The organism is Streptococcus halichoeri, assembly GCF_009870755.1.
Lineage (GTDB): Bacteria > Bacillota > Bacilli > Lactobacillales > Streptococcaceae > Streptococcus > Streptococcus halichoeri.
Genome location: NZ_WLZU01000018.1, coordinates 1 through 41452 on the forward strand (window position 1 = coordinate 1; position 41452 = coordinate 41452).

At 40.1% G+C, this 41452-nt stretch carries 42 protein-coding genes; 35 read left to right on the forward strand and 7 right to left on the reverse strand.

Features of this window, described 5'->3' with window-relative positions; translation table 11 throughout:
* Positions 1-393 precede the first annotated feature (393 nt).
* From GWD08_RS05605 to GWD08_RS05615, 3 genes are read left to right on the forward strand one after another with little or no spacing between them, the layout of a single operon-like run.
* A complete protein-coding gene (locus tag GWD08_RS05605) occupies positions 394-633 on the forward strand; it encodes a response regulator (protein WP_159564675.1) in 240 nt (79 codons plus the stop codon).
* A gap of 43 nt (positions 634-676) precedes the next feature.
* Positions 677-1141 (forward strand): LytR/AlgR family response regulator transcription factor, encoded by a 465-nt coding sequence (locus GWD08_RS05610; RefSeq protein WP_159564677.1) that lies wholly within the window; start codon positions 677-679, stop codon positions 1139-1141.
* Positions 1142-1160: 19 nt separating this feature from the next.
* Complete coding sequence (locus tag GWD08_RS05615; RefSeq protein WP_159564679.1) at positions 1161-2486, forward strand: sensor histidine kinase; 1326 nt, start codon at positions 1161-1163, stop codon at positions 2484-2486.
* 98 nt (positions 2487-2584) lie between these two features.
* Here the strand turns inward: GWD08_RS05615 and GWD08_RS08855 are convergent, their stop codons facing one another.
* On the reverse strand, positions 2585-2950 hold the full coding sequence (locus tag GWD08_RS08855) for an IS66 family transposase (protein WP_341871811.1): 366 nt from the start codon (positions 2948-2950) through the stop codon (positions 2585-2587).
* Between the two features lie 100 nt (positions 2951-3050).
* Complete coding sequence (locus GWD08_RS05625) at positions 3051-3191, reverse strand: bacteriocin (protein WP_159564681.1); 141 nt, start codon at positions 3189-3191, stop codon at positions 3051-3053.
* 235 nt (positions 3192-3426) lie between these two features.
* On the opposite strand from GWD08_RS05625, the gene GWD08_RS05630 reads away from it, so the two are divergent.
* The 13 genes from GWD08_RS05630 to smpB all read left to right on the forward strand — a co-directional run bounded on the left by GWD08_RS05630 (position 3427) and on the right by smpB (position 14281).
* Positions 3427-3660 (forward strand): ComC/BlpC family peptide pheromone/bacteriocin, encoded by a 234-nt coding sequence (locus GWD08_RS05630; RefSeq protein WP_167547768.1) that lies wholly within the window; start codon positions 3427-3429, stop codon positions 3658-3660.
* Between the two features lie 28 nt (positions 3661-3688).
* A complete protein-coding gene (locus tag GWD08_RS05635; protein ID WP_159546051.1) occupies positions 3689-4123 on the forward strand; it encodes a hypothetical protein in 435 nt (144 codons plus the stop codon).
* A gap of 947 nt (positions 4124-5070) precedes the next feature.
* On the forward strand, positions 5071-5451 hold the full coding sequence (locus tag GWD08_RS05640; RefSeq protein WP_159546048.1) for a hypothetical protein: 381 nt from the start codon (positions 5071-5073) through the stop codon (positions 5449-5451).
* A 52-nt stretch (positions 5452-5503) separates the two neighbouring features.
* Positions 5504-6295 (forward strand): hypothetical protein, encoded by a 792-nt coding sequence (locus GWD08_RS05645; protein WP_159549983.1) that lies wholly within the window; start codon positions 5504-5506, stop codon positions 6293-6295.
* Positions 6296-6359: 64 nt separating this feature from the next.
* Complete coding sequence (locus tag GWD08_RS05650) at positions 6360-6905, forward strand: hypothetical protein (RefSeq protein ID WP_159549986.1); 546 nt, start codon at positions 6360-6362, stop codon at positions 6903-6905.
* A 74-nt stretch (positions 6906-6979) separates the two neighbouring features.
* Positions 6980-7519 carry an ATP-binding cassette domain-containing protein gene (locus GWD08_RS05655; protein ID WP_244295499.1) on the forward strand — a complete coding sequence of 180 codons (540 nt, stop codon included), beginning with the start codon at positions 6980-6982 and terminating at the stop codon, positions 7517-7519.
* A 172-nt stretch (positions 7520-7691) separates the two neighbouring features.
* Positions 7692-8513, forward strand: coding sequence for a DNA-formamidopyrimidine glycosylase (mutM, locus tag GWD08_RS05660; RefSeq protein ID WP_159564683.1), 822 nt, complete (start codon positions 7692-7694; stop codon positions 8511-8513).
* Positions 8510-9112: a dephospho-CoA kinase gene (gene coaE / locus GWD08_RS05665; protein ID WP_159564685.1), complete on the forward strand. Its 603-nt coding sequence runs from the start codon at positions 8510-8512 to the stop codon at positions 9110-9112. Before mutM ends, coaE begins: the two co-directional genes overlap by 4 nt.
* Positions 9113-9800: 688 nt before the next feature.
* Positions 9801-10994, forward strand: a complete 1194-nt coding sequence (locus GWD08_RS05670; RefSeq protein ID WP_159564716.1) for a multidrug efflux MFS transporter — start codon at positions 9801-9803, stop codon at positions 10992-10994.
* Positions 10991-11137, forward strand: a complete 147-nt coding sequence (gene rpmG / locus GWD08_RS05675) for a 50S ribosomal protein L33 (RefSeq protein WP_159546036.1) — start codon at positions 10991-10993, stop codon at positions 11135-11137. The genes GWD08_RS05670 and rpmG overlap by 4 nt, the downstream gene beginning before the upstream one ends.
* A 45-nt stretch (positions 11138-11182) precedes the next feature.
* Positions 11183-11419 (forward strand): preprotein translocase subunit SecG, encoded by a 237-nt coding sequence (gene secG, locus GWD08_RS05680; RefSeq protein ID WP_159546034.1) that lies wholly within the window; start codon positions 11183-11185, stop codon positions 11417-11419.
* A gap of 70 nt (positions 11420-11489) precedes the next feature.
* Positions 11490-13814 (forward strand): ribonuclease R, encoded by a 2325-nt coding sequence (gene rnr / locus GWD08_RS05685; protein ID WP_159564687.1) that lies wholly within the window; start codon positions 11490-11492, stop codon positions 13812-13814.
* Positions 13814-14281, forward strand: a complete 468-nt coding sequence (smpB, locus tag GWD08_RS05690; protein ID WP_159546030.1) for an SsrA-binding protein SmpB — start codon at positions 13814-13816, stop codon at positions 14279-14281. Before rnr ends, smpB begins: the two co-directional genes overlap by 1 nt.
* A 258-nt stretch (positions 14282-14539) precedes the next feature.
* On the opposite strand, the gene gloA is transcribed toward smpB, so the two are convergent.
* A complete protein-coding gene (gloA, locus tag GWD08_RS05695; protein WP_159546028.1) occupies positions 14540-14923 on the reverse strand; it encodes a lactoylglutathione lyase in 384 nt (127 codons plus the stop codon).
* Between the two features lie 10 nt (positions 14924-14933).
* Positions 14934-15596 carry an NAD(P)H-dependent oxidoreductase gene (locus GWD08_RS05700; protein ID WP_159550004.1) on the reverse strand — a complete coding sequence of 221 codons (663 nt, stop codon included), beginning with the start codon at positions 15594-15596 and terminating at the stop codon, positions 14934-14936.
* 329 nt (positions 15597-15925) lie between these two features.
* On the opposite strand from GWD08_RS05700, the gene GWD08_RS05705 reads away from it, so the two are divergent.
* Positions 15926-16234 carry a hypothetical protein gene (locus tag GWD08_RS05705; protein WP_159546024.1) on the forward strand — a complete coding sequence of 103 codons (309 nt, stop codon included), beginning with the start codon at positions 15926-15928 and terminating at the stop codon, positions 16232-16234.
* Positions 16235-16376: 142 nt separating this feature from the next.
* Here GWD08_RS05705 and GWD08_RS05710 read toward each other — a convergent pair whose 3' ends face one another.
* Positions 16377-17462, reverse strand: a complete 1086-nt coding sequence (locus GWD08_RS05710) for a M24 family metallopeptidase (protein WP_159564689.1) — start codon at positions 17460-17462, stop codon at positions 16377-16379.
* Between the two features lie 172 nt (positions 17463-17634).
* Between GWD08_RS05710 and ccpA the strand changes: the two genes are divergently transcribed.
* The 8 genes from ccpA (at position 17635) to GWD08_RS05750 (ending at position 27837) form a co-directional block, all read left to right on the forward strand.
* Entirely contained in the window at positions 17635-18636 is a 1002-nt protein-coding gene (ccpA, locus tag GWD08_RS05715) for a catabolite control protein A (RefSeq protein ID WP_159546020.1), read from the forward strand.
* Positions 18637-18825: 189 nt separating this feature from the next.
* Positions 18826-20289, forward strand: coding sequence for an alpha-amylase (locus GWD08_RS05720; protein WP_159564691.1), 1464 nt, complete (start codon positions 18826-18828; stop codon positions 20287-20289).
* A gap of 85 nt (positions 20290-20374) precedes the next feature.
* The gene (locus tag GWD08_RS05725) at positions 20375-21373 is read left to right on the forward strand and encodes an LTA glycolipid anchor biosynthesis glycosyltransferase, IagA/BgsA family (protein ID WP_159564694.1); all 999 of its coding nucleotides are present in this window, start codon (positions 20375-20377) and stop codon (positions 21371-21373) included.
* A 1-nt stretch (position 21374) separates the two neighbouring features.
* The gene (locus GWD08_RS05730; RefSeq protein ID WP_159564696.1) at positions 21375-22709 is read left to right on the forward strand and encodes a glycosyltransferase family 4 protein; all 1335 of its coding nucleotides are present in this window, start codon (positions 21375-21377) and stop codon (positions 22707-22709) included.
* Positions 22710-23160: 451 nt separating this feature from the next.
* Positions 23161-25107 carry a threonine--tRNA ligase gene (gene thrS / locus GWD08_RS05735; protein ID WP_159560762.1) on the forward strand — a complete coding sequence of 649 codons (1947 nt, stop codon included), beginning with the start codon at positions 23161-23163 and terminating at the stop codon, positions 25105-25107.
* 130 nt (positions 25108-25237) lie between these two features.
* Complete coding sequence (locus GWD08_RS05740; RefSeq protein WP_159564698.1) at positions 25238-26230, forward strand: ABC transporter ATP-binding protein; 993 nt, start codon at positions 25238-25240, stop codon at positions 26228-26230.
* 1 nt (position 26231) lies between these two features.
* A complete protein-coding gene (locus tag GWD08_RS05745; protein ID WP_159545800.1) occupies positions 26232-27050 on the forward strand; it encodes an ABC transporter permease in 819 nt (272 codons plus the stop codon).
* A gap of 1 nt (position 27051) precedes the next feature.
* Positions 27052-27837: an ABC transporter permease gene (locus tag GWD08_RS05750; protein ID WP_159564700.1), complete on the forward strand. Its 786-nt coding sequence runs from the start codon at positions 27052-27054 to the stop codon at positions 27835-27837.
* 108 nt (positions 27838-27945) lie between these two features.
* On the opposite strand, the gene dhaQ is transcribed toward GWD08_RS05750, so the two are convergent.
* Positions 27946-28935 (reverse strand): DhaKLM operon coactivator DhaQ, encoded by a 990-nt coding sequence (dhaQ, locus tag GWD08_RS05755; protein WP_159564702.1) that lies wholly within the window; start codon positions 28933-28935, stop codon positions 27946-27948.
* 10 nt (positions 28936-28945) lie between these two features.
* Positions 28946-29485 carry a dihydroxyacetone kinase transcriptional activator DhaS gene (dhaS, locus tag GWD08_RS05760; RefSeq protein ID WP_159560746.1) on the reverse strand — a complete coding sequence of 180 codons (540 nt, stop codon included), beginning with the start codon at positions 29483-29485 and terminating at the stop codon, positions 28946-28948.
* A gap of 149 nt (positions 29486-29634) precedes the next feature.
* Here dhaS and dhaK point away from each other — a divergent pair, with 149 nt between their 5' ends.
* From dhaK to smc, 10 genes are all read left to right on the forward strand, one after another.
* Positions 29635-30624 (forward strand): dihydroxyacetone kinase subunit DhaK, encoded by a 990-nt coding sequence (gene dhaK, locus GWD08_RS05765; protein WP_159564704.1) that lies wholly within the window; start codon positions 29635-29637, stop codon positions 30622-30624.
* 9 nt (positions 30625-30633) lie between these two features.
* A complete protein-coding gene (gene dhaL / locus GWD08_RS05770) occupies positions 30634-31209 on the forward strand; it encodes a dihydroxyacetone kinase subunit DhaL (protein WP_159545796.1) in 576 nt (191 codons plus the stop codon).
* Positions 31209-31583, forward strand: coding sequence for a dihydroxyacetone kinase phosphoryl donor subunit DhaM (gene dhaM / locus GWD08_RS05775; RefSeq protein WP_159550207.1), 375 nt, complete (start codon positions 31209-31211; stop codon positions 31581-31583). The genes dhaL and dhaM overlap by 1 nt, the downstream gene beginning before the upstream one ends.
* 11 nt (positions 31584-31594) lie before the next feature.
* Entirely contained in the window at positions 31595-32305 is a 711-nt protein-coding gene (locus tag GWD08_RS05780) for an MIP/aquaporin family protein (protein WP_159550204.1), read from the forward strand.
* A gap of 164 nt (positions 32306-32469) precedes the next feature.
* Positions 32470-33534, forward strand: a complete 1065-nt coding sequence (locus GWD08_RS05785; protein ID WP_159564706.1) for a DUF3114 domain-containing protein — start codon at positions 32470-32472, stop codon at positions 33532-33534.
* Between the two features lie 211 nt (positions 33535-33745).
* Entirely contained in the window at positions 33746-34456 is a 711-nt protein-coding gene (gene yycF, locus GWD08_RS05790) for a response regulator YycF (protein WP_159545788.1), read from the forward strand.
* The gene (gene vicK, locus GWD08_RS05795; RefSeq protein WP_159564708.1) at positions 34449-35807 is read left to right on the forward strand and encodes a cell wall metabolism sensor histidine kinase VicK; all 1359 of its coding nucleotides are present in this window, start codon (positions 34449-34451) and stop codon (positions 35805-35807) included. The genes yycF and vicK overlap by 8 nt, the downstream gene beginning before the upstream one ends.
* A 3-nt stretch (positions 35808-35810) precedes the next feature.
* Entirely contained in the window at positions 35811-36620 is an 810-nt protein-coding gene (locus GWD08_RS05800; RefSeq protein ID WP_159545784.1) for an MBL fold metallo-hydrolase, read from the forward strand.
* 102 nt (positions 36621-36722) lie between these two features.
* On the forward strand, positions 36723-37436 hold the full coding sequence (rnc, locus tag GWD08_RS05805) for a ribonuclease III (protein WP_159564710.1): 714 nt from the start codon (positions 36723-36725) through the stop codon (positions 37434-37436).
* Positions 37417-40962: a chromosome segregation protein SMC gene (gene smc, locus GWD08_RS05810; protein WP_159564712.1), complete on the forward strand. Its 3546-nt coding sequence runs from the start codon at positions 37417-37419 to the stop codon at positions 40960-40962. The genes rnc and smc overlap by 20 nt, the downstream gene beginning before the upstream one ends.
* Positions 40963-41452 lie beyond the last annotated feature (490 nt).

A 41452-nucleotide genomic window follows, 5' to 3' on the forward strand; every position in this document is an offset into this window, starting at 1 on the left:
CTGCTCTTCCTCAAGGATGAGTTTTACAGCAGAGAGTTTGAAGGCTTTATCAAAGGTTTTTCTTGGCATAATGACTTTTCCTCGTTTCCACTTAATTTTGTGTCTACTTTATTATACCAAGTCCAAAACAGGAGTGTTTTTCTTGTGTCTCATTTATTGGGTGCAGTGCCAGTAGGTTGTGTTTTTTATGTCCGATTTAATATTAAGTGAGAGAGCAGCATTTGATTAGCTCCCCCAAATAGAATAAATAGTGATATTCTAATCAATTAAAAGCAAACGGCAAGCAATTGATAATAATTAAGGCAAGGTGTATAATATATAGTAATAATTTTAAAAATAACTCATAATTGTCATCTGCTATCATTGAAAATAATAGAAATATTGGAGAGTAAGGTGAAAATATATATTTTGGAAGATAATTTAAGTCAGCAATTTTATCTTGAAAAATTAATAAAACAAATACTTTCACAAAAAAATCGGGAAAACGATAACATACAAACTTTTGATCAATCAGAAGAATTATTGGACAATATTAAAGAAAGAGGAAGTCATCAATTATTTTTTCTAGATATTGAATTAGGACAAAATGAAAAGTTGGGGCTACTAACTGCAAAAAAAAATAAAAGAAATTGATCCCTTAGCTACAATTGTGTTTATTTCAAGTCATTCAGAGTTTATGCCTTTAACATTTAGGTATCAAACGGAGGCATTTGATTTTATTGATAAAAACCTCTGCACTAAAGAAAAAATTGAAAGAATAACTAAAGCAATAAATTTTATTTTAAAAAATGGAAATAGTCGTTCAATAAAAAGTACATTCTTTTTTGAAAATCAAAATAATATCCTGCAAATTCCTTTTGAAAACATTTATTTTATTGAAACTTCACCAGAGTCACATCGCCTGATATTGCACGGACAAAATGAAATTTTTGAATTTTATGGGAGTATTGCTGAGGTATTAAAACAAGAGCCCAGGCTATTAAAATGTCATCGATCTTATATTATCAACCCGAATAATGTGATCAAAATAGATAAAAAAGAACGAACTATTTATTTTGAAAGAGGAATAAAGTGCTATGCTTCGCGTTCAAAAATAACGTTTATTACTGAAAGTATCATTAACTTAAGAAAGGAGAAATAAGCTGCTTATCTTCTTATCAATGTTTGAAAAAATTTGTGACATTGCTGTCCCCATTTTTTTATTTTATTTTATTACAAAGAGAAAAATCAAATTTAAAGAAGTGTTGATTGGTGTATTCATAAGAGTTTTATTGATCCTTCTCTTTGTATTTTTAAACGAAAAATCGATTATTAATGATATTTTTATTTATTTATCATTACCTTTATATATGCTGCTTTTTACTTCGTATATATATAAGTTTAACATTAGTTTGCTGACTATTTTTTATGCTCTATTTCCCATCACCTTATGGAACCTTATCTATCGTACTATTGTATTTTACCTATTGCCTATTTTGGGGATTAGCAATTCATATTTTCAGAAAAGTCAATTATTTTTACCAATATATTTGTTATCGGTTGCAATATTAGTACTATTTTTAAAAGTTTTTCATTATGATTTTTCGGCTTTTTCAGATCAACAATTCAGTAAACAAGAGAAAAAATTATTATGTTTTGCAAATTTCTTTATGTTAACTTATTACTTTCTTATTCAAATCATTTCATTTATTGATTACCAATTAGCAATTGATACTCTATTTTATCGTCAAATTATCGTAACTATATATTTTTTATTATTTTTAGGTATATTAAATTTTTTGGACAAAAAAATTAGAGAAAAACTTCAAAAAGAAATCATTTTCCAAAAGGAAATGCAACTGCAAAACCTTGAAAATTATAGTCAACATGTCGAAGAATTGTATAATCAGGTGCGCCATTTTAGACACGATTATGCTAATATTTTATCAACATTAAAGATTGGTATTGAAGAAGATAATATGAGTATAGTAAAAGATGTATTTGAAAAAGTTTTAAAGGATTCAAATAGAGAACTAGAAAGTCATAAGTATGATATTACACGATTAGTAAACATCGAAAACAAAGCACTGAAGAGTTTATTAGCTGCTAAATTTATCCAAATGGAAGAAAAAGGCATTACTGTTACTTTAGAAATTCCGTATAAAATATCGTTATGTGCGATGGATTTGATAGATTTTATTACTATAGTCTCCATATTTTTTGATAATGCTATTGAGGCAACATGTTTATCAAAGAACCCCACTATATCATTCGCATTTTTTGAAGATAATAATAGGCAAATCTGTATTATTGAAAATAGCACTCGAGATAATCAAATTGATATAACATATTTATTTAATGAATTTGAAAGTTCAAAAGGTAAGGACAGAGGTATTGGGCTTTATAAGGTATCAAGAATATTAAAAAAATACCATTTAGTAAAGTTAAAGACCCAAAGTCTAGACTATAAATTTACTCAAATGTTAGAAATAGTTAGTGAACAGTAACTATTTTATCTTGAAATGATACCAATTTTTATTGGTAAGCGCCCAATAACGGAGTATATTGAAAACGTCCAAAGTCAAATAAACTTTGGACGTTCTTTTCATTTACAGTTACTTTCAATGTTTTCAGTCCATGGTAAATCAGCCTCTAGAACTTCCTTTTTAGCGAGTGTCTCTTTGTTAGGAAGATTGCCTAGAAGATAGGTCAGTTGACTATCACTTTCGAAGCCCCTGTAGGAGGATTCATCGGCATGAAGGATGGGGTGTTCCAGCAATTTCTCATGCAACAGGTCATAAATCGGCTCGAAATAATATTGGCTTGACTTGATAGGCCAGTTGGTTCTTTCTTTCCGACTAATCGGTAAGCCTAGCTTATGCCAGTCCTCTTTCTGGGCGTTAATTGGGCACCTTAAGTTTAACCTTCTGGTGGATGGTGTGAGCGATGATAGAGGCTGAACCCAAGCTATGTGTCAAAAGCACTTTAGGAACGGGAGCTTTGATAAGCTTATCGCTGTTGTTTTCTATTAACAATTTGATGGAGATTGAATTATTTCTATAGGTACTTCGTTATTGGGCGATTTCTTCTATGACTGCATTTTTAATGGTTTTATTAAAAATTGAATTTATTGTCTGCCACAATGACTTTCCTCCAATTATTTGGTCTAATTCGGTTTCTGAAATTGTTAAAAATTGTTTAAAATCATTCATTTTAGGTATTTTTCCTTTCTAAGTCTCCAAATAATGACATTATGACAAAATTAATGCATTGGAAATTCACAAATACCTAAAAAACAGTATTTTGCATAGATTGTCATTGCAATTACTAATTTTGTACCATTTAGGCTATATTTGCCCCATTTGGGGAAAATGGATCGTTACTGACTTGAAAGTGGTATAGTTAGTATATCTCGAGATAAATACTAATAGATAATAGGAAAATATTATGAATACACTTGAAGATTATTCTGTTTTGAACAGTGCCCAACTTATTGAAGTAAAGGGCGGTAGAAAAATAAATTGGGGTAAAGTAGGATCCTGTGCAGCTGGTATTGCTTTTGGTGCTGGAGAAGGATATATGGCAACTGCAGGAGGAACGGCATTTTTAGGGCCATATGCTTTTGGGACCGGCGCGATAGGAGCAGTAATTGGTGGAGTTGGAGGGGCTTTAACCTGTTGAAACCATAAACTAAAGGAAGAATAAAATAATGGTAATAAAAACACGCCTAAATAAATTAAGAATCGTTAGATTTTTCACTGGACAATTACCAGTAATTATCTCTTTTTTAATTCTATTTTTAAATATAAACGATCTTCAAAAAATGACTGTCACAAATACGATTATTGTCTTTTATTTATTATTTAGTGCAATGCTTTCAAATTATTTTTTGACAAAAGAAATAAGAGAAGAGAAAGTAAAAAACAACTTGTCATCAAGCATTCTATTTTCTCAATTCATCCTTATAGCTATTTTTATTACTTTAGGAATTGTTTGTATTTACCGATTCTTTTGTGTTGACAATATAGAATTATACCAAAAAGTTTTAACAAGTATAGTTGGTATTATTTCAATAGTGTTCTCCTTATTATTGATTTGGGGAATTAAATATATAAATAAGTCAGAAAAACTCCAGAGTAAATAAGGGGAAATGTTTTAGCATTTAACAGCCAATATAATTAAAATTATTTAAGTCATATTTTGCAAAAAGACCTTTTGGATTATAACAGATTTCCATATATTTAAAGAGTTCAAGTTGAGCCTGTTCAATGGATGCAAGATACGCATCGTGGACAGGCTTTCGTTTTAATGTTTTACAAATGGATTCTATAAAGTGCATTATCGTACGATTGCCTTTTTGGCCCATACTAGACTGACATGTTTTTTTCTGTCTAAGGAAGTCTTGAAATCGCGCTCTGGTATGTTGAGAATCTTGGTCGGTATGCGTGGTGAGCTCTTTTGTTTAATAGGCGATTTGCTTGAGCTTGTCGCAATAGTGGCAAAAAAGCTAGCTTTTGAATATATGCTTGGTGTTGTGAAACGAAGGAAGCTATGATATTTTGAACTTCGGTTTTTATGATTTTTGTGTTATGGTAGTGCTAGTTTTATTTTTAGTTTACCTAGCGATTGGTCAATTCGCGATTTTTCTAGCTTTTTGCTATAGCAAAAAACTAGCTGCGGACTTCAGCTAGGGCTTACTAGCAAAAAGTTTTTGCACACAGCCTTTAAACTGCGAGCCACTGGGATTGCTCAGCAATTTTGCAGCGACTTTATCCTAAAACCAAGGAGCAGCGCTGAAAAATAGTGTGATCACTAAATGGTCAATCTGGCAGGCTCTTTGTGGGGTCTGCTTTTTGGGGTTGGCCGCACTGACTGCAAAGTCTGGACAAATGGGTAAGGCCCCGGCCCCACCAGCTTTTGTCTGAGATAGGGGGGCTCTAACTGATATTTTTTATTTCAGCGGGGTTTGAAAAATAATTTTTTCAATTATTCCAATAAAGCTATATTTTTTTCGAATAATAAGTTAGGTGGCAAAAAGGTTTCTAGCCATTAGAACAGTTTTCGTTAATTGATCAAAGGAGGTTTTATTGAATGAAAGTAAAATTAGCACTTGTTTTAAGCTTATTGTTGATGGTGCCAACTAGCATCTTTGCTGGTACACGACAAGTTGGACAATTATTCCATTTTCGGATTTTGCCAGCTTTTGCAGCCACGCCATATTTGGAGAAGATGAATGATAGCTACTATGTGGTTAATCTAAATAGTAGGAGTCCGCAAATTCGTGTTAAGCATTATTTGGCAAATACCAATGGTGCAAGGCGCAGTGATGTGGATTTGACATGGACTGGCCAGCGAGGAATCTACACCAACAATGCCAAACCGCATTATCTGTATAATTTAAATTTAGCACGAGAAAATTTCTGGGATACGGCTGCCTATATTGATGGTAGCTGGTCCTTGGATTCACATTAGTCTCAATCGTTAGTATTAAGCAAGACTGTAATTATTGATGGAGGATTCCTTTATGTCTCACCTGAAGCTATTACCTTACCGAAAAGTTTGGTTATTTCTGCCGTTAGTTCTTTTATTGTTGGTTTATCATGATGCTGTATTTCATCAGTTGTTTTTTGACCTAAAAGCCCAGGATTTACCTACAGCAGAAGGACTTGTGGTTAAGCAACACTATTTTCGAAATATGCTTTCCATAAATAATAGCTTATTTAACTTTAACTTTTTTCAAGCTTTTATTTTCCCAGTGATTATTTGTTTTGCTGCCTATTCCTATCATTTTATTAAAACGCGCTATCTTAAATATAGTATTGGGAAACAGGAGCAGTATCACTTAAAACGCTTTTTTCTAAAATTGCAATTAGCCTATCAAGTTCTAGCTGTTTTTAGTTTAGTTTTTGCTTTTATTTGTCTGATTGCCTATAGTGTTAATCGCTCACCTATCCCTGCTTTGGAAATGATTTTTAATGCGTCTTCGTCTTTGAGATTTTTTGCTACAGATACTAAACGTTTTTTGATTTTCTATTTCCTTGTGAAAGGCTCAGCGCTCTTTTTTGAGACAATCTTTACTTGTTATCTAGTGGATTATTTAGGACATATCACAAAAGCAATGCTTGCCTTTTTGCTAATAATATGGGCCTTGGCACCGCTTTTATATCCGCTAGTTCCCTTTTATTTGGTACCTATGTCTAATCTGATGATTTTATCATATGGCAATTTAACCTTCATTCAGATTGTATTAACTTATCTCCCTTTTATAGGTTTATTCATTTTTGGAAGGATTTTTGGTAATGATGAGGTGGTCTAAGAGCTTGACTTATTTAGCGCAAGCCGGTCTTAGTTTTTATATCGCGACAGAACTTATTAAGCTGATGCCTGATTGGCAAACAAGAGCAGCTGCTACGCTTTTTTACCATCAAGTGTTGAATCCTTTTCCTTCACAAGTTGGGGAACACTTCTCTTTTTTGAAGGTGATTATGATTTTGGGCTTAGCTTTGATTGGCTGGCTAAAGACGATTAATTTAACCATTGATTTGGCTCAAGGGAGTAAGCAGCTCATTCGTTATCACTCAAAAAGTGAAGTTTGGGTGCGCTTCTATGCTTTTTTAACAATTGGCAAATGCTATGTTAAAGAATGGCTTGTCATCATATCAGTGTATATAGCAATAGGCTTATTCATGAAGCTAGATATACGACTGTATGAAAGTTTTAGTCTATTTGTTTCACTTTTTATCTGTGACCTTCTTTGCCTAACAATAACACAATACTATGCTAAAACAGCTATTGAAGGAATGTGCTTGATACTATTAGGATTTATATTGCGCTCCTATCTGCTTTTACATCCACTAATAATGGTATTATTGCTGGCTATATTTATTGGAATAAGATATCGAAAGGAAAACTATGTTAAAAATTGAAAAAGCTTCTAAGCGGTATAAAGGTCAATGGGTCTTAAAAGATATAAATTTGCAATTTGATAATAAAGGGTGCTATGGCATTGCTGCTTAAGGCTCTGGCGGGTTATTTAAAACTTGATCAAGGACATGTTTATCAAGATCAACGTGAGATTCGTTGTGGTTATCACTATATTACTGATGCAGGGATTGTCATTGAAAATCCGCAGTTTATTTCCCATTTAACCTTACGTGAAAATTTAGAGTGGCTCAAAGGACTTTGCCAGCATTCTGGGCAAATCAACCTTGATTACTGGATTGATTGGTATCAGTTAAAGCCATTTGAGCAAACAGCTTATCGTTATTTATCCTTGGGAACAAAGAAAAAATTAGCTCTTATTCAGGCCTTTATGGATCGACCAAAAATCTTGGTTTTAGATGAGCCAATGAGTGCTTTAGACGAAGAGAGTGTTGCTAAAACCCAGAGTCTTATTAAACAGCATTGTCAAACGGGCTTGGCAATTATCACCTCGCACTATAAAGAAGATATTAGAGCTGTTTGTGAAACTGTCTATCATATCAAAGAAGGTAAAGTCATTGCACAAGGTTCTGAGTTTTTAAAGCCAGTACGTGATTAACTCATGCTATAATAGAAATAGATACTGTATTTAGTCAAAAATCAACTAAAATGATATTGCTGTAAAAGCGGTTATACTCTCAAAAGAAAGGAAGAGATTAAGCAACTCAATTAAGAGTAAAGTGAACAGGTTGGTCACTTGTCCACAGGCTTAGTTCTAAGATGAATGGGTTATGCCAGAATTACCTGAAGTTGAAACAGTACGCCGTGGGCTAGAGCGGCTAGTTGTTGGCAAAACAATTGCTTCGATTGATATTAGAGTGCCCAAGATGATCAAGTGTAATGTTGATGACTTTGTAGAAACGTTACGCCATCAAACCCTCAAAGCAGTACAACGTCGAGGCAAATACCTTATCTTTTTATTTGAAGAAGCAGTAGTGATTTCTCATCTCCGCATGGAGGGAAAATATTTACTGTTTAAGGATAAGGTGCCAGATAATAAGCACTTTCATGTTTTCTTTCATTTTACAGATGGTTCAACCTTAGTCTATCAGGATGTCCGCAAATTTGGCACTTTTAATCTTCTTGTGCAAGATGAACTTACTGATTTCTTTAGACAAAAGAAAATTGGTCCTGAACCGACAAGTGAACTATTTCAACTCAAAGCTTTTCAAGCAGCTTTGCAATCATCATCTAAAAAAATCAAACCCTATTTACTGGAGCAATCGGTGGTTGCTGGTCTAGGTAATATTTATGTTGATGAGGCTTTGTGGGCGGCACAGGTGCACCCCTTAAGGCTGAGCAGTAGTCTGACCTCAGCTGAAATGAAACAATTGCATAAGGGGATTATTGCTCTTATGGCTTTTGCTATTGAAAAGGGTGGCTCAACCATTAGAACCTATCAAAACACAATGGGAATGGATGGCCATATGCAGAACTATCTTAAGGTTTATGGGCAAACGGACCACCCATGTCCGCGTTGTGGAACCCCAATTGAAAAAATAAAAGTGGGTGGAAGGGGGACACATTTCTGTCCTAAGTGCCAAAAACTATGACTTATATCATTGGTATTACAGGAGGCATTGCCTCTGGCAAGTCAACGGTTGTTAGCTTTTTGCAAGATGCAGGCTATCAGGTTATTGATGCAGACAAGCTTGTTCATCGCTTACAAGATAAAGGTGGAAAATTGTATCAGGTGCTTGTTGAGTATTTTGGGCCGGCAATTTTAGATGATGCTGGTGAGATTGACCGCCCTGTTTTGTCGCGTATGCTCTTTAATAACCCTGAGTTAATGGCCCAATCTGCTCGGTTGCAAAGTAGCATTATTAGAGAGAGCCTTAGACAAGCAAAAGACCAGTTATCGCAAAAGGAAAGTATTTTCTTTATGGATATTCCCTTGCTAATTGAACAGGATTATGTGGGATGGTTTGATGCTATTTGGCTGGTGTATGTTAACCACGAGACACAAGTTTCGCGTCTGATGCACCGTAATCACTATTCTAAGAAAGACGCTCTTAAACGGCTGGAACACCAGATGCCACTAGAAGCCAAAAAGGCGGTTGCTACGGTAATTATTGATAATAATGGTAGTCAAGAAGAGCTCAAGCAAAGGGTGTCAGAGCTTATTCATCAGGATTTATCAACCATAAAGTAGCTTTTACTCAAGTTTTTAAAAAGGCTAAAAAATATATTTTGTTTTGAGTGTGCTATTATAGCCATCCCAAATCTATAAAGAGAAAATTGTTTTGGGATAGGGCCTTTCCATAGTTCCATGCTAGTTTCAGGAAAAGAGAATTGTGGCGTAGTAACCATCAAAGCGAGGAAATAGAGATAGTAAAACGTAAGTCTACTGAAATTTTTATGAAACTAGTGTGTAATTAGCAACTACCGACATACTTTTCACCCTGCCTTTGGGGGTGATCGTAGCCTATTGGGTTTACAATAAAAGTGAACCGTTTTTAGCTACTCATACTTACATGCTAAGTAGGCCGTTCTTTGTTTTGGCAGTCAGGGGCGGTTTCACTTTGATTATTACAGGCAAGACCTAGTTTGCAAGATAGCTTTTTCTAATTTGAAGTTATAGGCTTTTAAGTTATAGGTGTGTCTTAGCGTGCAAGATAGCTTTTTAATTTTAAATTATAATTGTAGCTTAGTTGGATTACTTCCTATTTGGTGAAGCAAGGCTGTGAGCTGTGAATGGTGTGAGGACTAATGCTTTCCCGCCTCTTGCTCAATAAAAGCTGAAGTTTATACTTTGTTTGATTATTGACTTATGTTATAATGTGACATATCTAGTGAGAGAAAGAAGATGACATTGTATCAACTCAGATGTAGCCTCAACCATTAACTGGGAACAGAACCTCAAAGTAGCTTGGCTCGGGAATTTTTTCACTGGGGCAAGCTTTTCACTTGTTATGCCTTTTATGGCTCTCTACGTGGAGCAATTAGGGGTCGCAAAAACCAAAATTGAACTATATGCGGGCTTTGCGGTTGCTATTTCAGCCCTATCCTCAGCTCTTGTATCGCCTATTTGGGGGCGGCTTGCTGATCGCTACGGGCGAAAACCGATGATGCTTCGTGCTAGCCTAGCGATGACATTTACCATGGGTGGGCTGGCTTTTATACCAAATGTGCAATGGCTGCTTTTTTTGCGGCTATTAAATGGCATTTTTGCGGGGTATATTGCTAATTCTACTGCTTTAATTGCCAGTCAAGCACCCAAACAACGTTCGGGTTATGCATTAGGAAAATTGGCAACAGGCACCACTGCAGGAACCTTGATTGGCCCTTTATTTGGTGGTGTTCTGGCTGAGATGCTTGGGATTCGAACAGTCTTTTTAATTGTTGGTATCATCTTATTCGTGTGTTACTTGATGACACTCTTGTATGTTAAAGAAGATTTCGAGCCCGTTCAGCGTTCAGAAATGATCCCTTCAAAAATCTTGTGGCAGCAGATGACGCATCGGCAAATCTTGATTGGTTTGTTTGTGACGAGTATGATTATTCAAATTGCAGCTCAATCGGTGGCTCCAATCTTACCTTTATATATTCGTCACCTTGGTCAAGTAGACAATCTGATGGTCGTTTCGGGCATGATTGTTTCAGCTCTAGGAGTTTCTAGTTTAATGAGCAGTTCAACACTTGGCAAATTGGGTGACCGTATAGGCAATCATCGCCTTTTACTATTGGCATTAATGTATAGTTTTGTGATGTATTTCTTAACAGGTTTGGCAAATAGTAGTTTGGTGCTGGGTTTGTTGCGTTTTGCCTATGGTTTTGGAGTAGGAGCTTTGATGCCTAGTGTCAATTCTCTTTTAACGCGGTTAACACCAAAGCAGGGCCTCTCAAGAATTTTTTCTTATAATCAGGCTTTTACTAATCTAGGGATGGTTATTGGGCCTTTCATTGGTTCACATATTGCGGTAACTTTAGGCTATCGCTCGGTTTTTTTGGTTACCAGTTTCGTGGTGCTTGCTAATTTTGTTTGGAGTTTTATTAATTTTAGAAAGTATTTAAGAGTCAGAGAAATTCAGTGAGAATAAAAATAACCTTACAGTGTAGCCAATGTGGTAGCAAAAATTACTTAACGAGTAAAAATAAGGCTACTCATCCTGAGAAAATATCAGTTCCCAAGTATTGTCCCAAAGAGAGAAAAGTCACCTTGCATGTTGAATCTTAACAGCTTTTATGTTACTATGAGTAAGACTATGTTGGAGGAAAAAACATGTACAACTTACTACTAACAGTATTACTTGTTTTGTCGGTATTACTTGTTATTGCTATTTTTATGCAGCCGCAAAAAAATCCAAGCAGTAACGTCTTTGATAACAGTGGTTCAGAAGCTTTATTTGAGCGTACTAAAGCTCGTGGTTTTGAAGCCTTTATGCAACGTTATACAGCCGTGTTAGTCTTCTTTTGGCTAGCTATTGCTTTAATTCTTGCCGTATTATCAAGTAAATAGAAGTGAGCTTGACAGAGTTAGTCTAGCTCATTTTTTTATCATTTAGTAAGGTCAGTTTAGAAAGAAGTTTATGAAAGAACAAATTATTCAATTATTGAAGGAGCACGAAAGCATCAACATTAATGACTTGGCAAGATATTTAGATATGGCAGGAGCCAAAAAATTTCCAAGTTTAATTAAATCGATTTCCAAAATGGAAAGCCAGGGTCTTTTGCGCTTCTCAGATGATGGTTCGTTGGCCTTGCGCCAGCCATCATCCAAAAAGAAACAGGATATTACGGTGCAGGGTATCTTTCGTGCTAATAAGGCTGGCTTTGGCTTTTTGCATGTGAATGATACTGAAGATGATATGTTTATTGGTCGTAATGACGTGGCCTATGCGATTGATGGCGACTTGGTTGAAGTTGTGGTCAAAAAACCAGCTAATCGCTTAAAAGGTGCTGCCGCTGAAGCTAAGGTTGTTGGTATTCTTGAGAGAGCCCTGACAACTGTCGTTGGGAAATTTATCATTGATGATGCAAAGCCAAAATATGCAGGCTATATTAGGTCCAAAAATCAAAAAGTCCAGCAAAAAATATATATAAAAAAAGAGCCCATTGTGCTTGATGGGACGGAAATTATCAAGGTAGCTATTGACAAGTATCCAACCCGGGGGCATGATTATTTTGTCGCTAGCGTTTTAGACATTGTCGGTCATCAAGGAGATGTTGGTATTGATGTTTTGGAAGTATTGGAATCAATGGATATTGTTTCTAACTTTCCGGCTGCTGTTCTAGCAGAAGCAGATGCTATTTCAGAGCAGCTTACAGAAAAAGACCTGATCGGCCGTGTTGATTTACGGCAAGAGACCACTTTTACGATCGATGGGGCCGATGCTAAAGATTTAGATGATGCGGTCCACATTAAACGTTTAGCAAATGGCAATTTTGAGTTGGGTGTTCATATAGCTGATGTGTCCTACTATGTTAAAGAAGGGTCTGCCTTAGACAAAGAAGCAGCAGCGCGGGGAACCTCAGTGTATGTGACGGACCGGGTGGTGCCTATGCTACCAGAGCGACTCTCAAATGGTATTTGCTCGTTAAACCCTAATGTTGATCGCTTAACGCAGTCTGCTTTGATGGAGATTGATCAGCAGGGCCATGTGCGCCAGTACCAGATTTGCCAGTCGGTCATTAATACCACCTATCGCATGACCTACTCAGATGTCAATGATATGATTGCTCGTGATGACACAGCTCTAGCAACCTATCCAAAGATTGCTTCTTCTGTCTCTGATATGGTCAGTCTGCATAACATTTTAGAGCAGATGCGGGTAAATCGCGGAGCTTTGAACTTTGATACCTCTGAGGCCAAGATTGTGGTCAATGATAAAGGGATGGCAGTTGATATTATGCTGCGCCAGCGAGGAATTGCTGAACGCATGATTGAATCCTTCATGCTAGCTGCTAATGAATGTGTCGCACAGCATTTTGCCAAAGCTAATCTTCCTTTTATCTATCGCATTCACGAAGAGCCAAAGGCTGAGAAACTACAGCAATTTATTGATTACGCGGGAGTTTTTGGAATTCAAATCAAGGGAAGCGCTGCGAAGATTTCTCAGACGGCCTTGCAAGATTTTATGGCGAAGGTAGAAGGTAAACCTGGTGCTGATGTGCTAAACATGATGCTCTTGCGTTCCATGCAGCAGGCGCGCTATTTGGAACACAATCATGGGCATTATGGTTTAGCTGCTGAGTACTACACGCACTTTACCAGTCCCATTCGACGTTATCCTGATTTATTAGTGCATCGAATGATACGCGACTATCAAAAGCCTACTGATGAGGTTAAGGCTCATTTTGCCCAGATTATTCCCGAATTGGCCAGCAGTTCGTCACGTCTGGAGCGTCGCGCCATTGACGCCGAGCGTTTGGTTGAGGCTATGAAAAAAGCTGAATACATGCAAGCGTTTCTTGGTCAAGAATTCCTGGGTATCGTGGCTAGTGTTGTCAAGTTTGGAATATTTGTAGAATTACCTAACACCATTGAGGGTTTGATTCATGTGACGTCTTTACCAGAGTACTATCACTACAATGAACGAACCATGGTGTTGACGGGTGAAAAATCGGGTACAAGCTTTAAAGTTGGTCAACCTATCCGAATTAAGGTGGTAAAAGCTGATAAAGAAACTGGTGATATTGATTTTGCCTATGTAGCCAGTGAGCTGGATATTATTGATAAAAAGGCCATTTCAGCCCAAAAATCTCATCAAAACAAGCGCAAGGGATCAACCAAGCAGGACCCTAAAAAAGGCAAGAGCAAGTCAGTTTTTAAAAGTAACAGCAAAAAGGCCAAAGGCCAAAAGTCATTTTATAAAGGTCTGTCTAAAAAGAAAGGACGAAAAAGGAGTTCATAATGGCTAAAGGGGAAGGAAATTTACTGGCACAAAACAAAAAAGCCAGGCATGACTATCACATTGAAGAGACGCTTGAAGCTGGTATTGTCCTAACAGGCACGGAAATCAAGAGTGTTCGTGCTGCGCGTATCCAGCTCAAGGACGGTTTTGCGCAAATTAAAAATGGTGAAGCCTGGCTTGTCAATGTTCATATTGCACCGTTTGAACAGGGAAATATCTGGAATCAAGATCCCGAACGAACACGTAAGCTCCTGCTCAAAAAACGTGAGATTAATCACCTCAGCAACACTTTAAAAGGAAGCGGGATGACGCTTGTGCCCTTGAAGGTCTATCTAAAGAATGGCTTTGCTAAAATTTTGCTAGGAGTGGCAAGAGGAAAGCACGACTACGATAAACGTGAAACCATTAAGCGTCGCGATCAAGAGCGTGATATTAAACGGGTAATGAAAAGCGTAAATAGGCGTTAATAGGGTCTAAAAAAGAGTTGAAACGTATCTTTCAGCTCTCAGCACGTAGACAAACTCCTATAGAATGGCATCATTTGATGTAGCCTAAGTGAGCTGTTAAATTATTAAACACTTAGAAACGTTAATCTGGCAATGTTTCTGAGAATTATTAATGAGCTTCACAACGAAAAAAGATTGAAGAAAATTATCCAAAATGGACTTTTTCTTCAATCTGAGAGTTGAAACGTATCTTTCAGCTCTTTTTAGTCTTGTTCAGTCTTAATGATTATGGTTGAGGTCAATGACTTCAATTTTATAGCCATCAGGATCTTGTAAGAAATAGAAAAAAACAGATTGGTCATCTAGGCTCTTAATAGCAGTAACATTAAAACCGGCATCAATATGTTTTTGATGTAACTCCTCAAAGGCATCTGTCCCAAGGGCAATATGGCCATAACCATCACCTAAGTCATAGGGTCCATGATTATAATTATAGGTTAACTCAAGCTCATAATCTTGCCCTTCTAGAGCTAGATAAACGAGTGTGAATTCCTTATCAGGAAAGTCTTTGCGGCGCGTTTCTTTGAAAGGAAAAGCAGAGGTATAAAAGGCGATGGATTCTTCCAAATTCTGGACGCGGATGCAGGTATGTAGTGATTTCATCTGATTCTCCTTAATTAATAACAGAAATGACTTCTTCTCGTGGTTTACGAGAGTGGGGGTGCTTTGGATCACGAAGCCGATAGCCAAGCGATAACATGGTGACAATACCTTCGGTATTAGGAGTAATAATGCCATGTTGTGCGAGAATATGATCAACCTCTTTGTGGTCAAAGCCCTCAATTGGGCACGAATCAATCCCCATTAAGGCAGCTGTTGTCATCATATTGCCTAAAGCAATGTAGGTTTGCTTAGCTGACCAATCAAATAAGGCACGTGGATCATCAGCAATCTCTAAATCACGTGTTTGAAATTCCTTATAGGTCTGTAAACGCAGGTCCATCTCCTCGCCCCCTGTAAAGCCGCGCCGCTCGAGACTCTGTTTAATAGTCGAGCTATCATAGCGGGTGTTTTTTTCAGCAACTAACAGCACAATGTGACTGGCTGTTTCTAATTGATACTGGGCACCCCAAGAGATTGGCTTTAGCTCTTCTTTGACTGCTTCATTATTTAGGACAATGAATCGCCAGGCTTCCATTCCTACAGAGGAGGGGCTTTGCCAGGCAGCATCTAAAATCAGTTTGAGATCATCCTCGCTGATTTTTTGTTCCTTATAGACCCGCACGGCCGTGCGAAATTGCTGAGCAGATTGTAATTGTTCTCGAATAGATGTCATTGTTTCCTCCTTTTTCTCTCCTTATAGCTTCATCATAACACAAAGGATGAGGCAAAACAAAAAACCCGCATTTTGATGTGGGCCAGCTGTCTGTTGGTAAATAATACCAGAACGTCAACAAAGCGATCAGCAACCTGACCAAGCAAGTCTAACAAGGTATTTTCTTTGTGCTAATAGGTTGATCGAATTAACGCTCGGTTGCTTGAATTGATTGCGATACCGAGGTTTTTTGCCCCACCTCCAAAGAGAAAGTCAGAAGGTTGAATTGACAACGCTTACACATCGGGGTATACTATTGAAGGTAGTCCATTTAGAATTAGGAGTAAATCATGGCCATAGGGGTAATAGTAATCCACATTCTCTTATTTACGTTTCTCATTTATACGCTATTTAGAGGGAGCTTTCTCACCAAAGAAAAGGTTGATTTTTATTATCTTGTTTATTTCAATCAAACCTCAACCTTAATTGATATTCGTCGTAATCAGGCTCTTGCCCGGTACGTAACCGTCATTTCTGGTAATAGTCAAGCAGGGACTTTCTCCGTCTATTCCCAGCTTAGCGATGCTAAGCTCAAAGAACTATTAATGAAAGAGTATCACCTAACCCTATCTCAGGTTATTGTAGAAGCAGCGTCCTAGTTGGTTTTAGTGATAGTAATAACAAAGAAGAGACTAAAAGCAGATTTACATGTTTGCTATTTTGCTTTTAGTCTCTTCTTTTGTTTTTTTATTTGCTATGGGCTTGCGAGTGTTAGGTGAACAAGTCTAGACTTTAAGCCACCTATCCTTCAAAAAAGAGTAATTCTTTTGGTGTTTGGGTAAAGAGCTCAAAGCCATTCTTGGTAACATGACCACAGTCTTCAATGCGAACTCCAACTTTACCTGGGATGTAAATACCTGGCTCAACAGAGAAGCACATGCCTTCTTTGATGACAAGCTCATTGCCCGCCATGATAGATGGATACTCATGCACATCCATACCTAAACCATGCCCAAGGCGATGGTTAAAGTATTCTCCGTAGCCGGCTTTTTCAATAACCTGGCGAGCTGCAGCATCAATTTCGGCAGCTGTGACACCAGGCTTAATAAAGTCTAAGGCAGTTAATTGCGCTTCTAAACAAAGGGCGTAGATGTCTTGTTTAAAGGAATCAGGCTGGCCGACAGCAACGGTTCTTGTCATATCAGATGTATATCCTAAGGTTTCTACGCCTAAGTCAAATAGCAGTAGGGCGTTATTTTCAATTGGATTGGTTCCAGGTATCCCATGAGGATTAGCGGCATTATTACCAGTTAGTACCATTGTTTCAAAACTCATCTTATTAATGCCTTGCTTTTTCATATCGTATTCAATCTTGGCAATGATATCGGTTTCGGTTGCTTGAAGGGAGATGGCTTCAAAACCAGCTTGCACAGCCTTATCGGCAAAATCACCAGCAATCCGTAATTTTTGAATTTCATCAGCTGATTTGATGACTCGCATTTCTTGGACCAAGGGCGTTAAATTTTCAAAACGACCAGCAAAAACGGTTTGTAGACCCTTAAATTTACTTAAATTAAGATGGTCAAACTCAGCATACAAGGTCTTGGCAGCAGTGTTTGGTAAGACCTTTGTTAGCTTTTCCCAGGGATTTTCAGAATCCATGTAACCAAAGACAGGAAAGTCAACTGCCTCTTTGGCACGCGCAACTTCTAAAGCAGGGACAAACAAGACGGGGGCTAGTTGATTATAGACAAACAAAAAGAGTTGACGTTCATGGGGGTCACAAAAGAAACCCGTAAGATAATGGATTGTAACCGGATCTGAAAGAATGGCTAATTCAGAATGTTGTTGGGTTAAAAAGTGACGAATTTGTTCTAATTTTGTCATCGCAATACCTTCTTTCTGTTTTCTATTTTTTCAAAAAAACAGCAAAAAAGCAAGTTTTCTTCAAATGATTGAAAAAGTTTTCAAAATTCACCAATTAGTACTTGAAAGTGTTTACAATTCATGCTAAAATGAATTTTGAAAGCGTAATTTTCAAATAGGAAGGAAGACGAAAATGAACACTGATGATACAATTACAATATACGACGTTGCGCGTGAAGCAGGTGTATCAATGGCAACTGTCAGTCGTGTTGTCAATGGCAATAAAAATGTCAAAGAAAACACTCGTAAGAAAGTTCTTGAAGTTATCGATCGTTTAGATTATCGTCCCAACGCGGTTGCCAGAGGACTGGCAAGCAAAAAAACGACCACAGTAGGTGTTGTGATTCCAAATATTGCCAATAGCTATTTTTCGATTTTAGCTAAAGGAATCGACGATATTGCAGCTATGTATAAATATAATATCGTCTTAGCCTCAAGTGATGAAGATGATGATAAAGAGGTCAATGTTGTCAATACCCTATTTGCCAAACAGGTTGATGGTATTATTTTTATGGGACATCATTTAACTGAAAAAATTCGCGCTGAGTTTTCGCGTTCACGTACACCAATTGTTTTAGCTGGAACCGTTGATTTAGAGCATCAATTACCAAGTGTTAATATTGATTATAAGGCTGCCGTAGAAGAAGTGATTACAATATTGGCAGAGCGGCATGACAAGATTGCTTTTGTTTCAGGGCCGCTTATTGATGACATTAATGGGAAAGTTAGATTGTCTGGCTATAAAAATGGCTTAAAACAAAATCATTTGGACTATACAGAAGGCTTGGTTTTTGAAGCTAATTATGCTTACAGTGAAGGTTACCACTTAGCCAAGCGTGTGATCAATTCCGGTGCGACGGCAGCCTATGTTGGTGAGGATGAATTGGCTGCTGGACTTCTCAATGGCTTATTTGATGCTGGCATCAATGTTCCTGCAGATTTTGAAATTATCACAAGTAATGATTCACCTGTGGTAGAATACACAAGACCTAATCTAAGTTCCATCAGCCAACCTGTCTATGACCTAGGAGCAGTAAGCATGCGCATGCTCACAAAAATCATGAATAAAGAAGAGCTCGAAGAAAAAGAAATTTTGTTAAATCATGGACTAAAAAGACGTGGAACAACCAAATAGAGGGGCTGGGCAACTTGCTCAGACCCTATTTTCATGATTAGAATAAGGCAAAGCAAGCCCAAGCCACAGCTGCGTTTGACTGATTAGGAAGTCTCACAAAGCAAGGCCCTTCTCTTTTTCAGAAAAAGGCCATAAGCTTGACAGGCCATCATCAAGCAAGGCATGCGCTCTTGGAAAAAGGATAAGAACATGACCAATGAACTCATTTTTCAAGCTTTTGAATGGTATTTAAAAGCAGATGCGAAGCACTGGAAGAACTTGCAGCAAGCCATTGCCGATTATCAAGAACTAGGCGTCACTAAAATGTGGCTACCGCCCGCTTTTAAGGGAACAGGCGCAAATGATGTCGGCTATGGTGTCTACGATCTTTTTGATCTTGGTGAATTTGATCAAAATGGGACAATTCCGACCAAATATGGTACCAAGGATGAGTATTTGGCTTTGATTAGCAGCCTTAATCAGGCTCAAATCATGCCAATAGCAGATATTGTCTTGAATCACAAAGCAAATGGAGATCATAAAGAGCGTTTTTATGTGTTGCAAATGGATCCCAAAAATCGCCAGCAGGCTATTTCAGAGCCCTATGAGATTGAAGCCTGGACGGGCTTTGATTTTCCTGGTCGCAATAACCATTATAGTGATTTTAAATGGCATTGGTACCATTTTACAGGTACGGATTATGATGCCTTACACGATGAAGTAGGGATTTATCAGATTACAGGTGACAACAAAGGCTGGGCTGATCAAGCACATGTCGATAATGAAAATGGTAATTTTGATTATTTGATGTTTAACGATATTGATTTTAAGCATCCTGAGGTACGAGCCCATCTAAACCAATGGGTAGAGTGGTTTTTGAAAACGAGTCACATTCGTGGTTTTCGATTAGATGCAATCAAGCATATTGATTCACAATTTATGAATCATTTTATCCGCTATATTCGTGATAATCTTGACTCAGAACTCTATGTTTTTGGTGAATACTGGAAAAATGACAGCCAAGCAACGGATAAGTATCTAGAAGCTCTGGACATGCAGCTTGATTTGATTGATGTGGCTTTGCACATGAATCTCTTTACTGCTAGTAAACAGGGCAATCAATACGATATGCGAACCATTTTGAATGGTAGCCTGATGCAACTGCGCCCAGATTTTGCGGTCACATTTGTTGATAACCATGATACACAGGCCGGTCAGGCGCTAGAAACACAAGTAGAAGCCTGGTTCAAGCCCTTAGCCTATAGCCTAATTATGTTACGTCAAGAGGGGACCCCCTGCCTGTTTTATGGTGATTATTATGGTATTTCCGGAGAATATGGCCAAGCCTCCTTTAAAGATGTCATAGACAAGCTTGCCTATCTGCGCAAGCATTATGTCTATGGTTGCCAAAAAGACTATTTCGATCACGGTAATTGCATCGGCTGGACAGAATTAGGTGACTCTGAGCATCCAGGCTGTCTAGCAGTCATTTTAACCAATGGCGATCGTGGCTGGAAGAAAATGGAAGTGGGTCAAGATTACGCCAATCAGGTTTTTGTAGATTATCTGGGTCATTGTGATCAAGAAATCAGCATTAATCAGGATGGCTGGGGCGACTTTCAGGTTGAAGCAGGTTCGGTGTCGGTCTGGCTCCCTAAGCAAAACCTTCTCTAAATAAGCTAAAGAGAAAAATCAGCCCAAGGGTTGATTTTTGTCATCTTTAGTGAAAATTACACTGAAATAGGCTATAATAGTCATTATGAAAGTCTTACTATATTTAGAAGCTGAAGGTTTTTTAACCAAGTCGGGCATCGGACGGGCAATTAAACACCAAGCAAAAGCCTTAGCCCTAGTCGGCCAAGCCTTTACAGTGGACCCTAATGATGACTATGATCTTGTGCATATTAATACCTATGGTATAAAGAGCTGGCGTTTGATGAAACGTGCTCAAAAGCAAGGTAAAAAAGTGATTATGCATGGTCATTCGACTGAAGAAGACTTCCGCAACTCTTTTGTTTTTTCTAATTTTATTGCCCCTTTTTTTAGGCGTTATTTATGCTTGTTTTATAAGACAGCAGATGCTATTATTACACCGACAGAGTATTCCAAGACTTTGATTCAGAATTATGGCATCACAACTCCCATTTATGCGATTTCAAACGGAATTGATTTAACACAGTATCAGGCTGATCCTGTTAAAGAACAAGCTTTTAGGGACCATTTTCAGTTGGCCAGGGAAGAAAAAGTGGTTATTGGGGCGGGCCTCTATTTTATGCGAAAGGGAATTGATGATTTTGTCCGCGTTGCAAGAGAATTACCGGAGGTGCAGTTTATTTGGTTTGGTGAAACCAACCGCTGGGTGATTCCGCGAAAGGTTAGAAGACTTGTGTCCAGTAAGCACCCCAAAAATGTCCGCTTTCCCGGCTATATTAAAGGTCCTGTGTATGAAGGTGCCATGACCGGAGCTGATGCCTTTTTCTTTCCTAGTCGAGAAGAAACAGAAGGCATTGTTGTTTTAGAAGCCTTAGCCAGCCGTCAAAGACTGGTCTTGCGGGACATCCCCGTCTACCATGGTTGGATTTCTAGTGATAGTGCGGAGTTAGCAGCTGATGCTACTGGCTTTAAAGAAGCACTAGAGCGGATATTGAGTAATCAATCAGATAAACGCGATGCAGGCTATGCTGTAGCACAAAGCCGAAATCTCGAACAAATTGCCAAAGAATTAATAAACGTCTATCAAAAAGTAATGGAGTTATAGTATGCGTGTCGGATTATTTACAGACACCTATTTTCCACAAGTTTCAGGCGTGTCGACCAGTATTAGAACCCTGAAAGAAGAGTTGGAAAAAGAAGGTCATGAAGTCTATATTTTTACCACCACCGATAAGAATGTCAAGCGTTTTGAAGATCCCACCATTATCCGTTTGCCAAGCGTTCCTTTTATTTCTTTTACTGATCGGCGCGTGGTCTACCGTGGATTAGTCTCCTCATATAAAATTGCTAAAGACTACCACTTAGATATTATTCATACTCAGACTGAATTTAGCTTAGGCTTATTAGGCAAAATGATTGGCAAGGCCTTACGGATTCCAGTGGTACACACCTATCACACACAATATGAAGACTATGTTAAATATATTGCCAATGGCAAGCTCATCAGACCAAGTATGGTAAAGCCGATTTTGCGCAATTACCTCAAAGACTTGGATGGTGTTGTCTGTCCAAGTAGAATTGTGCTTAATTTGCTAGAAGGCTATGAGATTAAGATTCCTAAGCGTGTGATTCCAACAGGAATTCCTGTAGAAAATTATATTCAAGATGATATTACCCAAGAAATGGTTGCTAATTTAAAAGCTAACTTAGGCCTAGCTCCTGATGATAAGATGCTTTTAAGTTTATCTCGTGTGTCGTATGAAAAAAATATCCAGGCAATCTTGTTTCAATTTCCCCAAGTTATCGCAGAAAATCCAAAGATAAAACTGGTGATTGTTGGTGATGGCCCTTACCTGTCAACCTTACAAGAATTGGCAGAGCAATTAAAAATGACCAGCCATGTTATTTTTACTGGGATGATTCCCCATGAGCAAGTGGCCCATTATTATAAGGCCTGTGACTTTTTTATCAGTGCTTCAACTAGTGAAACCCAAGGTTTGACTTATATTGAGAGTTTGGCGAGTGGCAAACCCATCATCGCTCATGGCAATCCTTATTTGGATGATTTGATTTCCCATAAAATGTTTGGAACCTTGTTTTATCGCGAAGAAGACATTCCCGCTGCCATCATTGATGCCATCAATGTCACGCCCGACATGGATCCGCTGCTATTAGAGCAAAAGCGCTATGAAATTTCTGCTCAGCATTTTGGCCAATCCATCTATACCTTTTATTTGGACACCCTCATTGCTAAATCAGAGCAAAAGCACAAGCGTTTAAGCTTATATATCAATAGTCCAGAAAAGCATGAGCCCATCAAGCTGGTCGCACAAGCCATTCATCTTCCGCAAAGAGCTGTCAAAGCTACGGCTAAAACGTCGGTCAAAGTCGTCAAGGCGCCCTTAAAAATGGTCAATGCGATCCGTGATTTTTTAGATTAACAAGGCACGCTTGTGCTTAAGCTTACTGGGTGGCAAAATGGTCTGGTGGATTTTTAAGATAGGGACTTGAAATCTGTAGAAAAATTGATATAATAAGCATGAAGACACGTTAAGTTACCCTTTATTTGTGATAAGCGAGCGCTGGTTGGTGAAAAGAGCGCAAAATAGACTAACTTAATACTCCTTCCATGATTTTATGCAAACATAAAAGGGTGGTTCCCTTATCGCCGCTTGAGGTTCAACATGAGAATGCTAGTTTTTTTGTTGGATGAATGAAGGTGGAACCACGCAACCGCGTCCTGATATAGGATGTGGTTTTTCTTTTTGAGAGACTAACCAAAGTAGTGAGGTGTTTTGGCAGCAACAGCTAAGCTCAGTGTAAGTTCGCTTGAAGAGGAGCTTGTTTTGATAAAATGTGACTTGAGAAAAATGCTTGATTAAGGAGAAGACGATGATTAATATAACATTTCCAGATGGTGCCGTGCGCGAATATGCAAAAGGAATCACAACCGTTGCAATCGCTGAATCCATCAGCAAATCCTTGGCCAAAAAAGCCTTAGCCGGGAAATTTAACGGCCACTTAATAGATACCAATCGCCCTATTACAGAAGACGGCAGTATTGAAATCGTGACTCCCGAGCACGAGGATGCCTTGGGTGTTCTTCGTCATTCAGCGGCTCATTTGTTTGCTCAAGCAGCAAAACGCCTCTTTCCTGATTTACACCTAGGAGTAGGCCCTGCTATTGAAGATGGCTTTTACTATGATACTGACAATGCCCAAGGCCAGATTTCTAACGAAGATCTGCCCCGCATTGAAGAAGAAATGCGTAAAATTGTCAAAGAAAATTATCCTTGTATCCGTGAGGAATTGTCCAAGGAAGAAGCCCTAGACTTATTTAAAGATGACCCCTACAAAGTCGAATTAATCAAAGAGCACGCTGACGATGCTGCTGGTTTAACGGTTTATCGTCAAGGCGAGTTTGTCGATCTTTGCCGTGGCCCTCACGTACCATCAACAGGTCGGATCCAAGTCTTCCACCTGCTCAATGTAGCTGGTGCTTACTGGCGCGGTAACAGTGACAATAACATGATGCAAAGGGTTTATGGCACCGCTTGGTTTGACAAAAAAGATCTCAAGGCTTATTTGACCCGGCTAGAAGAAGCAAAAGAACGTGATCATCGCAAACTGGGTAAAGAGTTGGACTTGTTCATGATTAATCCAGAGGTCGGTCAAGGTTTACCTTTTTGGCTACCAGATGGTGCGACGATTCGTCGGACGCTTGAGCGTTATATCACGGACAAAGAATTAGCTTCTGGTTACCAACATGTCTACACACCACCAATGGCCTCTGTTGACTTTTATAAAACTTCTGGTCACTGGGATCACTATCGCGAAGACATGTTCCCAACCATGGATATGGGAGACGGTGAGGAGTTTGTTCTACGTCCCATGAACTGCCCGCATCACATTCAGGTCTATAAAAACCGCGTGCATTCTTACCGTGAGTTGCCGATTCGGATCGCAGAGCTTGGGATGATGCACCGCTATGAAAAATCTGGTGCCTTATCTGGCTTGCAACGTGTTCGTGAGATGACGCTTAATGACGGTCACATCTTTGTAGCACCAGAGCAGATCCACGAAGAATTCCAACGTGCCCTGCAATTAATCATTGATGTTTATGAGGACTTCAACTTAACAGACTATCGTTTTCGTTTGTCCTATCGGGATCCCAAAGATACACATAAATATTATGACGATGATGAGATGTGGGAAAATGCACAAAGCATGCTCAAGGCTGCGCTGGACGACATGGGCGTCGACTATTTCGAAGCAGAAGGCGAAGCTGCCTTTTACGGACCAAAACTGGATATTCAGGTTAAAACGGCCCTTGGTAATGAAGAAACCCTCTCCACCATCCAGTTGGATTTCTTGTTACCAGAACGCTTTAACCTGTCTTACATTGGAGCTGATGGGGAAGAGCACCGTCCAGTCATGATTCACCGCGGAGTCATCTCAACCATGGAACGCTTTACAGCGATCTTGATTGAGACTTACAAGGGTGCTTTCCCAACCTGGTTGGCTCCACACCAAGTTACGGTTATCCCAATTTCTAACGAAGCACACATTGACTATGCTTGGCAAGTGGCAAAAACTTTACGTGATCATGGCGTGCGCGTCGATGTGGATGAGCGCAATGAAAAAATGCAGTACAAGATTCGTGCTTCTCAAACCAGCAAGATCCCTTACCAATTAATCGTTGGGGACAAGGAAATGGAAGATAAATCAGTCAATGTCCGCCGCTACGGCAGTAAGGCAACCCATACAGAAACTGTTGATCAATTTGTAGAGACCATCTTAGCCGATATTGCACGTAAATCCCGCCCACAAGACAACTAATATCAACTGAAAAGAAGCTGTGCGGCTTCTTTTTTTGCTGCTTTGGAAAACGCTTGCGCAAGCTATTTTAACTTGTTATAATAAAGTTCATTAAGATGTTATGATAGTGTAATAATGGAGTGTGATTGTAATGGCAATGATAGAAGTATCTCATCTTCACAAAACCTTTTCTAAAATAAGAAAAGAGCCTGGGTTAAAGGGTGCCTTGAAATCTTTTGTGCATCCGCAAAAGACCAACTTTGAAGCGGTCAAGGACCTAACTTTTGAGATACCAAAAGGGCAAATCATGGGCTTTATTGGGGCTAATGGCGCTGGCAAATCAACGACAATTAAGATGCTAACTGGCATTTTAAAACCAACGTCAGGTTATTGTCGTATTAATGGCAAAATCCCACAAGATAATCGCCAAGACTATGTCAAAGATATTGGGGTTGTTTTTGGACAACGAACACAACTGTGGTGGGACTTAGCTTTGCAGGAAACCTATACAGTCTTAAAGGAAATTTATGATGTGCCTGACCAGGTTTTTCACAAACGAATGGCCTTTTTAAATGACGTTTTAGACCTCAATGATTTCATCAAAGATCCTGTTCGCACTTTATCGCTTGGTCAGCGCATGCGGGCTGATATTGCGGCGTCATTGCTACATAATCCTAAGGTTTTATTTCTAGATGAGCCGACCATTGGCTTGGATGTTTCGGTGAAGGATAACATTCGTCGTGCCATTACGCAGATAAATCAAGAAGAAGCGACAACGATTTTACTAACCACTCATGATTTGAGTGATATTGAGCAATTGTGTGATCGGTTGATTATGATTGATAAGGGAAAAGAAATCTTTGATGGCACAGTAAGGCAATTAAAGCAAACATTTGGCAAACAAAAAAGCTTGACCTTTGAACTAAAACCAGGTCAAGAGCAGCTAGTCTCCTCCTTTGCGGGGCTACCTGATATAACAGTAATCCGGCAGGACCTTGTTTTGGATATAAAGTACGATAGTTCGCGTTACCAAACGGCAGAGATTATTCAAAAGACTCTGGCTGACTTTGCCGTTAGGGACTTGAAAATGGCTGACGTTAACATTGAGGATATTGTCCGTCGCTTTTACCGAAAGGAGCTCTAAGATGCTATCATTTTGGAAACGTTATAGGCCCTTTATCAGTGCTGGTATTCAGGAATTGATCACCTACCGTGTCAATTTCTTTTTGTACCGCCTTGGTGATGTTATGGGAGCTTTTGTGGCTTTCTACCTTTGGAAGGCTGTTTTTGATTCTGCTAAGCAACCCTTGATTAATGGTTTTACTCTGTCAGATATGACGTTTTACATTATCATGAGTTTTGTCACCACCTTGTTGACTAAGTCAGACAGTTCTTTTATGATTGGTGAAGAAGTTAAGGATGGCTCGATTATTATGCGCCTGCTGCGCCCGGTTCATTTTGCCGCTTCTTATCTTTTTATGGAAATTGGCTTTCGCTGGATTGTTTTGATTAGTGTGGGGCTACCTTTTTTGTTGGTCATATCTGGTGTCAGAGTGATGGCAGGGCTACCATTTTGGCAAGTATTAGCGAGTATTTTTTTGTATTTGCTTAGTCTTTTGCTGGCCTTTTTAATTAATTTTTATTTTAATATTTGTTTTGGCTTTACAGCATTTGTTTTTAAGAACCTTTGGGGTTCTAATTTGCTAAAAAATGCTTTAGTTTCCTTTATGTCTGGAAGCTTGATTCCTTTGGCCTTTTTCCCAAAAGTTGTGGCAAACGTCCTTAGTTTTCTGCCCTTTTCTTCTTTAGTTTATACGCCAGTGATGATTGTGATTGGAAAATATAACTTGCGTCAAATCGGGCTTGCTCTAGGTTTACAGCTTTTTTGGCTTTTGGTGATGGTGGTATTATCCCAGCTGATTTGGAAAAAAGTGCAGTATCAGTTAACGATTCAAGGAGGATGAGATGGCAAAAATCAGACGTATGCATGCGATTTTTATCAAGCAATACCTCAAGCAAATCTTGGAATATAAGGTTGATTTTGTGGTAGGAGTGCTGGGGGTTTTCCTGACTCAAGGACTGAATTTGCTCTTTTTAAATGTGCTGTTTCAGCATATCCCGGCGTTAGAAGGTTGGACCTTTGAGCAGATTGCCTTTATCTATGGTTTTTCTCTCATCCCAAAGGGCATTGACCACCTCTTTTTTGACAACCTCTGGGCTTTGGGGCAGCGCCTGGTTCGTAAAGGAGAATTTGATAAATATCTGACCAGACCGATTAGCCCTTTATTTCATGTCTTGGTAGAAACCTTTCAAGTGGATGCTCTGGGGGAACTACTGGTTGGGATTATCTTGCTGTCTACAACGGTTGGCTCTCTTACCTGGACGCTCCCTAAGCTAGTGCTTTTTGTGATAGCCATTCCCTTTGCTACCTTGATTTATACCTCTTTAAAAATCGCGACCGCTAGTATTTCCTTTTGGACTAAGCAATCAGGAGCAGTCATTTATATCTTTTACATGTTTAATGACTTTGCCAAATACCCCATGTCCATTTATAATTCGTTATTGAAGTGGGTGCTTAGTTTTCTCATTCCTTTTGCCTTTACGGCTTATTATCCGGCATCCTACTTTTTGACAGGACAGAACTTCCTTTTTAATATCGGTGGTTTGATGGTTATTTCCTTGCTTGTGTTTGCCGTATCGCTCAAACTGTGGAAATGGGGCTTGGCTGCTTATGAGAGCGCAGGCTCTTAGACGAGATAAGTTGACCCAAAAGAGTGCTAGCTGTAAAAAGACAGACCAAAGTCAGCATCAATAAATGAAAAGGCAGTAGTACGAACTACTGTCTTTTGCCGTGCCCTATTACCAAGCATAGGCATTGGTAGGGGCTTGTAGGTAAGTAAGCCAGCTTTGACTCTTAAGCCGGCAAAGAGTAACTGAAATGCCTGTCATATCAAGGCTGGTCATGAATTTTCCATTTTTGATAAAGGGCAGCTGCAGACCTTCTAGTTCTAGTAGTTGGTGCATATCATTTAGGAAGATACCCTGTTCTAAGTCAGTTGCTGTTCCCAGATTGTTAACCAGTAAGATAAAGTGTTGCCCTTCTTGCCAATGAAATTTAATGTGTAACTTATTCATAATCTCAATGGCCAATTGCTCTGAAGAATGAAAGTCAACTTGACGGTAACCTTCTTCACCATGAATGCCAATACCAAAGGCAATCTGGTTGTTGTTTAATGCAAAAAGCGGCTGCTGAGTGCCAGGTAGACTGGCGGATTTGGTGGCAAAGCCAATCGTAGCTGTTTCGGTAGCCACTTCAAAGGCCAGGGCTTCTAGCTCAGTCAAACTTGCACCACTCTTGGCAGCTGCACCTAGAATTTTGTGGAGTAAAATGGTGCCAGCCAAACCGCGATGCCGCATTGCAAATTGTTGTTTGGGCTCAACAGAAATATCATCATGCGAGATAATATACTTGATATTGTGCCCTTCTTGTCTAGCCGTGTGAATAGCCGTTTGAAAGGAGGCTATATCAGCTTCAAAATTTTTGATGATGATAAAGACACCCTTGCCCTGGTCTAAAAAACGAATGGCTTTTAAAATGGCTTCAGGTTTTGGTGGTACAAAGAGCTCACCATAAATGGCTGCACTGAGCATGCCATTGCCAACAAATCCGGCATGGGCTGGCTCATGGCCAGAGCCGCCGCCAGAGAGGATGGGCACACTATCGTGATCAAGATGCCGATTATAAATGATAGGCCACCGGCCTAATTTGGCTAAATGAGGCTGAGCAGCTAAGATGCCGTCTATATACTGTTCGAACGTTTGACTGACGTGGTTCATAATAGTTACCATGATTATGCTCCTATATGTCTTGTAAGGTTTTTAAAATAATGGCTTTAAGGTCACTTATCTGGGGAAGGACTTCTTCGTGATTAACATAGTGTTTGATGACCGTAGCAAGAGCATTAGCGTGGTAATGAATTAAAAAGGTTTTGTAGTCATCTGTTAATGACAGGGCTTGCTTGTCCTCTTCTTCCTTGATGATTTTTTCAACTAGGATAATACAATAATCCCCAAAAAAGGAGTAAAAGTCATTTTGTCCTTCAATATTGAAGAGCTGGGCATAGAAATGCTGATTACTTTGGATATAAAATAATAATTCTTCCAGCAGTTTAAATCCAGAGATATAGTTGAGATTACTAGTGACTTGCTCTTGCAATTCAGTCTCAAAGATCCAGTCCAATAACTCGTATTTATCTACAAAATGGTTATAAAAAGTTTGCCGTCTGATTCCAGCAGTGTCCATAATGTCTACGACTGAAATTTTTTCAAAGCTTTTTTCTTGTAACTGTTTTTTGAAAGCCTTGGCAATACGCTTTTTAGTAATCAGAGAAGTTGCCATTAAATTTTCCTTTATTTCTTGTTCTCTTCCTTAATAGCTTATCAAAAGCTACCTTAAAAAGATATGGACAAATGGTGATAATTGTCCCTTACCAGCAAGAAAAAGTTAAGTTAAAATGAAAGCGTAAACAAAAAATGGAGGATTTGCTGATGAAGAAAATTATGAATGAGCCAACACACATCGTTGATGACATGCTTCAAGGGTTGGCCTATATGCATGATGACCTGGTAGAGCGCTTGGATGGTTTTGATGTCATTGTTCGCAAGGCTCCTAAAACACACAAGGTTGCTATTATTTCAGGCGGTGGTTCTGGCCATGAGCCAGCCCATGCTGGCTTTGTCGGATCGGGTATGCTTTCGGCCGCTGTTTGTGGAGCGGTCTTTACCTCTCCCACTCCGGATCACATTTTGGAGGCCATCAAAGCTGCTGATGAAGGTGCGGGTGTCTTTATGGTTATTAAGAATTACTCTGGTGATATCATGAATTTTGAGATGGCCCAGGAGCTTGCTGAAATGGAAGGAATTGAGGTATCAAGTATCATTGTTGATGATGATATTGCTGTGGAAGACAGTCTTTATACCCAAGGCCGGCGCGGCGTTGCCGGTACCGTTCTTGTGCATAAAATTTTAGGTCACGCTGCCCAAGCTGGTCAGAGTTTATCGCAAATCAAGCACCTAGCAGAAAACTTAGTACCTCAGCTCAAAACCATTGGCTTAGCCTTATCAGGGGCAACTGTCCCTGAAGTTGGTAAGCCAGGCTTTGTCCTTAGTGAAGACGAATTTGAGTATGGGGTGGGAATCCATGGCGAACCTGGCTATAAGAGAGAAAAAATGCAGCCATCACATCTTTTGGCGCAAGAATTAGTTGATAAATTAGCTGCGAGCTTTCAAATGACTGCTGGTCAGCAGTTTGCCCTGCTAATTAATGGTTTAGGAAGTACACCGCTTATGGAAGAATATGTTTTTGCTAATGATGTTGCCCAACTCTTAGCAGAAAAAGGTGTGGATGTCGTTTTTAAAAAAATTGGTGATTACATGACGTCTCTGGATATGGCTGGTCTTTCACTAACCTTATTAAGATGTGAAGATCAAGCATGGATTGAAGCATTAAAAGCACCAGTCACTACGGTAGCTTGGTAAGGAGGACTTATGGATACGACAAAAATAGTAACATGGATGAGCTTATTTAATGATAAAGTAAAAGCTAATAAGGACTACCTTAGCGAGCTTGATACCCCCATTGGAGATGGCGATCATGGCGGCAATCTGGTTCGGGGTATGGCTGCTGTGATGGAAAGCCTGAGCGGCAAGACATTTGATCAAGCTAGCGATGTTTTTAAAATAATCGCAACTCAACTAGTCAGCAAAGTCGGTGGTGCATCAGGTCCTCTTTATGGTTCGGCCTTTATGGGCATGGCTAAAGCAGCTGATGGCGCTTCTCTTATAGACTGTTTGCAAGCGGGGCTTGAGATGATTCAAAAACGGGGCAAAGCCCAGGTTGGAGAAAAAACCATGATCGATGTTTGGCAACCCGTTATTGAGGCGCTTAGCCAGGGAGAATTGACCAAAGAAGCTGTCGCAGCGTTCGCTCAAGCCACAAAAGACATCAAAGCGACCAAGGGGCGGGCTTCATATCTGGGAGAGCGTTCTGTGGGGCATATAGATCCAGGTGCTTACTCCTCTTATCTTCTTTTTGAGGCAATGCTAGAAGCGGAGGTGGCCTAATGACAGCTCTAGGAATGGTGATTGTATCGCACTCAAAAAACATTGCCCAAGGGGTTGTGGATCTGCTCTTGGAAGTCTCTCAAGATGTGGCTATTACTTATATCGGTGGTAGCGAAGATGGTGGCATTGGTACTAGTTTTGAACAAGTGCAAGCCAAAATCGACGCGAATCCACAAGACGATCTTTTAGCCTTCTATGATTTAGGCAGTGCTGGTATGAATTTGGAGATGGCAGCAGATGTTACTGATAAAACGCTCACAGTACTTAAAGTACCAATTGTTGAGGGGGCTTATACAGCTGCAGCCCTAATTCAAGCCGGAGTGGCTAAAGAGGCTATTTTAGCCCAGCTAAAGGAATTAGAAATCAAAAAATAAGGAGACATCAGATGAACTTTATTGGCGAGTGTCTAGGAACTTTTATTCTTGTCCTACTAGGTGATGGGGTCATCTCGGCTTGTGTACTTCATAAAACAAAAGCCCAAAATAGTGGTTGGGTGACCATTGTTTTGGGCTGGGCGGCGGCAGTCAGCATTGCTGTCTATGTAACTGGTTTTATAAGTGGGGCACATTTAAACCCAGCAGTTACCCTGGCTTTGGCTAGCGTGGGCAGTTTACCTTGGGCTCAGGTACCAATCTATTTTTTGGCCCAGATGTTAGGAGCGATGCTTGGGGCCCTTGTCTTATATTTGCACTATTACCCACACTGGCAAGAAACAGATGACCCAACTACGATCTTATCTTGTTTTTCAACAGCACCAGCTATTCGCCATACTTGGTCAAACTTCTTTGGCGAAGCCCTTGGTACGGCAATCCTTGTGGTGACAGTCATGGCTATTGGGCCCAATAAATTAGCTGCTGGTTTTGGCCCCTTGCTTGTTGGTTTAGTAGTTGCAGCAGTGGGGTTCTCCTTAGGTGCAACAACTGGCTATGCCATCAATCCAGCGCGTGATTTAGGCCCTAGGCTAATGCATCAACTCCTGCCTATCCCTAATAAAGGTAATTCAGATTGGTCTTATGCTTGGATTCCGGTGTTTGGACCACTGGTTGGTGGAGTAGTGGGTGCTCTTATATTTCAACTAATTTTAAATCACATCTAGTCACAAGCTAGCTATGCGACCACTAATAATTGGTAAAACCGTATGAAATTAGGGTTTAAAAGCCTTACTTTCATACGGTTTTAGTCTCTTTGTTTAATAGGCAGGTATTTTGAGGTGCAGCTTTACCATTTCTTACTTGGCTGATAGGTTGACTTTAAGCTATAATGGAGGTGATAGTTGCTGCAAAAAAGGAGAGGGCTTTGCTTACAGGGATTGAGGAACGTTATAAAAAGCTAGTTTTTTTGGCTAGCATCGGTTGGAAAAAAGCGGATCTGGCCTTGTTTGCCGGGCAAGAAGACATTGATTATCGGATTGGCTCACCTGTCTTTTTGGCGTTTTGGCAGCAGCATTATTTATTAGACGATGGCAAAGCTCTGCTCCAGATGATTATGACTTTGGTAGCAATGCCTAAAGAAGATCTATCAGGCGAGCTACAGCAGACACAAGCTATTTTGCGTCATTTTCACCCTGAGTTAGCTCCAGATGCGCCATTTTGGTCTGAATTTGCTTTGTTGGTTAATCGGACTTATCCAGGTAAGACACTTGCTCAGGCAGGGATCTTGGAGCGTCAGCTCCACCAGTTTCGCTATATCATCTCCAGTCAGCAAGCTCAGTATGTGCGCAGCCATTTTAAAAAAGCCCAGATGACCGATCGTAGAGCCTTAATCCATTATCTCAGAAAGAAAAAAGGAGGCTGGCTAGCAGGTAAGAAAAGGGACTATTCGGTGTTTGAATCGGCGCGTTTGCATAATAAATTGGCATTCAAAGATGGACAAGCTATTTTTCCAGATGCCAGAGTCGCTTATAATATCAAACTTCTCATGCATTTTCATACGGAGTTTATTTTGTCTAGTGAGGGTCATTTTCTTAATGAAGTAGATGCTGAAAAGGTAACACAAGGCGGTGTGGTAAATGGTGCCAGCTTTAATTACGGGACACGCGGCCAGCGTCACTGGGATTTAGATGTTGACCCGGTGTACCGACATGATCCTGCTTTTCGTAAACAAATGATTAAGGGCTTTCGCTCGCCAAAGCGTCTGCACTGGTGGACACACCGATCTTCTGCTGATTTTGCTTGGTCTTATTTTAGTCACCGTGGCTTTTATGCCCGCAAAGGGCGCAGTAGTTATTATTGGGTTCAAAGGGCAGCTTGCGTATTCCAAGTCAAATTACTCTGTGCGAAGCTTCGTCACAGCTGGCCTTTGTGCAGGGAAAATGAAAGTGACTAGGCGACTTCAAAGCAAACAGCTGCGCCTAGCGATTTTCCAAGCCTGAAGCCAGGCTTTTGAGAGCTATTCAAAACAACATAACTCTAAAACGTAGACAGATATTGTCATATGCTGTGAAATTCTGGTATAATTATGAAGATAAAATAGGAAACGGAACCATTTAGGATGATACAAGTGAAAAGGTCAAACGCTAAATGATTGAGGTACAAAAATGAAAAAAGTTCTTATTGTCGATGACGAAAAGCCTATTTCAGACATCATTAAATTTAACCTAACAAAGGAAGGCTATGAAACCATCACCGCTTTTGATGGGCGCGAAGCAGTAGCTTTGTATGAAGCCGAAAAACCTGATTTGGTCATCCTTGACTTGATGCTGCCAGAATTGGATGGTCTAGAGGTTGCCAAAGAAATCCGCAAAACAAGTCATATCCCCATTATTATGTTATCAGCAAAAGATAGCGAATTTGACAAGGTCATTGGACTAGAGATAGGGGCTGATGATTATGTTACCAAGCCTTTTTCTAACCGGGAATTGCTTGCGCGCGTCAAAGCTCACCTCCGTCGTACGGAGACGATTGAAACAGCTGTCGCTGAAGAAAATGCATCACTTGGCAATCAAGAGATGACCATTGGCAATTTGCAAATTGTGCCAGATGCCTTTGTCGCTAAAAAGCGTGGCGTGGAAGTTGAATTAACCCACCGTGAATTTGAATTGCTCTACCATTTAGCTAAACACATGGGCCAAGTGATGACGCGCGAACATTTGCTAGAAACGGTATGGGGCTATGACTACTTTGGCGATGTGCGCACCGTGGATGTGACGGTACGTCGTCTGCGCGAAAAGATTGAAGACACACCGAGTCGCCCCGAATATATCTTAACTCGTCGCGGCGTCGGTTACTTTATGAAAGCATATGACTAAAGACATTATCGGAAACCTGTCATTATTTGAATTAGCCATTCTTTTATTGCTGGTTTTTGTAGCCATTTATTTTGTTTACTTAGCTGTGCGTGATTTTCGTAATGCCCGCATTATTCGTTTGCTGAGCCACAAGATTCGTGATTTGATCAATGGTCGTTATACCGATGACATTGATGTTAAAGCTGATGTTGAGTTGATGGATTTGTCCTATCAACTTAATGACCTATCAGATGTATTTCGCCTAACTCATGAAAATTTAGCACAAGAAAAGAACCGCTTGGCCAGTATCTTAGCTTATATGACCGACGGGGTCTTGGCGACAGATCGTTCGGGTAAGATTACCATGATTAATGAAACGGCCCAAAAACAGTTGGATTTAACTAAGGAGCAAGCCTTAGACTTATCCATTACGGACCTTTTGGTTGATAGTGAGACGCCGTATTCTTATCGTGATTTGGTGTCAAAAACCCCGATTGTGACCCTTAATCGCCGTGATGAAACGGGTGAATTCATTTCCTTGCGTTTACGTTTTGCGCTCAATCGTCGCGAAAGCGGCTTCATCTCTGGTTTGATTGTTGTATTGCATGATACAACAGAACAAGAAAAAGAAGAGCGTGAACGGCGGTTGTTTGTCTCAAATGTCAGCCATGAGTTGCGAACGCCACTAACTTCAGTTAAGTCTTATTTGGAAGCGCTGGATGAAGGCGCTCTTAAAGAAGAGATTGCACCAAGCTTCATCAAGGTCTCACTTGATGAGACCAACCGGATGATGCGGATGATTTCTGACTTGTTGAATCTTTCTCGTATTGACAACCAGGTTACCCAGTTAGCAGTTGAAATGACTAATTTTACGGCCTTTATGACGTCAATTTTAAATCGTTTTGATTTAGTTCGCACACAAAATACATCTGGTACAGGCAAAACTTACGACATTGTGCGCGATTATCCCTTAACCTCGATTTGGCTAGAGATTGATAATGATAAAATGACACAGGTTATTGAAAATATCTTGAATAATGCTATTAAGTATTCGCCAGATGGGGGGGAAATAACAGTTAAAATGAAGACGACTGATACCCAATTAATTGTATCAATCTCTGATGAAGGCTTGGGCATTCCAAAGAAAGATTTACCATTAATTTTTGATCGGTTTTATCGGGTAGACAAGGCAAGAAGTCGGGCCCAAGGCGGGACGGGACTTGGCCTAGCCATTGCTAAAGAAATTGTTAAGCAGCATCATGGTTTTATCTGGGCAAAGAGCGATTATGGCAAGGGCTCAACCTTTACCATTGTTTTGCCTTATGATAAGGATGCTGTTAGTTATGATGAATGGGAGGATGATTTAGACTAAATAATGACGACAAACGGCTTTAAGTATAGTATATTAGCTTCAGGCTCTACTGGAAATAGCTTTTATTTGGAGACGCCAAAGCAGCGCCTTTTGATTGATGCCGGACTGACAGGGAAAAAAATCGTGAGCCTATTAGCTGAAATAGATCGACGCCCAGAAGATTTAGATGCTATTTTAATCACACATGAGCATTCTGATCACATCAAAGGTGTTGGTGTTTTAGCCCGCAAGTATCAGCTTGATGTCTATGCCAATGAGCTAACTTGGCAGGCTATTGACCAACGCAATATGCTCGGAAAACTTGATTTTGCTCAAAAACATATTTTTCAACGTGATAAGGTGCTAACATTTGGCGATATTGACATTGAGAGTTTTGGTGTTAGTCATGACGCTATTGACCCACAGTTTTATCGTTTTATGAAAGATAATAAGTCTTTTGTTATGTTGACAGATACAGGTTATGTTAGTGATCGTTTGAGTGGCTTAATCGAAAATGCTGACGGTTATCTCATCGAATCAAATCATGATGTTGAGATTTTGCGAGCAGGCTCTTATCCTTGGCCGCTCAAACAGCGCATCTTATCAGACCATGGACATTTGTCAAATGAAGACGGTGCTGGTGCAATGATTCGTAGCATGGGCTACAAAACCAAGAAAATCTATCTTGGTCACCTGTCCAAAGAAAACAATATCAAAGAGTTGGCCCATATGACGATGGAAAATCAACTGGCTCAGGCTGATTTGGCAGTTGGCTCTGATTTTACAGTCTTAGACACATCACCAGATACGGCTTGTCCGCTAACAGATATTTAAAAAAAGAGCTAAAATCTGCTTTGGTTACAGAATCGAAGCGGATTTTTTACCTAATTTTTGCTATAATAAGATGGTCTGTAGACATCAGCAAAAGGAGAAAACATGGAAAAACTTGAGAAGGTCTTATACCACGCTTTTGGCATTCATTTTACAAACAAAGCTTTGCTTGAAACTGCCTTTACTCATACTTCATACGCAAACGAACATCGCCTCCTAAACATTTCACATAACGAACGTTTGGAATTTTTAGGAGACGCCGTTCTCCAATTAATTATCTCAGAGTACCTCTTTACCAAATATCCTCATAAGCCTGAAGGTGATTTGTCTAAGATGCGTTCGATGATTGTGCGCGAAGAGAGTCTGGCTGGTTTTTCACGCTACTGTTCCTTTGATGAATTTATCAAATTAGGCAAGGGAGAGGAAAAATCTGGCGGTCGCAACCGCGATACCATTTTAGGTGATCTGTTTGAAGCATTTTTGGGTGCTTTGCTATTGGACCAAGGCGTTGAGCAAGTCCGGCAATTTTTAGAGCAGGTGATGATTCCCCAAGTAGAAAAAGGCAACTATGAGCGCGTCAAGGATTACAAAACAAGTCTTCAAGAGCTTTTACAAGCCCATGGTGATGTTACTATTGATTATCAGGTTATTGCCGAAGAAGGTCCAGCCCACGCCAAAGCCTTTACCGTTGAAGTACTGGTTAACCAAGAACCTTTGAGTCAAGGGCAAGGCCGCTCAAAAAAATTAGCAGAACAAGATGCCGCTAAGATAGCATTGGCAAAACTCGAAAGAGGGTTAGATGTTTTTAAAAGAAATTGAAATGCAAGGGTTTAAATCCTTTGCCGATAAAACCAAAGTTGAGTTTGATCGTGGGGTTACAGCTGTTGTTGGCCCTAATGGTTCGGGCAAAAGTAATATTACAGAAAGCTTGCGTTGGGCATTGGGAGAATCCAGTGCCAAGAGCCTTCGTGGTGGTAAGATGCCAGATGTTATTTTTGCAGGGACAGAAAAACGAAGTCCCTTAAATTTTGCTCAGGTGGCAGTAGTCCTTGACAATTCTGATGGCTTTATCAGCAATGCCCCTAAGGAAATCCGAGTGGAACGCCACATTTATCGAAATGGCGATAGTGATTATTTAATTGCAGGCAAAAAAGTGCGCCTTCGTGATATTCATGATTTGTTCTTAGACACTGGTTTGGGGCGGGATTCTTTCTCTATTATTTCCCAGGGTCGGGTTGAAGAGATTTTTAACAGTAAGCCAGAAGAGCGTCGCGCTATCTTTGAAGAGGCAGCTGGGGTTTTAAAGTACAAGACACGTAAAAAAGAAACCAAACACAAATTGGATCAGACCCAGGCCAATGTTGATCGGCTAGATGATATTGTTTATGAATTGGAAAACCAGCTGGCTCCTTTGGCAAAGCAAGCGGAGGTGGCTCGCCAATTTCAAAGCTTAGAAGCAAAACGTAAACAAGCTCAACTTGATTTGCTTGTGTATGATATTACAGGCAATCAAGCTAAGCAAGCCGAGCTGGCTAAAAACCTGGCTAATTTGCAAGCAGAGCTCAAGGAATACTACCTGATGCGCGAGTCGCTTGAAGCTAAGCATCAACATCTTAAGCAAAAGCGCCAGCAATTGCAAAGCGAGTCGGAAGAAAAGCAGGCCAATCTGCTTCAGTTAACCAAACGCTTGGGCGATTGTGAGCGTCAGATTGAGTTGATTACCTTAGACAGTCATCAAAAGGCAGAAAAGCGTCAAGAAAGCAGTCAGCGTTTAGCCCAGCTTGAGCAAAACTTGGCAGCCTTACAGACCGATCAGGCAGCCAAACAAGCCCAGCTCACAGAGTTGAGCAGACAACTAACTGCCATTCAGGCTCAGGTCGCTAGCCTAACTGATGAGGTAGCCAAATTTGCTGGTGATCCGGACCAGTTGATTGAACAGCTGCGCGAAGACTATGTGCAACTAATGAAGCAAGAAGCGGATTTGTCCAATCAATTGACTGTGATTCAGTCTGAGTTAGCAACCGAAGAAGCATCACAAGAGGAGCGGCTGAGTCAAGAGCAACAGGTTCGCGCTAGAGTTGAAGACCTAGAAGCAGACAACCAGGAGCGAAGCACGAGGCTTAAAGCTTGTCAAGCACAGGTACAAACCTTACTTGATCAGTATCAGCAGCTAACCAAGACGATTGAACAAGAACAATCTCATTACCAAACTGCTCAACAAGATTTATTTAACTGCTTAGATGATAAAAAGGCAAAGCAAGCCAAGAAGACTAGTTTAGAAGCGATTCAAAAGAATCACAGCCAATTCTATGCTGGAGTGCGCGCCGTTCTCCAGGAGGCCGCTAGCCTAGGCGGCATTCTTGGGGCAGTTAGTGAGCATTTGACGTTTGAACCTCGCTATCAAACGGCCTTAGAAATAGCGCTGGGCGCTAGCAGCCAGCATATTATTGTAGCTGATGAAGCATCAGCTAAGCGAGCCATCAACTATTTGAAGCAAAAACGCTTGGGCCGGGCCACCTTTTTACCCTTAACGACCCTTAAAGAACGCCATTTAGCCGATCACCACCAGGCAGTGCTTGCTAAGAGCCCTGGCTATCTAGGGACAGCCCAAGAGCTGGTTAGCTATTCGAGTGACCTATCTGCTATTTTTGCAAATCTTTTAGGAACCACTGCTATCTTTGATCAGGTTGATCATGCTAATCAGGCAGCTAAAGCGCTCCGCTATGCGATCCGGATTGTCACGCTGGATGGAACCGAGTTGCGACCAGGTGGCTCTTTTTCAGGCGGTTCCCTTCGTCAAAATAATACGACCTTTATTAAGCCTGAATTAGACCAGATCACTAGTGACCTGACCAAGCTTGAGACCCAACTGCGGCAACACGAGACCCTGGTCGAAAAACTGCAGACCAACCTTCAGAACCTAAGCGAGCAACAACAGAAGGTTAAAGAGCAGGGGGAACAGGCCCGTTTGGAACTGCAAAAAGCCGAATTTAACCAGCAGCAAACCCAAGAACAGTTGACGGAAGCTAAGGCACTCTTAGCCATGATGGACCAGCAACACACTAATCAGACCTCAGATACCCGTCAAAAGCAAAAAGAAAAGACCGAACAGGCCCTGCAAACCATTAAGGAACAAAAGACCCAGCTGACGCAGGCCATTGATCAAATCAAAAATGATAAGACGGCGCTTAATGCCAAAAAAGCAGAGCTAACTCAGCAGTTAGCCGAGTCTAGATTACAAGAGCGTGATTTGCAAAATGAGCAACGCTACGAAACAAGCAATTTAGTACGCTTAGAGACAGACATCGAGCAGGTGCAAGCTGAGATACTAGCGCTCAACCGGTCATTATCACAAGCTAGTGATGAGCATCAAGCTGATCAGCTGCCAGAATTAAAGGCCAAAGCGCAAGCTGTTAGTGAGCGTAAAACTGCCGAAGAAATGCGCCTGGTTCAATTGCGGATCGAGCAAGAGGATTATCAAGCACAAGTAGAAGAACTTGAAGAAAAACTCCAACAAGAACAACAAAAAAACGAGGCCTATATTCGCCAGCAAACCAAATGGGAGGCTGATAATGAACAAATCAGCCAGCGCCTAAAACAAGCAGCGACCACCTTGTCAGAGGATTTCCAACTCACCTTTGAAGAAGCAAAATCGCTAGCGCAGGCAATCAGCGAACCCGTAGCAGCCAAAGAAAGTTTACGGCACTTGCAAAAAGCCATCAAAAACCTAGGACCAATCAATTTGGATGCTATCGCACAATATGACGAAGTCAGCCAGCGTCTGAATTTTTTAAACAGCCAAAAGGCTGATTTGCTTAAGGCGCGTGACATGCTACTTTCGACCATTGAGGAGATGGATAGTGAGGTAAAAGCCCGATTTAAAGTGACCTTTGAAGCCATTCGTCAGAGCTTTAAAGAAACCTTTAAGCAAATGTTTGGCGGAGGTTCTGCCGATTTGATTCTAACAGAAAAAGATTTATTGGCATCGGGGGTGGAGATTTCAGTGCAACCACCAGGCAAAAAAATCCAATCCTTGAATCTGATGTCAGGTGGTGAAAAAGCCTTATCGGCTTTGGCCCTATTATTTGCCATTATCCGTGTAAAGACGATTCCATTTGTCATCTTAGACGAAGTCGAAGCAGCACTTGATGAAGCCAATGTCAAGCGCTTTGGGGATTACCTCAACCGTTTTGACAAAGACAGCCAATTCATTGTGGTCACTCACCGTAAGGGAACCATGGCTGCCGCAGATAGCATCTATGGCGTAACCATGCAAGAATCCGGCGTTTCCAAAATTGTTTCAGTTAAGCTAAAAGAATCACAAGAATTAGATTATGTGAACTAATTAACCTTATCACTAAAACAGCCTAAAGCATAGCGAAGCTCCTTGATAAAAAAGGAGCTTCGCTGTGTTTTTTGATGATGTTTAGGATGCTGATAGGGCTGTTGGTTGTTTAGACGGCTATGTATTTGCTTGATTAGGAAGCTCTACTATTTTTTACCTGCCTTTGATGGTCATAGTTATGAATGATCTGAAATGTGCTCATAATATTAAGTTAGCTCATTTGTGTTCAAATGCTTAACACTTTTTGTTTTTAAGGTCGACTAAGTGATACTGGTTTTTTCCCAAGAAGTAGCTGACCAAGTTCAAAAAAAGAAATGATTTAAGTCTTGTCTTAAGCCCTGTTACTCCATTTCCAAGCTTCTATGTTATAATCCCGAGTTTATCAGTTAATTGACTTCGCAGGGGTTGTTTTTGCGATAACAGCGGTATTTCTTTTGATTTTTTTATCTCTATTTGTTGTTGTGAACGGCAATGTATGTTATACTATAGT

What these genes read in the sequence shown, in the direction of transcription:
- GWD08_RS05610 (WP_159564677.1), top strand. Translation starts at nt 677, where the DNA reads ATGCCTTTAACATTTAGGTATCAAACGGAGGCATTTGATTTTATTGAT.
- GWD08_RS05615 (WP_159564679.1), top strand. Translation starts at nt 1,161, where the DNA reads ATGTTTGAAAAAATTTGTGACATTGCTGTCCCCATTTTTTTATTTTAT.
- GWD08_RS05625 (WP_159564681.1), bottom strand. Translation starts at nt 3,191, where the DNA reads ATGAATGATTTTAAACAATTTTTAACAATTTCAGAAACCGAATTAGAC.
- GWD08_RS05630 (WP_167547768.1), top strand. Translation starts at nt 3,427, where the DNA reads ATGAATACACTTGAAGATTATTCTGTTTTGAACAGTGCCCAACTTATT.
- GWD08_RS05635 (WP_159546051.1), top strand. Translation starts at nt 3,689, where the DNA reads ATGGTAATAAAAACACGCCTAAATAAATTAAGAATCGTTAGATTTTTC.
- GWD08_RS05640 (WP_159546048.1), top strand. Translation starts at nt 5,071, where the DNA reads ATGAAAGTAAAATTAGCACTTGTTTTAAGCTTATTGTTGATGGTGCCA.
- GWD08_RS05645 (WP_159549983.1), top strand. Translation starts at nt 5,504, where the DNA reads ATGTCTCACCTGAAGCTATTACCTTACCGAAAAGTTTGGTTATTTCTG.
- GWD08_RS05650 (WP_159549986.1), top strand. Translation starts at nt 6,360, where the DNA reads ATGCCTGATTGGCAAACAAGAGCAGCTGCTACGCTTTTTTACCATCAA.
- GWD08_RS05655 (WP_244295499.1), top strand. Translation starts at nt 6,980, where the DNA reads ATGGCATTGCTGCTTAAGGCTCTGGCGGGTTATTTAAAACTTGATCAA.
- mutM (WP_159564683.1), top strand. Translation starts at nt 7,692, where the DNA reads ATGCCAGAATTACCTGAAGTTGAAACAGTACGCCGTGGGCTAGAGCGG.
- coaE (WP_159564685.1), top strand. Translation starts at nt 8,510, where the DNA reads ATGACTTATATCATTGGTATTACAGGAGGCATTGCCTCTGGCAAGTCA.
- secG (WP_159546034.1), top strand. Translation starts at nt 11,183, where the DNA reads ATGTACAACTTACTACTAACAGTATTACTTGTTTTGTCGGTATTACTT.
- rnr (WP_159564687.1), top strand. Translation starts at nt 11,490, where the DNA reads ATGAAAGAACAAATTATTCAATTATTGAAGGAGCACGAAAGCATCAAC.
- smpB (WP_159546030.1), top strand. Translation starts at nt 13,814, where the DNA reads ATGGCTAAAGGGGAAGGAAATTTACTGGCACAAAACAAAAAAGCCAGG.
- gloA (WP_159546028.1), bottom strand. Translation starts at nt 14,923, where the DNA reads ATGAAATCACTACATACCTGCATCCGCGTCCAGAATTTGGAAGAATCC.
- GWD08_RS05700 (WP_159550004.1), bottom strand. Translation starts at nt 15,596, where the DNA reads ATGACATCTATTCGAGAACAATTACAATCTGCTCAGCAATTTCGCACG.
- GWD08_RS05705 (WP_159546024.1), top strand. Translation starts at nt 15,926, where the DNA reads ATGGCCATAGGGGTAATAGTAATCCACATTCTCTTATTTACGTTTCTC.
- GWD08_RS05710 (WP_159564689.1), bottom strand. Translation starts at nt 17,462, where the DNA reads ATGACAAAATTAGAACAAATTCGTCACTTTTTAACCCAACAACATTCT.
- ccpA (WP_159546020.1), top strand. Translation starts at nt 17,635, where the DNA reads ATGAACACTGATGATACAATTACAATATACGACGTTGCGCGTGAAGCA.
- GWD08_RS05720 (WP_159564691.1), top strand. Translation starts at nt 18,826, where the DNA reads ATGACCAATGAACTCATTTTTCAAGCTTTTGAATGGTATTTAAAAGCA.
- GWD08_RS05725 (WP_159564694.1), top strand. Translation starts at nt 20,375, where the DNA reads ATGAAAGTCTTACTATATTTAGAAGCTGAAGGTTTTTTAACCAAGTCG.
- GWD08_RS05730 (WP_159564696.1), top strand. Translation starts at nt 21,375, where the DNA reads ATGCGTGTCGGATTATTTACAGACACCTATTTTCCACAAGTTTCAGGC.
- thrS (WP_159560762.1), top strand. Translation starts at nt 23,161, where the DNA reads ATGATTAATATAACATTTCCAGATGGTGCCGTGCGCGAATATGCAAAA.
- GWD08_RS05740 (WP_159564698.1), top strand. Translation starts at nt 25,238, where the DNA reads ATGGCAATGATAGAAGTATCTCATCTTCACAAAACCTTTTCTAAAATA.
- GWD08_RS05745 (WP_159545800.1), top strand. Translation starts at nt 26,232, where the DNA reads ATGCTATCATTTTGGAAACGTTATAGGCCCTTTATCAGTGCTGGTATT.
- GWD08_RS05750 (WP_159564700.1), top strand. Translation starts at nt 27,052, where the DNA reads ATGGCAAAAATCAGACGTATGCATGCGATTTTTATCAAGCAATACCTC.
- dhaQ (WP_159564702.1), bottom strand. Translation starts at nt 28,935, where the DNA reads ATGGTAACTATTATGAACCACGTCAGTCAAACGTTCGAACAGTATATA.
- dhaS (WP_159560746.1), bottom strand. Translation starts at nt 29,485, where the DNA reads ATGGCAACTTCTCTGATTACTAAAAAGCGTATTGCCAAGGCTTTCAAA.
- dhaK (WP_159564704.1), top strand. Translation starts at nt 29,635, where the DNA reads ATGAAGAAAATTATGAATGAGCCAACACACATCGTTGATGACATGCTT.
- dhaL (WP_159545796.1), top strand. Translation starts at nt 30,634, where the DNA reads ATGGATACGACAAAAATAGTAACATGGATGAGCTTATTTAATGATAAA.
- dhaM (WP_159550207.1), top strand. Translation starts at nt 31,209, where the DNA reads ATGACAGCTCTAGGAATGGTGATTGTATCGCACTCAAAAAACATTGCC.
- GWD08_RS05780 (WP_159550204.1), top strand. Translation starts at nt 31,595, where the DNA reads ATGAACTTTATTGGCGAGTGTCTAGGAACTTTTATTCTTGTCCTACTA.
- GWD08_RS05785 (WP_159564706.1), top strand. Translation starts at nt 32,470, where the DNA reads ATGGAGGTGATAGTTGCTGCAAAAAAGGAGAGGGCTTTGCTTACAGGG.
- yycF (WP_159545788.1), top strand. Translation starts at nt 33,746, where the DNA reads ATGAAAAAAGTTCTTATTGTCGATGACGAAAAGCCTATTTCAGACATC.
- vicK (WP_159564708.1), top strand. Translation starts at nt 34,449, where the DNA reads ATGACTAAAGACATTATCGGAAACCTGTCATTATTTGAATTAGCCATT.
- GWD08_RS05800 (WP_159545784.1), top strand. Translation starts at nt 35,811, where the DNA reads ATGACGACAAACGGCTTTAAGTATAGTATATTAGCTTCAGGCTCTACT.
- rnc (WP_159564710.1), top strand. Translation starts at nt 36,723, where the DNA reads ATGGAAAAACTTGAGAAGGTCTTATACCACGCTTTTGGCATTCATTTT.
- smc (WP_159564712.1), top strand. Translation starts at nt 37,417, where the DNA reads ATGTTTTTAAAAGAAATTGAAATGCAAGGGTTTAAATCCTTTGCCGAT.